The sequence below is a fragment of the uncultured Roseibium sp. genome, from assembly GCF_963675095.2.
In the GTDB taxonomy this organism is placed as follows: Bacteria; Pseudomonadota; Alphaproteobacteria; order Rhizobiales; family Stappiaceae; genus Roseibium.
Genome location: NZ_CAXXSJ010000036.1, coordinates 1 through 43183 on the forward strand (window position 1 = coordinate 1; position 43183 = coordinate 43183).

The following is a 43183-nucleotide window of genomic DNA, read 5'->3' on the forward strand; positions in this document are numbered from 1 at the left end:
AGTGCCTTTTGACCCTACGACACTTCGCCGCCGGGAGCCATCGGGTTCGGAGAGCCGCTCACTCCGCCTTTGTGCTAACCGGATATTTCTCCGGGCTGTGAATGTGCTCGGGCAGGACGCCGACGCCGATCACGGACGCCAGACGGTGCTGCAGGAATGGCATTCGGGAGGCGAGGCGCGCGGGAAGGGGCGGTTTGCTTGGCCTGGACGTCTCGAGTGCCGGGGCGATCAGCCGGTTCTGCGCCTGAACCTGGACGAACTGGGTCGCCTTGATCGGCCACAGGCGCCGCTCGCGCAACTTGGGCAGCAGCGGGTCGACGTTCTCTCCCGCCGCCAGAGGTCCTGCCAGCAGGTTGGCGGCTGCGACCGCGTCCTGTACCGCGAGATTGATGCCGACACCGCCGATGGGCGACATGGCATGGGCGCTGTCGCCGATCATCAGGAGGCCCGGCCGTGACCAGACCTTGAGCCGGTCCACGGTCACCGTGAGAAGCTTGACCGCGTTGAGGTCGATGACCGCGTCGATCAGCCCGGCCAGATGGGGCGCGGCGGTGACGACGACGGAACGGAAGTGCTCCAGCCCCCGGCCTTTCACCTCTTCCGCAGCGCCCTTGGGAATGACGAAGGCGCACTGGAAATAGTCGCCGCGATCAATGGTGATGACGACGCTGCCCTTGTTCATGTTGAACAGGGGCTCTTCCTCGTGGAAGCCCTCAGGGCGCGGCACCTTGAACCACAAGACGTCGATCGGAGCGCCGATGTCCTCCACCTCAAAGCCTGCCCGCTCGCGCACCCGCGAGCCGCGCCCGTCGGCGCCGATCACGACCTTGGCACGCACCTCCAGCGGCCCCGCCGGCGTCTCGGCGTGGACGCCCGCGACCCTGTCACCGTCGAAGATCAGGTCGGTGACTTCCGCGCTCTGGCGCAACTGGTAGGTCGGCAGCGGCCCTGCCACCGAATTCAGGAAATCGAGGAAATGCCACTGGGGCATCAGCGCGATGAACTTGCAGGTGGTGTCGCAATGGGAGAAGTCGGCCAGATGGACCAGCTCGTCGCCGAAGCGCGCCGACAGCCGGCTCAGCTTCTGGTGCGGCCGGGCGAGAAACGCCTCCAGAACGCCCAGCTCGTGCATCAGTTCCAGCGTGGAAGGGTGGACCGTGTCGCCCCTGAAATCCCTCAGGAAGTCGCCGTGCTTTTCAAGAACGACCGTTTTGGCACCGGCTCGGGCAAACAGAAGCCCCGCCATGACGCCCGCCGGCCCGCCGCCGACGACGCAACAATCGACATCCAGTTGATCGACCATTCAACCTGCTCCCGTGGCATTCAACGGCGTCGCTCGATCCGAGTCCGCTTCGATGCAGGCATCGGTAGCATCGACATAATTACCAATTCCGTAATGGTGCCGTCAGGGGGAGCTATGCGCTATGGGGCGGGGCAGGGCTTGGCATCATCCCTCAGGTTGTCATCCCTGTCTATCGAGGCACCCGGCTTGTTTAGTTTGGTGAGTTGGGTGTGAATGGGAGCGAGCGGAGCGCCGAGTCATCCCCGGTTGGTAAGAACCGTCGGCCAGCGTGGCGTCCGCTCGCGTACCCTAGTCATCCCGAACAGTTGCATGAGAGCCGTGATTGGCGGCGTCTCGCAGGACAAGGACGGGCGATGAGCACTCTACCACACTCCATTTTGTCCATCGACATCTCGAAAGACTATCTGGATACCGACGGCTGGCCCACAGTCTGGCGCCGCCGGATCCCTAACGATACCAGCGGCGTGGCATCGATCGTGAAGAGAGCACGCCAGCTTAAGGCGTTCGTCATCTTCGAAGCCACCAGCGTCTATGACCGCCGTTTGATGGCGGCGCTGGAAAAGGCGGGGCTTGCCTACCACCGGGCCAATCCGCGCAAGGCGCGCGAGTTCGCCAAGGCTGCAGGTTTCCTGGCCAAGACCGACCGCGTTGATGCCGCCATGCTGGCCGAATATGCCCGCCGGATCCCTCTTGCCGCGGCCGAGCCGCTCGCACCGGAACGCCAGGCTTTGCGCAGTCTCATCGACCGGCGCAACCAGCTCGTCACCATGCGCAAACAGGAGGCCACGCGCCTCAAGCAGGTGGACGATGCGGCGATCCGGGCCGAGATGGAGACCTTCCTCATCGAAATCTCGGACCGGGTCGCGGCCTATGAGCAGCAGATCAAGGTCCATCTCAAGACCCATCCCGAGCACGAGCATGTCGCCCGTCTTTTGTCTTCCGCCCCCGGAGTGGCTCTGGTGACGGCCGCCAGCCTCATTGCCTTTCTACCTGAATTGGGCAGGCGTTCGGCCAAGGCGATCACCGCACTGGTCGGTCTGGCGCCGTTGTCACGCGATTCCGGCCGATGGCGAGGACAGAGGCGCATCTGGGGTGGGCGCCGAAAGCTCCGCACGCTCCTCTTCCTGGCTGCTCGGCACGCGGCCAAGCATCCTGCATTTGCCGCCTTTGCAAAGCGTCTCGAAGACGCCGGCAAGCAAACAAAGAAGGTCCGTATCGCCGTTGCTCGCAAACTGCTCCTGGCCCTAAACGCCATGATCAGCGAAAATCGGCCCTTTATAGAGCAATCTGCTTGACAGGTCGCGATACAGTTGCTGGCCGCAGCGAAGCGGATAGCCGGGACCCATATGTGGACGGCCCCGTGGTTGCAAGGTTGAAGTTGGCAGGTGTTCCGGATCGCTTGCGGTCATATGTACGGCCTGCTTTGCGGCCGTTTTGCCGCTGGCCAAGATGGGTTCCGCAGCGGATGGGATCCAAACAGTACAGCGATATCGGCCTTGAAGCCGCCACTGGATCCCACGGTATTTCCCATCCGCCTCGGTTCGACCGAACACACCTTCTCATCTTCCCTCGCAAGTTCCTCTGTCGCGCCAGCCTGTCTTTGGCCGGGGCAAGTGTTTTGTCTATCGTCAGGCGAGTCCCGGTTGCTCCTTCGGTGACCGCGGGTGATAGGTTTCGCCGCTGACCATCAGCTTCCAGGCGATGCGCGCCAGCTTGTTGGCGAGCGCGACGGCAACCAGCTTGTGCGGCTTGTGACGACACAGTTTCTCCAACCAGGGCCAGGGCGTTTTGATCCTCCCCTGCCGGCACTGCAGCAGAACGGCGCTTGCGCCGGCAACCAGGGTGGCGCGCAGCATCTCGTCCCCGGCGCGGGTGATCACACCGAGCCGGTTCTTGCCTGCCGTGGAATGGTTTTTCGGCGTCAGGCCGAGCCAGGCAGAAAAATCGCGCCCCGATTTGAAGGCATGCGCGTTGCTCACCTTGATCGCCAGCAGGGTCGCACCAACCGGACCAATGCCCGGGATGCCGGCCAGCCGCTGGCTGAGTTCATCGGCACGGTGAAGCTCTCGCAGTTTTGCGTTGAGATCGGCTATCTCCTTGTCCACTCGCGCGTAGTCACGGACCAGCGTTTCGAACATATCCCGTGCCATCTCCGGCAGCGTCTCGTCCGCGCGGATCCGCTCGACAAGCCGGTCAAGCTGGAACAGGCCCTTCGGGGCAACCAGACCGAACTCTGCCGCAAAGCCGCGGATCGAATTGGAAAGCTGCGTACGCCGGCCAAGGAATTGCCCTCGCAGCTTCGCCAGCATCTGCGCAGCTTGCTGCTCTGGACTTTTCACCGGCACGAAGGTCCGGGCCAGCTTCGGACGGCTCATCGCCTCGCAGATCGCTTCCGCGTCCGCCGCGTCCGATTTGCTCCGCTGCACATAGGGCTTGACGTATTGCGGCGGGATCAGCGCGACCTCATGCCCCAACTTCCGTAACTCCCGAGCCCAATAATGCGAGGCTCCACAGGCCTCAAGGCCCACCTGCGCCGGAGGCAACCCGGCAAAAAAGTCGAGAACCTGACGACGGCGAAGCTTCTTGCTCAACACCGGATGGTCCCCAGCATCCACACCATGCAATTGAAAAACAGACTTGGACGTATCCATTCCAACGCGGCTAATATTCTTCATGGACGGCTCCATCGTTTGAGATCTTTAACAACCTCATTCTGGCACATCGATGCCGTAGGGGCCGTCCACCCCAACAGTAATCCGTGAGGCCTGTTGCTTGAGCCGCGAGGACACGGCGTACTGGGTCCCCGGTCGCGCTGCGCTTGCCGGGGATGACAACGGAGGGTGGGGGGGCTGACCGTTGCCCACTCACTCCGATGCCTGCGCCCCGGTCGTCATGTCCGGGTGCCAAATGATCCGGCATAGACCACATCCGCCTTTGCCGCATGGGCAGCAAAGTAGGGCACGGCATAGGTTCGGCCGAGGCGCGTCATGTATTCGCGCCGGACCGGATCAGCCGTTCTCTGCCGGCCGCGTTCCAGGGTAACGTCAAAGGGGGTGTCCACGAAGATTGCCGCATCGAGCCATTGGCGGACCGGAGCATGCAGCAGGAAAATACCGTCGCACAGCACCAGCGCCGGGCCTTCGGCGGGGAGTGTAAGCGCGTAGGTCTCGTCTAGTTCCCCGGTCTGCCGGTTCCAGCCGCGCGGATAGGAAAACGCCCGATTTTGTCTCAGGCTCGCGAGGGCCTGCCCGATTTCGGTCCAGGCATACCAGTGAACCGGGCTTTCTTCCGCCTCGGGCGATAGGCCGTCCGCCTGCGCCGCTGCGATCCGCGCCTCCCGTTCGCGAAGGCTGTATCTGGAAAACCGGTCGCAGACGAAATGGTGCGCGAGATCCGGATAGGTATCATGGATCCGCTTGCACAAGGTGGTCTTGCCGGCGCCCGCATGGCCGCAGACCCCGATGACGGCGGGCCGGCCGGAAGCGAGTGACTTTTCGATCAGCGTGTCCATTATGTCCAGGCGCGTCATCCCTTTGAAAACCACCGGTCACGGGCGCCGTCGGTGCAGGAAAGCTGTTCCCGAGTTTCGTCTCCGGAAAGCGTCCGGCTTCACCCTGTTGGTTGCCGTCAGTGGACGTAACGTTCCACGACGCCACGCAGGCTCAGGCCCTGGACGACGACGGTGAAGATCACGACCGCGTAGGTGGCGGCGAGCAGGACGGATTTTTCCGCGACCTCGGGCAGCGACAGGGCAAGGGCGATGGATATGCCGCCGCGCAGCCCGCCCCAGGTCAAGACTGGGATCGTGCCGCGGGTGAACACGTGGTTCGTGCTCAACAGCAGCACCGGCACCGCCACGGCAAAGAAGCGTGCGGCAAGCGCGATCGGCACCGCCAGCGCGACCAGCCAGCCGAAGGACGGGTCGAGGCGCAGGATGAGCACTTCAAGGCCGATGAGCAGGAACAGCACCGAGTTCAGGATCTCGTCGACCAGCGTCCAGAAGGCAAAAATGTAGCGCTCCGTCCGCTCGCTCATGGCGTCGTTCGGGCCACGGTGGCCGAGCAGGACGCCGGCGACGACGACGGCGATCGGGCCGCTCATGTGCAGCTTGCCGGCCAGCGCATAGGTGCCGGCGACCGCCGCCAGCGAGATCAGCACCTCGATCGTGTAGTCGTCGATGGCCCGCATCGCCCGGTAGGCGAGATAGCCGGCGGCAAGGCCAAGCACGGCGCCGCCGAGCGCCTCGACGAAGAACAGCTCGCCGATATGGATCAGATCGATGCCTTCGCCGGAGGCGCCGACCGCGGCCGCAAGCAGGACGGTGAAGATCACCACGCCGACGCCGTCGTTGAAGAGCGACTCGCCGGTCATTTCCGCCTCGAGGGTGGCGGGCACGCGCACGGTCTTCAGTGTCGACAGCACCGCCACCGGGTCGGTCGGGCTGATCAGGGCGCCGAACACCAGCGCCCAGGCAAAGGGAACGGGAGAGCCGAGCAGATCGGCCGCCAGCCAGAAGCCGGTGCCGACGATCCCGGTGGAAATCAGAACGCCGACCGTTGCCATGGTGCCGACGGTCCAGGCCCGGTGCCTCAACTGCTCGAAATCCACATGGAGCGCGCCGGCGAACAGCAGGAAGGCCAGCATGCCGTCGAGCACAGTGTCCTGGAAGTCGACCTGCCGGATGATGTCCGTGAGTTCCTCATAAAGGAGGATGTCGGGGAAGGCGAACTCGATCCCGATCAGCACCAGCGAGGCGACAAGCCCGATGACGAGCAGGCCGATGGTGTGCGGCAGGCGGACGAAGCGGTGATTGATCCAGGCGAAGACGGCGGTCAGCACCAGGAGCATGGAAATCAGATCGTAGACGGAAAGCATTATGAACCGGAGCTAGGCTGTGGTGACAATTTAATTATTTAAGCCAGAGCATAATGCTTGCGAGCTTGATGAAGCCGATGAAGTTTGCAGCGAGCTTATCGTATCGCGTAGCGATACGGCGCCATTGCTTGAGTTTGGCGAAGTAGCCTTCTATTCCCCACCGGTTCTTGTATGCGATTTGGTCGTAGTGATGCTGATGCTTGCGATGGCGGCGTGGCGGAATGATGGGCTCGCCGCCTTGTTCAAGAATAAGATCATGTAGACTGTCAGCGTCATAGGCGCGATCCGCAAGAACCTGCTGTGCATGCAGACCGCTCATGAGACGGCACGCGGGAGCCATGTCATTTTGTTGTCCCGGCCCGATATCGAAGCGAACCGGTAAGCCCAGTGCGTCCACTACTGCGTGGATCTTCGTTCCAAAGCCGCCCCGGGAGCGTCCAAGGGCCTGGGCTTCAGATCCCCCCTTTTGCGCGCTCCGCCCGCGGCTTGGGCATGTGCTCTTATGACGGTCGCGTCGATTGCCAGCCACTCCATGTCCGGCTCACGGGCGATCGCCTCGAATATGCGCTCAAAGACACCAGCTTCAATCCAGCGATAGTAACGCCGTTTGGCTGTCTGATAGGGACCGAACCTGTCCTCTGGCAAATCTTTCCAGCGGGCGCCTGAGCGAGCGAGCCATAAGATCGCATTAAAGAAACGACGTCCGTCACTGCGCGGACCGCGCCGCCCCTGCCGGCCACCCGGAACAAATTCCCGAAGCCGCTCCCATTGATCGTCCCGAAGTATCTCGCCTTCCACACCAGCCTCCAAAAGCCAGTGTTGAATCTGATTTGTCGACCTTTGGGAATCTCCAATTCCTTAAATTGTCACTACAGCCTAGAGCATATCCATTGAATGTTAGTTCATTTGATGCCGAAAAGCAGTTCACTTGGCAAGACGCGTCGCGAAGGGCGATGCGGTGCATCGTTCAAGCGGCGCAACGCTGCCGATGGGCTGCTTTCCGGCACCCGAAGGGCCGGGCTCTTTAGCCCGCTGACTGCGTTGGCTCTCGCTTATGGTGGGTTAGCACCATGGCGCGCAAGCCGCCTTGTCAGCAGACAAAAGCGCTCCGGTCAAATGATCCAACATTCAATGGATATGCTCTAAGAAAAGGAATGCCGCGCGGGCGAACCTATTAAAGCACCGCGCGGCCGAAGCGCGCAACGAGAATGCCGGAACCGACCGGCAGCACGACGCTGTCCATGCCCACCGTGGCGCGGACCGCATCCGCGAAGTCGAGATGCTGTTCCTGGCCGTCGCGCAGCATGTTGTCGGCGACCAGAATGGCGCCCGGCGCAAGCGTTGGCTTGAGCAACTCATAGCTGGGCAGATAAAGATCCTTCCAGTGGTCGATCAGGACGAAATCCCAGGGGCCGGACAGGTCCCGCTGGATCTCCAGCGCATCGCCGATCCGAAAGTCGACCGCATCTGCCAAACCCGCCTTTTCCGACATCTGCCGGGCGAAGGCGGATTTCTCCTCATACTTCTCGACCGTCGTCAGCCGGCCGCCGGCGGTCTTCGCGGCGGAAGCGAGCCAGAGCGTGGAATAGCCGAACGAGGTGCCCAGCTCCAGGATCCGCGGCGCCTTGAGACTGCGAGCGAGCACCGCGAGCAGCTGGCCGGTCTCCTTGCCGACGGGCATGAAACGCTCACGCCCGTCGTTGAACGGTGTCCCGTCCAGGGTCCGCGCCTGCTCCTCGATCAGCCGGTGGTATTCGTCGAGAACGGCGGAAAAGCGGGCGTCGTCGGTCATCTTTACTCTTCTGCTCTACTGGAACATGGCCTGGGGGATCATCAGGGCGATCGCCGGAAAGGCGACGATGGTCGCCAGGCAGGCCGCCATGGCGAGCCAGAACGGCAGCACGCCCTTGAAGATCGTGCCCATGGGCACGTCTCCGGCCACGCTTTTGACCACGAACACGTTCAGGCCCACGGGTGGCGTGATCATGCCCATTTCGATGACGATCACGGCGACCACCCCGAACCAGATCGGGTCGAAGCCCAGTGCGGTGACGATCGGGAAGAAGATCGGGATCGTGACCACGAGCATGGCGAGCCCGTCCATGAACATGCCGAGCACCAGATAGGCGATGACGATCATCAGCAGCACGCCGTAGGGGCCGAGGCCCGCGGAGGTCATCGCTTCGCCGAGCGTTGCCGGCAGATGGGTGAGGGCCAGGAACGGGTTGAGGATGCCGGCCCCGATCACGATCAGATAGAGCATCGCGGTGGTGCGCACGGTGTCGACCACGGCCTTGACCAGGTCGTCGCCCTTCAGCTTGCCGGTGAAGAGCGCCATCAGGATGACGAGCCCGGCGCCGACGCCGGCCGCTTCCACGGGGGTGAACACGCCGAGATAGATGCCGCCGATCGAGACGACGATCACGATCAGGAGCGGTGCGGCGCGCAGCAGGGCGGTGAACCGCCTGGCGAAGGGCACGGCCTCTCCGGGGCGTCCGGCTTCCGGGTCGACCAGGGTGATCAGACCGACGGCGATCATGAAGAAGGCGGTCAGCAGAATGCCCGGCAGGATGCCGGCCATGAACAGCTGGCCGATGCTTTCTTCCGTCAGGATGGCGTAGAGGACGAAGCCGGTCGACGGCGGAATGAGAAAGCCGAGCGTGCCGCCGGCCGCTATCGACCCGGTAGCGAGCGCGTCGGAATAGCCGAAGCGTTTCATTTCCGGCAGGGCGACCTTGCCGATGGTCACGGCGGTCGCGACCGACGAACCGCTGACGGCGGCAAACGCCGCGCAGCCGACGATCGAGGCCGAGGCAAGCCCGCCGCGCAGCCAGCCGACCCAGGCGAAGGCGGCTTCATAGAGACGGCTGCTGAAACCCGCCACCGAGGCGATGTTGCCCATCAGGATGAACAGCGGCACCACGGTCAGGGAATAGTTCGAGGTGGCCGAGAAGGTCTCGGTGACGAGCAGGGCATTGGCGGAACGGTCGCCGTTGAGGATGACGGTTCCGAAATAGCCGACGGCGAGCATCGCCATGCCGACCGGCATGCGCAGGATCATCAGGATGAACATTGCGCCCAGGCCGCTGAGGCCGATCATGAAGTCACTCACCGCGACCAGCTCCTGCACGAAGGATGTCTATGAGTTGGAGAAGAAGCACGAGGGCATAAAGAGCCGCGCCCGCAACCAGCAGTCCGTAGAACGGCCACAGCGGGATCTCCAGCATGTTGGTGGCGTCGCCGAATTCCGCGGCGTCCGCCAGTTTCGCCCAGGACCGCAGGGCCAGCATCGACAGGATATAGATCGAGATGCCGCGGGACAGGATGTCTCCGAGCAGGCGGCCGTAACGGCCGATCTTCTCGTCGAACACGTCCACGCGAATGTGGATCTCGTCGCGTGCCGCTATCGGCATCGCCAGCATCACCAGCACCACCGAGGCGAGCTGGATGACTTCGTTGCTGCCCAGGATCGGGGCCTCGAACACATAGCGCATGATCACGCCGGCAAAGGTCGCGATCAGGAGCAGGCCCAGGGCCAGCGACGACAGGAGGGTCAGCAGGCGAACGGCCCATTCGACGACTGTCGAACGGGCCAGTTCCTGTTTTGCGGTCCGCACGGTCGGGTTACTCGCCCTTCAGCGCCGCGACATAGGCCGATGCATCGAGGCCGTCGGCATCCGCATCGGCGATCACCTTGGCAACGACCGGGGCGGAAGCCTCGTTGAACTTGGCGGCTTCCGCGTCGGCCAGGACGATCACTTCCTTGCCTTCCGCGGCTTTGAAGCCGGCAAGGGCCTTGTCCGCGACGCCGAGCCAGGCCTTGTTGCCGTTCAGGGCGGCCGTCTTGCCGGCCTCGAGCACGACCTTCTGCTGGTCTTCGCTCAGGTCCTTGAAGCTGTCGCGGTTCATGATCAGGAAGAAGCTGGAGATGGTCGTGTCCATGCCCATGGTGACATACTTGGTCACTTCGGCCAGCTTGAACGCGCCGAGCGCGGTCGCATCGATCATGGCGCCGTCGATCACGCCGGTCTGCATGGCGTTGTAGATTTCCGGAGCCGGCATGGAAACCGGCGTCGCGCCCCAGGCTTCGACCACGAGGCCGGCATTGCGCGACGGCACGCGGATCTTCAGGCCCTTCATGTCTTCAAGCGACCGGATCGGCTTTTCCGCGGTGAACAGCAGGTTCGGCGCGTTGTTCCAGAGCGCCAGCAGCGCCACACGGCGGTATTCCTTGGCGAGCATGTCGGAGTTGGCCTGCACCTTCGCCGTGCCGGTTTCCGCGTCGATGACGCCGGGAAGCTCGCTCAGAAGGGTCTTGGGGAAGTTTGCGGCGGTGTAACCCGGCAGACCGAAGGAGATGTCGGTCACACCGTCGACGGCGCGGTTATACTGCTCCTTGGGGCCCGGGCCGAGTTCGCCGCCCATGAACACGGTGACGGTCACGTCGCCGTTGGTGCCTGCCTTGATGGCCTCTGCCATGGGCGTGTAGACCTGCTCGACGACGAAGTGGCTCGGCGGCTGGAAGTCGGCAAGCTTCAGTTCGGCGGCCGAAGCGGCGGACGCCGAAAAAACGAGCGCGGCCGCGAGAGCGGAACGGAGTGTCCGGGTTTTCATCGCATTTCCTCCTTGTGGTGGATTGTACCGATTGTCGGGAGTTCAGGGGTCCGGTCGCGCGCCGTGTCACAGGCCGCCCGGTGAAGGGGAAAACTGGAGACTGCTGTCGGTGGGTTTCCCATTCGGACCCTTGTTTCCAATTCTGATCTGGCTCCTGATAGCGACCGGCCGGTGAGGGCAGAAATTGATTATCCGCCCCGCCTATTCAAAAAGCGTAGAGCCGGCCACGGTGTCCCGATGAGGGAAATTCCCGCACAGATTGAACGTTTTGGAGAGAAAGGCGGACGCCTGACAGGCGCCGGAGCCTCCGTTGATGCGGGCCATAAGCAACTCTCCCGTTCGGAACCAAACCCCGGAGGAGCACCCCATCTCAGGTGTTCACGATCCTGGCCGAACCCGGCCTGCCGGAACTGCGCGGTCCTCCTCCGCGCCTTACGCTTTTGCAGAGCTCTCGCCGTCAGGCAACACGCGGTTCCGACACGCAGCGTTCATATTTTTGGACGATGGGGTGGAGCGGCCGGATTTCGGGAACGATGCACGGGATCGGTGAGGGGGGGGCAGCTGTTGGGTGTTCCCTGTCTGGCAGGCGGGATCACGGAAAGCGCCGCGCTCTTCCCATTGTCGTGATGGGCCGTTGGCCTGTGTTATGCTGTCGGTCGTGGGCTTGCTTCAGTCCCGGGTGGCACACGGCATCCGGGGTCGGTTCCGAACTTGAATGGAAAGGACTGCCATGCCCAGCCCGACGATCAGAACCCGCATCTCGTCGCTCGCCCTTGCCGCGCTCACCGGCATCGCGACGGTCGGAGTGTCCGCCATCCCCGGCGAGGCGGCACAGACCGCCAGTAGCTACTGTTTTCGCGACAGCAAAAAGGTGAACGTCCTCGCCGGCGATCCCAGGCGCGGCTTTTACGCCTATCCGGCGGGCCGTTCAGGAAATTCCCTTTATTATCGCCGCGTCGGCAATACCAACCGCTATGTCGGGGAAACCGGAGCCATCTACACCCTGTTCCGTAACGGCACCGCCACCTGGACCGACGGCCGGCGCATCATCCACCTCTACAGATGCGGCTGAGAGTGTCTGCGTATCGGCGCCACCTGAAGTCCTGACACCGCCAGAAGCGCTTTCCTAAAATTCGAGCTTGACCCTGACACTAGCGTCAACCGGCTAACCCCGGCTCGGCGCGCAGGACGCGCATGTGTCAATCAGGGAAAAGCGAAGATGAGTGAACAGACGGACTGGCAGGGCAAGGTGGCCATCGTGACGGGCGGAAGCTCGGGCATCGGGGAAGCCACCGCGCTGGCGTTGGCGGAGCGGGGCGCGAACGTGGTCATCACCGGACGGGACGAGGCGAAGCTTGCCCGTGTGGCCGACAGGAGCGGTGCCGCAAAGAGCGCGGCCATCGAACCGGTGCAGGCCGACAGCGCGGACCCGACCGGCAGCCGGCGGGTTGTCGAGGCGGCGATGGATCGGTGGGGCCGGCTGGATCTGGTGGTCAACAATGCCGGGGCGGGCAAGCCGCTGCCCATCGATGCCTATGATGCGGAGACACTCGCGGAAATCTGCGCGGTGAACATCGTTGCCCCGTCGCTTCTGATGAAGGAGGCGCAGGCGGCCTTGCGGGAAACGAAAGGCGCGGTCGTCAACATCGGAACGGCCGTCTCCCGGAACGCCGCGCCGGGCCTCGCCCACTATGCGGCCACCAAGGCGGCCCTGGAACATCTGACGCGCTCCTGGGCCATCGAGCTTGCGGGGGACGGCATCCGGGTGAACGCGGTCTCTCCCGGCCCGGTCAAGAGCGGTGCCCTGACGGGCATGATGGGGCTTTCACCGCAAGTCGCCCAATCCATCGAGGAGACCGAGGCGGCCCAGGTCCCGTTGGGACGGCGCGGGGTCACCGCCGATCTCGTGCCGTGGATCCTGAGGCTCGGCAGCTCCGCCAATGAATGGCTCACCGCCCAGGTGATCACCATCGACGGCGGATGGTCGCTGCGGAGCTAGACCGCTTTCTTGAAAACGGGGATTGACCCTTACATTAGTGTGGTGGATTTGAAATTTGCCTTATCTCGACAGCGGATACCGGAGCGGATTTCAAATCCGAAAACCACACTAGAAATATATACTTGCTAGTCACCCCTTTGAATCTGAAGTTCGTTCGGAGCAAGCCGGGAAATGAGACGAACTTCAGATCCGGGTGACTGGTGTCAAGGTTCTAAACAGGGTCAGGAACCTCGTGGAAAGGAGCCGGAATGCAGATCAGGGAAGCAGCCGAACGGCTTGGCATCACCGAGCGCATGCTGCGCCACTACGAAAAGGCGGGCCTCATGGAAGCCCGCCGCGCGGACAACGGCTATCGCAGCTACACCGACGCCGACCTGCGCCGCGCGGCCCGGATCCGCGATCTCATCGCCACGGGCTTTTCAACCCGCGAAGTCCTCGCCATGGCGCCCTGCCTCTCCGACGAGGGCGCGGGCCCGTGCGAGGACGGCATTCCGCAACTGCTGAACAAGCTGGACCAGATCGACCGGCTCAGAGCCGATCTGGATGCGAAACGGGAGGCTGTCCTCGACCGACTCGCCGTGCTCCGGGAGGCGGTTTCGACCGAGAGCCACGCGACGCGTGTCCCTTCGAAAAGGGCGACCAACAAGAATCCAAGCATGTTTCGCTAGATTTCACGCGACGGAAGCGTCGGCCTCAGGTCATCGATAATGTCGCGCTCGAATGGGTGCATGTTCGAAGTCTCTGACGTATCGGCGGCGACAACGAGTGCGAGCGCTTGATCCAAAGTTTCTGGTTGCACAGCGCCAATAGCGAGACGTCGAGCGGTTTCCACCGGAACGCCATACTCGTCCAAAGCGAATAGGTTTGCATTTATGAAGAGGCTACTGGCCCGTGCTGCAAACAAGCTATAATCTCCTACCTCCTTGCGACCATTCCGCGTCAGTACCTCGTGCTGAATATTGCTTATCGTCATCAAACTCCGTGGAAATGTATAACTAACATATCGGCGCATGAACTGCAGCGCTTGCTCTACAGCCTCACTGACTGATTGGAAGAAGGCCTTGTTGGACACTCGGTGCTCAATATAGTTGCGGAATGATTCCGCATACTGCAAGCGGTCAAGCTCTGCCTTCAACCCAATTCCCGAAGTGATGCCGTAACGATTCAGAGCCGCGCCATCGAGATGTCGGTGTATCAATTCGCATGACTTTAGCAGCTGGAAAGGCTTAGGCATGTCCGACCAGACCAGAGAATCTTCCAAATATACGAGATCCCGGACAATCTCCGCGTGGATCGCATACTGATCGTCGAGTGGAACATGGCGGTTGAGCCGTAATGTTTCCATTGAGAGCGGGCTTTCTGCCGCAATGTACTCAAGCCGCCGCTTCGATACGGGGGCAAGGTTATTCTCATCGAGGTCGAGAATTAGCGAAGTTGGAGTTTGCTCGTCCTGTTTGCCAACTGCGACCTCTACAGACAGCGGCTCATCTATAGGCGCTTCTTCGAGAACGAAAACCTTTCCGACAAAGTATTTCCGCATTCTGCCGGCCCTGCCCGCGATGTTACGGAAGGTGAAGTTGTTGAACGCCGTCGTTTTGACGCGCCGGTCGTAGATGATCACGTTTTCTGCGACCGTGTTTATGCCTTCGATTAGGGTTGACGTGCAGATGATCAAACGGATCTCGCCTGCGTCGAACGCCCGAACAAGAAATTGCTGAATGGCCCTTGGAACGTTGCCATGATGAATCCCGATGCCGTGCTTTAACGCACGTGCGACCACCCATTCCTCTGGAAACTCGCGCTCTAGCCAATCTACAGCAGCGGAAGTCGAGGGGGTTTGTTCGAAACCTCCATGCTCAAGAAGGTGCTCCGCCAACTGCGACGCTCGAGGAGGGGATTGGCAGTAGACAAGCGTAGGCGATTGTAGCGTGTTGCAGAGTTCAACGAGCTTGTCTTTTCGTTTATCGCTGTTGTCCGGATAATTGAACTGGATGATATCCAGTGCGACGGTAGAAAATTCTGATGGAACGAAAACGTGATCGAATCTGCCGGCGATGCCTCCAACCGCACTGATGTGTGGCCCAATGAGATAGAATTGGGACCCTTGGTCGGCCAGTCGATTGAAGACAAGATTTAGGTCAACAGCCCGCTCGGTGTCTTTCTCGTTTATCTCGAGTTTGTAAAATTCATCAATCACAAAAAAATCTACAGCGGCAAGATCCTTCCTTGCGAGAGCCCGCTCTTGGGTAAGCACGAACACAACAGGTCGACTGAAGTCTGTCTCTTGTGTCGGGTGAGTGATGATGTCGTGTGAGTGTCCGAAACGCCTGCCAAGGCGACGTCGCGTTTCATCAATGAGCGCGATCGTTGGAACTATGATAGCAATCGCCTTGTGACGCTTAGTCGCTATAACCGCATCCACAATTAAACTTTTTCCAACACTCGTTGTGGCGCTAAGAACAACGTTCCGGCCAGCCATCAGATCGCCAAATATCTGTAATTGCAGCGTATGGAAAAGAATGTCTTCTCCTGGAATGGGCGCTTTATGCGCTTCGAAGAGATAGTAATCCTCTAGTGATGTGTTCTGAGAGGGGTCTGCGTATGGGAGTAGGCCAACCGCGCGAACCAATCCATCTAAGAGGGGCAAGAAATCTGACCGAACGCGATCCCCGAGACCCAGCATGCGAATCACAAGTTCTCTTGCGCTCGCTTGTGACGCCTTATCATTCGCGAGCCCGCTAATTGTCTGAAGCGCATCGAACGTCTGTTCCGGCGATAATGTATCTGCAGATAGCAGATGTCGTAGTTCTTCCACGCTCATCGGTTGTGCCTCAATGCATCATTGAACATCCGTGTGAGAGTGTCGATGCATTCTACCGGCACCAAGAAGATGTGAATTCTAAAATCCCGGAACTCAGAGGAAACCCCTGTTTTCACCGCTTCATACATCTCATCGGCCTCGTCGCGCAGATGGTCGATATAATCGGCCGTGAACCCCGTCGAGAGCACGGCGCTATCATAAGCGATCAATATGGGTACGTGCAGCACAGACAATAGGTCGTCGATCTTGCCGTGGGCTGCCATTGATCGCCCAAGATTGTGATCGCTCAGGTGTTGGGGATGGCGCAGTTGAAGAATCAACTTGCGCTCACGTTTCAGCACATCCTTATCGACTGCTGTTTCGAGTGCGGACGCAATTGCGGATGGAAGCCCATCTCGGTCTGCAGCTTTAGATATCTGCGTTTGCCCAAGCCAGAGTTGATCGCCATCCTCATCTAGAATCACATGAGCACTACTGAAAGCAAGTGTTCCAGCGTTCATGTGAAATATTTTGCAGGCTATGGGCTCAGATTTATGGTGGTGCCTCAAGATCGCGTGAAGCATCAACTCAGACAATAGCGTCTGTGATGTCAATTGGCCGTGCGAGGCACATTCTGCGATCGCCCTTGGCAAAATAGTTTGTGCTGTGAGGTGGTCGAACGTGGATAGAATTTCCGGCGAGAGAGCAACTTCGGGTATCCAATCGATTAAATAATCTGTGAGTTCACTGTACCGCCACTCGCCTCCATCATATTCTACGTCGTAGGCTGACAATGATCGATTGATTGATGGTTCGGCCTTTAAGTGGAACGCTGAAAAGAACTCGTTTGTTTTAACCCGGTAAACTTTGAGAATTCGCCGCGTTTCAGCCGCAAATACTTCGATCTGTTGGTTCCACCAGCGTACTGCAGTAGCTCTAGGAATGCACTTCTTTGCTGGTTCAGACACGCGTGAAGCATCACCAGCATCTATGACCATGCTAAGAAGCGCCGAATATGAAGCTTCGACCTCGCTAAAATTCGGACGCTCCCCGTCTCGACCAGCAAGCTTGAGAAGCTCCAATTTGTTTCGATCAGCCAACTTATCCATGCTGTGTTCGACTTGCCAAAGCAAGCATCGGGCCCAATCTGCCAAGGTGCGCTGGTTCTTAGATTTAAATCCCGGATATTTCTTCAGGAATGGCGCCGTAGCGAGGGCCATTGAATCTGCAGAGTCGGCTCGATTGCTTCTTGGGATCTTAAAATGAGCGAGGTTTCCTCTGGGCTCCCTAACGGTTACGAGCCGAAATAGCGGTGCTTCATCGTGTGCATCGCAATTAAGTGACCGCTCAGCAATCGAGGTGCCAGGCCGGTTTTTGTCGCGGTCGGTAAGTTCCTTAACGCTCCATTTAGTATCGCCATCCGTGGTTTTTACTTGTACGTACTCATTGATGGCAACGTCATCAATAATCCATCTAATAGTCACATCATCCGCAGTCTCGCATTCGATCTGTAACATCGACGGGTCACTGAGCATGTCGATGACGAAGCTCGCGGCGACGTGATCCTGATGCTTTTGACCGCGGCGGCCAGCCACACCACCCGCATCTGAAGCGTTGGCAGCGTTTATAAGGCTATTAGGCGGCATAGGAAGGAACTAACTCCAAATTTACTACACGGTATGATTGAACAGATGGCTTCTGTTGTGCAACAGTCAAGTTTCGTAATGTTGCTTGCGTAAACAATTCACAGGAATAGCCTTTTATGGTGAGGAAACCAGTTAGACTCGCAAATGGGAAAGAATGGCCTTCGCGTGGTGATGCTATTAGTTATTTTAGAGAACTTCGAGACCGCTACCCCGTCGGTGCACCAATTCTGGATTGTTCAGATCATGAAGATCTGCTCGCGCTTCTTGAACGATATGATCTCGCGATTACGGACGGTCCGCCAAAAATCGGAGCGGGAGTGGATCATTTTGAAACTCGTATCAACATCACCAATGGCGGTCGCAACGTAGGTTTCTGGGCTATTCGCGTCGACGGTACCGAAACCGATTTCAGTTTTATCCGAGCGGTTAACGAGACGCCGAAGCGAGAGCTCGAACAACTTGTAGACGCTTGCCGGGAAGCAGTGTTTCCCGAGATACAAAGCGCAAAAAACCACTATTTTGCTGTCCACGGTGACGAAACAGGCCGCGTGGTTTGCAGGCTGACGGGCGAGGCAATTTCTTTGCACGAGTGCGCGCTTGAGTATGTGGGGGCCCGCTTTAGTCAACTTGTGAAGAACTACGCTGATGCCCAAGGTTGGGGCACGGCTATTCCGGCGGGGATCGTATCGCAGCCAGCTGATGCTCAGACTGAGAGCATCTTTATCAGCAGAGAACATCAAGAAGGTTTTTGTCGATTTCATCGCGCTGTAGCGAAGATTCGGGTCGTCAGCAAAGCAGCCCGTGTGTCGAGGTCGGTTGCGCCAGCGCCTTTGATCGAAGAGCGCTTCCTCGAACTATAAAGTTCTCCATTAGCCTTTCACACTGACTCTTCGCGGAGGCAGTCGGTTTCGTAATCCCCGGCCGGATCCGGGTGCGCGCTTGCCAACCGCTGCCCGGCTGGCCTATCCATTGAAGCGGGCAACGCTGCCGGTGCCGCGCAACCAGGCCGGGTCCGGTTTGGGTGTGGGACCACGACGAGAGCCCAAGTCGCCACATGCAAGATGATGAGCTTCGAGCCAAACCGCCGCAGAACGGGCGTCAGGAGAATAAGGTCATGAAAGTAAAAAAGATTTCCGATCTGATCGACTGGACCCGGGCCATGCACACGCGGCTTGCCGAGCGGATGGCCGACGGGTCGGCGCATCATGAGCAGGAGATGGCCAAGATGCTGCTGTCCTATCTTGCCGACCACGAAACGGCCCTGGCGAAAATGATCGACGGCTTCGAGCAGCACGCCGATACCAAGGCCCTGAATACCTGGGTCTACGACTATCTGGAGCACAAGCCGATCGATCTTCTCCGCAGCAGCGATACGCCTTTCGCGGACATGGACTTCGACGAGATCTGCAAGTCGATGTTCGACGTTCACAACCAGGCGATCGATCTCTACCGCGAATTGCACGGGCGCGTCGATATTCCCGAAGCGAAGGAGCTGCTTCAGGCCCTCCTGGATATGGAAGAGCATGAGACCATGCGTCTCGCTCAGCAGACGAACCGCATGCGGGATATGTAAAGGGTCGTCCGGTCGGGGAAAAATTCAAAGTCCCTGACGCCTGAAACCCGTGACGGCCTGAACCCGGTCCCGCGGCAAGGCGCGCCCGCCAAACTGGTTCTTATCCACTGCTGTCCGGCCTACTTGCGAAGTCTTTCGTCAAGCATCTGAGATAGCATGGGTTTTCCTGCTCCGAATTAAAGTGGACACGAAAAACAGTTCCGCCCACTCCCGTCTCCCCCCTTGAGGGGGAGATGTCGGCCCTAGCCGACAGAGGGGGGTGAAACGGTGCCGCATTTTCTCAAAAAGCCGAATTTTCCGAGGGGCTTACACCCCCCTCTGTCTCCTGACGGAGACATCTCCCCCTCAAGGGGGGAGAGGAAAACCAGCGGATCAATCGGGAATTCAAATCCTACGCGGTTAAACCGGACACCCGTGGTTCGCTTTACTCTTCCCCCTTCAAAAACGGCACCAGTGCCTCCGCCAGCGCTTCCGGGTTGCTCAGCTGCGGCGCGTGGCCGGTGGTGAGCGTCTTGACGATGGCGCCGGGGACCAGCTCCTGCATCCGGCGTTGGGCCAGCAGCACGACGGAGCGGTCGTCGGTGGCTTCCACGTAGAGGCGGGGCAGGGTGCCGAAGCGGGCAGGGGTCAGCTCGGACAGGATGGCCCGGGCGCCTTCGGCCTGGGGCGTGAGTTTTTGCGCCGCCGCCATGGCGACGTCTTCGGGCACGTCGTTGAAGAAGATCGCCGCGGCCTCTTCCGGCGGGACGGTGCTCGACAGGCCGTCGTCCGAATAGACGATGCGATCGCTGATGCCTTTGGAAAAGCCGGGCTGGCCTTCCAGCGACTTTTGCAGCTCGCCGAAATTCATCCCCGACGGCAGCATCATGCCGGCCACATAGGCGATGCGGTTGACCCGGTCGCCGAAGCGCTCGCCGGCCGCACTGGCGACGACCCCGCCGCCGGAATGGCCGACGAGGGACACCGGCCGGCCGATCTTGGAGAGCACGCCGTCCAGATAGTCGAGGCAGGTCTCAAGGGTGATCTCGGATGCCGGCACGGTTTCCGTGCCGCTGCCCGGCAGGTCGACCGCGTGGGCCTCCAGCCCCGCCGCCTCAAGCAGCGGCATCAGGTGCGCCCAGCCCCAGCTTCCCTGCCACGCTCCGTGGATCAGGACGACGGGATCAGCCATAGGACTTCTTGTACATGTTCATCAGGTGGCCCTCGACCGTGATCGGTGCGTATTTCGGCTCCTCGCCGGGCTTCAGACAGGTGGGGATGCAGGTCACTTCGAAGTCGGCGTCGCCGTCGTAGAAGTAAGGCACGGAATAGCGCTCGCGGCCCGAGGCGTTGACCACCCGGTGCAGGGTCGACTTGTAGAGATCGTTGGTCCAGTGGGCGAGCGCATCGCCCAGATTGACCACGAAGGTGCCCGGCACCGGGTCCGCGTGGAGCCATTCGCCGGTGTTCTTGTCGAACACCTGCAGGCCGCCGACATCGTCCTGGAGCAACAGGGTCAGCGCGCCCCAGTCCGTATGGGCGCCGGCGCCCTTTTCGTTCGGCTCGGCGTTTTCCCGCTGGGGCGGGTAGTGCAGCAGGCGCAGCGTTGCGACCGGATCCCGGTTGAAGATCTCGAAATAGTCCTCGTCCAGATCGAGCGACAGGGCGATGCCCTTCATCAGCCGCTGCGACAGCCGGCGCATGGCCTCGAAATAGGCGGCCATGGTCGGCTCGAAGCCGGGCAGGCCTTCCGGCCAGACATTGGGGCCGCGGTTGAACCGGCCGGTGACCACGCGCGGGTCGTCCGCGGGCAGTTCCAGGCCGATGTAATAGCCTTCCTTGCGGTCCGGCGGCGTGCCGGCTTCCAAGACCTGGCCGCCGAGCACCTCGTAGCCGCGGTTGGCCTTGGAGACCTTGGATTTCTCGATTTTGAGCTTGGTGTCTTCCGGCTGGTCGAAGAAGGCTTTCGTTTCGCCAAAGACCGCGTCGATCAACCCTTGGGGAATGCCGTGGCCGGCGCAATAGAAGAAGCCCTTGTCTTCGCAGGCGGCGCGCAGTTGCGCACCCACGGCCTTGCGCTTTTCGAAATCGGGCGAGCAAAGATCGGAGACGTCGACGATCGGCAGGGCGTCTCCGGCGACGCGTTTGGCATCGAGGGAAGTGTTCATGGCCAACTCCTGACGGAATGAATGGAATGCAGGACGGGACGGCCCCGAGCGAGGCCGTCCCGCCAGGACATTAAAGGGCGTTGGCGGTGACGCGCTGCCACAGATAGTCTTTTGCCGTGATCGGGTCGTACTTCTTGCCCGGGCCCTGGATGATCGCATCCTTGTTGGCCTGGCAGAAGAACGGCAGCGAGTAGCGCGGGCCCAGATATTCGTCCTCGCGCGGCATGCGCACCCGGTGCAGGGTCGACTGCAGCTTGTCATCGCTCCAGCGCATCAGCATGTCGCCGATGTTGCAGGTGACGACGCCCGGCAGCGGCGGCACGTCGGTCCATTCCAGTTCGCCGCCCGTGGCTTCCTTGCCGGGGCAGAGCTGCAGGCCGCCCTGGCCGGGGCGCTGGTGCAGCAGCGTCAGGCAGTCGAAGTCGGTATGGGCGCCCGCGCGCCAGCCGGTGAAATCCTCCGGCTTGGCGTTTTCCATGGCCATGTAATGGATCAGGCGCAGGGTGCTCTGGTACTCCGGCGACAACGGATCATGGGCCTCGGTGAAGAAGTCGGGCGCAAAGCCGAGCTTCAGCGCGAAGCAGGACAGCACCTTCATGCCGAGCGCCCAGTTGGCGCGCTCGAACGCCAGCATGACGGCCTTGAAGCCCGGCAGTTCCTCGCCGGTCGGCCACAGCGGCGCCATGCGCGGCGTGGTGATCTGGTAGGATTCCTTGTTGTCGGCGGTGCCGGTGGAGGGGCGCACCTGGGCCTTGTATTCCCAGCCCGAGTTGGTTCCCTTTTCCAGCGGGTACTTGGCCTTCACGTCCATCGGCAGGTTGAAGAACCGCTCGGTGAATTCGAAGGCCTCGTCGATCTGCGACTGGGGGATGCCGTGGTTGATCAGCTGGAAGAAACCGATCTCGGTGGAAGCTTTCCAGAGCTGGTCGGCGATCTCTTCCTTGCGCGCCTCGAAATTGCTCAGGTCGATCTGCGGCACGTCGCGTGCCTTTTCCCGGCCCATGCCGCCGAAGGTGGTTTCCTTGTCCAGTTCGGCAAGGGAATAGGTGGTCTTTGCCCGTGTCTGGGCTGTTGTCGTTTCCATTGTGGATCTCCAATACGTAAATGCGGCGTTTCCGCTAGCGTGAAGGAGCAATGACCCGCGCCGGATGGCGTTGACTGCTTCTACTCCCTTCCTTCGGGACGGGCGCTCCCGAATATGACCCGATCTATCTCCTGTGTCTTATCCTGTGTGAGCCCGGCGGGAGCGGATCCAGCCGAAAGCTTTAGATTTTCTCCTTCGGCAGGCTCCAGGGGAACCAGATCTTCTGCACGGCAACCACGATCTGGAACAGGACCAGCGACATCAGCACCAGGATGACGAGCCCGGCCCAGGCCTGCTGGACCTTGAACATGGAGGTCGAGAACTGGATGAAGTAGCCCAGCCCCTTGTCCGCCGCGACGAATTCCGCGACCACCGCGCCGATGACGGCGAGCGTGACCGAGATCTTCAGCGCGGAGAAGATGTAGGGGATCGCGAAGGGCAGGCGGATCTGGCTGATCTCGCGCCACACCGGCGCCCGCAGGCTGCGCGACAGCTCGATCAGCTCCGGCGGTGTGGCCATCAGGCCTGTCGTCGTGGAGACGACCAGCGGGAAGAAGGTGATCAGGCAGGTGATGACCACCCGAGGCAGATCGCCGGAGCCGAGCGCCACGATGATGATCGGGGCAACCGCGACCACCGGCGTGGACTGCACCACGACCAGGATCGGATAGACCGCCCGCGACAGCACCGGGGAGCGGGCCAGCGCGATGGCGATCGGGATCGCGACGAAGATCGAGGCGAAATAGCCGATCAGCGCGACCCGCAGCGTGCCCCATACATGCGCCAGCCAGCGCGAGGTGTCGATGCTGTCGAACCCGCCCAGAATGCGGCTCGGGGCCGGCAGAATGTAAGACGGGATCGAAAACAGATGGCAGGAGATCTCCCAGACCGCGATGATCGCAACGAAGGTCCCGACCGGCAATAGGCCGGGCGAGGCCAGCGCCCGCGCCATCAGCGACGGCTTCGCTAAAGGCGCTTCAGGCGGCGCGCTTGAGGAGGAGACTGCGGAGGTGTCCGACATAGTCATGCATCATCTTGTTGTTGCTCGTCTCCATGCTGCGGGGACGAGGCAGGTCGATTGTCAGGTTTTCCACGATGGAGCCGGGACGCTCGCCCATGACGAGGACGCGGTCGGCCAGCAGCACCGCTTCGCTGATCGAATGGGTGATGAACATCACCGTCTTCGGCCGGTCTTCCCAGATGCGCAGCAGTTCGAACCCCATTTCCTCGCGGGTCAGCGCGTCAAGCGCGGAGAACGGCTCGTCCATCAGCAGGATGTCCGGATCCATGAACAGGGCGCGGGCGATCCCGACGCGCTGCTGCATGCCGCCGGAGAGTTCGTCCGGAAGGCGGTTTTCAAAGCCCTTCAGGTTGACCTTTTCCAGAAGCTTGCGGGCTGTCTCCCGATCCGCGGCCGAGACGCTGCCGGTCTTGTGGCGCACGGGGAAGACGACATTGTCCTCGATCGACGCCCAGGGCAGGAGCGTTGGCCGCTGAAAGACGATGCCGATATCGTCGCGTGGCTCACTGATCTGCAGCCCGAAGACCTCGACCTTGCCGCTGGTGGGTTTCAACAGTCCAGACGTCAGGCGCAGCAAGGTGGACTTGCCGCAGCCCGACGGCCCAAGGACCGCCACGAATTCGTGGCGGTCGATGGACATGTCGACGTGTCTGAGCGCTTCCACCGTTCCGGACTTGGTCTGGAAGACCTGCCCAACATCGGAAAAGCGGATCGCTGCCGGTGTCGTCGTCATAAGGTTCAGCTCTCCGGCAGGAAGGAGCGGTCGACGACGGTTTCCGGATCGAGCGCCGCCTTGTCGAGGCCCTGAGCCGCGGAAACGCGATCCCAGGTCGCAGCCAGGCGATCGGCCTTCAGGACGCCGAGGCCGTCCTTCTCGGTGACGTCGTTGAATTCCAGCACCATCGTGTCGTTGATCGCGCCTTCGATGTCGGCAACGGAGAGTTCCGGAACCTGGGCGACCATGGCAACGGCCGCTTCATGCGGGTTGGCTTTGACGTATTCCAGCGACTTCTTGAACGCCTTGACGAAGCGCTTGGCGACGTCCGGACGCTCGCTCAGGAACTTGTCGGAGGCGAGCAGCGACGCGGAGTAGAGTTCCAGGCCGGCCGCATCCCACGGGAAGGCCATGATTTCCTTACCGGCCGACTTGGCCTGGTTGGTGAAGATGGCAACGTTGGTCATCCAGGCGATGATGACATCGGTGGAACCGGTCATCAGCATCGGGCCGAGCGCGCCCGGATCCGACTTGGTCAGCGTGATGTCGGCTTCGGACATGCCGACGTCCTTCAGGACCAGCGGCAGGAACACGTTGGACGAGGTGAACGGGGAGGTGGCGACCTGCTTGCCCTTGATATCCTCGATCTTCTCGATACCGCTGTCCTTCAGCACGAAGAAGGCGTGCGGGCCCTTGTTGAAGATGGACATGACGGCGGTGATCGGCACGCCTTCGGTAACCTTGGCAGCCATCAGGGCGCCAATATCAGCGGAACCGATGTCGGAAACACCGGTCGAAAGCTTGGTGATCGCCTCGGAAGACCCGCGGCCCGGCTCGACCTTGACCTCGATGCCTTCCTCGGCGCAGAAGCCCTTTTCGATGCAGACATAGACCGGGGCCTTGTCGCCGCCCGGCAGCCAGTCGAGCTGGAAGGTGACCGTGTCGGCCGCCTGCGCTGCCGTGATCGTGCCGGCAACCGCGATCGCTCCGGCGGCAAGTGTCTTGAGTTTGTTCATTGCCATATTCGCAAATCCTCGTTGAAATATTATCCGATCCGCAAGCGGGGCCGGGCCATCGCGGTGCGACGGCTTTCTTCCGGTGTTCGGTCTTGCGGATGATGAGCAGGCGGGCATTGGCGCTTCTCCCGTTAAGCCTCATGTGCCGAGCAATGTCCCAGACCGGGGTCCTGACCGCTTCTACTCGAGAGATCTATAAGCACGCGGCGTGCCAATTCGAACGCCCCGGATTTCTCTTGGGTTTCTGCGGGTTTTCTGGAGGCGATGCGCTGTCGGAAGGTATGCAGATTTATTGCGTGATCAAAAAATAAGCAGCTGCCCAAAGTGCTTGCATGTTGCCCAATACCGGCTTGTCTGCACAGGCGGATCGGCTTAAGGGAGGAAAGCCTATCCAAGGAGAAAAAACGCATGACCATCACTGCCGAACGTGACCTCGAACTGCTCCGCCACACGATCGAACTGGCGCAGACCTCCCGGGCGCGCGGCGACCATCCGTTCGGCGCCTTGCTGGCCGACGAGGACGGCAACATCCTGCTGGAAGCGATGAACACCTGCGGCACGAAGGGCGACCGGACCGGTCATGCGGAACGCAACCTGATGACCGAGGCGTCGATGAAATACGATGCCGATTTTCTGGCGAAATGCACCATGTACACGAGCGCCGAACCCTGCGCGATGTGCACCGGATCCGTCTATTGGGCAGGGGTCGGCCGGATCGTCCACGGCATGAGCGAGAAGGCGCTGAAGGACCTGATCGGCCCGGATCCGGAAAACCTGACCATGGACCTGCCGTGCAAAGACGTGATCGCCGCCGGCCAGCGCAAGGTCGAGGTCGTCGGACCGCTGCTGGAAGAAGAATCCGCAACGGTGCACGAGGGTTTCTGGGTGTCGTCCTGACCGGGTAGCGGCTCAGATCACGGCGCAGACCGTTTTCGTCTCGAGGTAGTTTTCCAGTCCCTGGGCCCCGTTCTCGTAGCCCCAGCCGGATTCTCCGTGCCCGCCCTTCGGCAGTTCCGGCGAAAAATACGAATGGCAGTTGATCCAGACCGTGCCCGCGCGGATGCCGGCGGCAAGCCGGTGTGCGGCTGACAGATCCTGCGTCCAGACACTAGCGGCCAGCCCGTAGTCCGTGTCGTTGGCGTGGGCGAGGGCCTCTTCCGGCTCGTCGAACGTCGTGACCGCAATCACCGGACCGAAGATTTCCTCGCGCATCAGGCGCATGTCCGGGCGCACGCCGGCGACCACGGTGGGGGAGAAGAAGGCGCTGTCCGCGCCGAGGCGCGTGCCACCGGCGGCAATGTCGGCACCATCGGCCTTGCCCTCGTCGACATAGGCTGCAACCCGCGCCGCCTGGCCTGCGCTCACGAGCGGGCCGAGATCGGTGTCACTGTCGAGACCGTGACCGAGGCGCAGCCGGCTTGCCTCGCGCGCCAGCCCCTCGACAAAGGCGTCATGGAGACTGGAATGGACATAGGCGCGCGATCCGGCGACGCAGACCTGGCCGGAATTGGCGAAGATGCCACGGGCCACGCCGGGGAGGGCGAGATCGAGATCCGCATCCGGCATGACGATCGCCGGTGACTTGCCGCCGAGTTCCAGCGTCAGTTTCTTCAGATTTCCCTGGGCCGCTGCGACGATCATCCGGCCGACCTCGGTGGAGCCGGTGAAGGCGACCTTGTCGACGTCGCGGTGCGCCGTCAGATGCGCCCCGACCACCGCGCCGAAGCCGGTGACGATGTTGACGACGCCGGCCGGCAGACCCGCTTCGATCAGGAGTTCCCCGAGGCGAAGCGCGGTCAGCGATGTTTCCTCCGCCGGCTTCAGCACGACGGTGCAGCCGGCGCACAGCGCGGGTGCCAGTTTCATGGCCGCCATCAGCAGCGGAGAATTCCACGGCGTGATTGCAGCAACGACGCCGACCGGCTCCCGCGCGGTATAGGCGAAGATCTTCTTTCCCGGCGGGTGATAGCCGATCGAGGTCGGGATGGTCTGGCCAAGGATCTTGTTGGCAAAGCCCGCGTAATAGCGGAACTGTTCGGCCGCGGCGGGGATTTCCGCCATGCGCGATGTCGCCCAGGACTTGCCCTGGTCGAGGGTTTCAAGCTCCGCCAGTTCGTCCGCATGGGCCTCGATCAGGTCGGCGATTGTCCACAAAAGCCGGCCGCGCTGCGACGGCTTCATGTCACGCCAGGCCGGGTCTGACAGGGCCGCGCGAGCCGCTGCGACGGCGCTGCCCGCATCCGCAGTGGTGCCTTCGGCGATCTGTGCAAGCAGGGCTCCGGACGCCGGGTCGTGGGTGGCAAAGGTACCGCCGCCGGCCGCATCGTGCCATTCATTGGCGATCAGCAGCTTCTTCGGGGCATCGGTCAGAAACGCCTGCGCGCCCGGTGTCTTCGGGCGGTGGGGAGGGATGTGGAAGGTCATTGCGTCTCCGAGGCCCTTTCGGCCACGCGCGCGGCGGCCAGCATTGCCCCGCGCAGGATCGAGTGATAGCCGGTGCAGCGGCAGATGTTGCCTTCAAGGGCGGTCAGGACGTCCTCGCGCGTGGCCTGCGGGTTTTCGGAAAGAAGTCCGACAAGCGAGATGACGAACCCCGGTGCGCAATAGCCGCACTGGAAGGCGGATTCTTCCGCCAGCGCCTCACGTACGATCTCCGTGACCGGCAAAGCGTCGAGCCCGGCGCCGGTGACGATCTCGGCATCCTCCGCCTGCCAGGCCATGACCAGGCAGGAATTGGCCGGCCGGCCGTTCATCAGCACCATGCAGGCGCCGCAGCGTCCGGCCTCGCAGCCGATCTTGGTTTCGGTCTTGAATAGCGTGTCGCGCAACACGCGCGTCAGCGACGTCTCCGCCGTTACGGTCGTCTCCACATCCTCACCGTTCAGGCGGAAGCGCAGCGGAATGACGTCGGTTGCCAGGATGGTGCTCATTCGGCTGCCTCGCAGAAATCGAGAATGTCCTCCGGGCGGAACGGCGTCACCGCCGGCCAGCGCCCGATGGCGTCGGCCACCGCGTTTGCGATCGCAGGCGTCACTGAGCTGATGCCGATCTCGCCGGCACCACGCGGCCCGAAGGGATCGCCCGGATCGAGATCTTCCAGCGCGAAGGTCGCCATCCGCTCCGGCGCATCGCGGACGGTCGGCATGAAGTAGTTGTCGTAATTGGTGGTCAGGAAGCGGCCGTCCTTGATCAGGACGTCCTCCGTCAAGGTGAAGCCCAGCCCCTGGACCATACCGCCTTCCATCTGGCCGAGATAGGCGGCCAGATCGATCACCGGACCCGCGGCTGTGTGCAGCTCCAGGTCGAGCACCCGGACCTCGCCGGTGGCACGGTCGACCGCGACCCGGGCAAGCGTCGCGCCATAAGCGAAGATGAAACGCGCGTTGCCCTTGGTATAATCCGACTTCGGAAAGGCGAATTCGGCTTCTTCGACGATGCTTTCACCGGGCTTGAGCCCATCGGCGAGGGCGGCGAAGGTTATCAGCGGCACCTGGCTGTTGGTCGCCGCATCGGCGATGCCGCCTGGAATGACCTTCAGGTCCGCCGCGTCTCGTCCGAGCAGGTCGGCGGCCTTGGCGAGCAGCTTTGCACTGAACGGCGGAGCGGTGAGCTCGGTCCCCTTCCAGACCACATAGCCGCCGCGCGATGCGGTGGTCGATCCGGAATCCGGCGTCGCGGCGGTGTCGCCGATGACAGCGCAGATATCTTCCCGCGCGCAGCCGAGCTTGTCTGCGACCGCGGCATGGATGGAAGGGATCAGCCCCTGGCCCATCTCGTCGAGGCCGAAATGCGCTTCGATCCTGCCGTCACGCCCAAGCACCAGCCGGCCGATGGCCTCGTCATGTGGGATCGTGCCAAGCCCGTTGCCCTGATAGTTGAGCGCCATGCCGGCGCCGATGATCTCGTCAGAGCGAATTTGGGAACGGGCTTGCGGTGTCTCCTGCCACAACGGGCTTGAAGCCGCGGCGTCCAGCATCTCCGTCAGCCGCTCGGTCGGCGCGACCTTCTGGCCGAGGAAGCCGGGCATGCCCGGTTCGCGCAGATTGCGCCGCCGGATCTCGATCGGATCGAGCCCGCAAAACGCCGCAAGTCGGTCCATCTGGCACTCGATGGCATAGGTCATCTGGTTGGCGCCGAACCCGCGAAACGCACCGCAAGTGCCGTTGTTGGTGTAGGCGAGGCGGCCGAGCGTCTTCACGTTGGGCGAAATATAGGGGCCGCAGGCGTGTTCATGGGCCGTTTCCAGAACGCCGGGGCTGAGCGAAGCATAGGCGCCGCTGTCGGCAAGGATATCGACCTCTTGCGCCAGCAGCATGCCGTCGGCGTCACAGGCGGTGCGCATGCGGATCTTCATGGGGTTGCGCTTGGTGCCGGCCAGAACGGATTCCGCGCGGGTCCACTGCATGCGCACAGGCGCGTTGGCTTTCAGTGCCAGCAGGGCGAGCGCCGGCTGAACCGTCAGCTCGTCCTTGCCGCCGAAGCCGCCGCCGGTCGGGCTGGTGACGACGCGGATCTTGTCTTCGGGCATCGCGAGAATACGCGCGAGCTGCTGCCGGTCGCGCACGCCGTACTGGCCGCCGGCAAAGACCGCCAGCCCGCCGTCCGGCGCGGGCTCGGCATAACCGCCTTCGGTTTCCATGAAACCATGCATCTGGCGCGGCATGACATAGACCTCTTCGACCACATGGGCTGCCGAGGCGAAGCCTGCATCGATGTCGCCGCGATCCAGTTCGATCGTGCTCGCAAGGTTGCCGTTCTCATGAACCCGTTCGGCGTCCCAGTCGAGGGCGGCAAGCGGGTCGCTGACGACCGGCAGTACCTCGTAGTCGACCTTGATCAGGGCCAGCGCCTTGAGTGCGGTTTCCCGATCGACGGCCGCGACACCGGCGACCGGATCGCCCGCATAACGCACCTTGTCGGAACAAAGCGCCGGCTGGTCCGGGAAGACGATGCCGAACGAATTCTCGCCCTTGATGTCGCGATGGGTGACCACCGCCTTCACGCCGGCCAAGGCTTCTGCCGCGCTGGTGTCGATCGACAGGATGCGGGCATGGGGCTCGTCGAGGCGCAGCACAGCGCCGACCAGCATGTCGTCCCTGCGCGCGTCGGTCAGATAGGGAAGTTCTGCCGCGATCTTCGCAGGCAGGTCGGAGCGGATATGCCAGCGATTGCCGCCCTCGGCGCGCGAGAGATGGAACTCGTCAATCGGCGGTGCCGGCTTGGGCCGCAGCGTGCGGCCGCCTCGGATCTCGCCAGGCAGGTTTCCGGACAGGACACCGACCAGCGCATTCGCCCCGGCACGCTTGCGGTAGCGGGCGCTGCGGAACGTGTCGTCCGGCGCGGCAATCTCAGCCTCGATAGCCACGCGGACTGCGGACCAGTCGACGGCGTCATAGCGCTGCCCGGTCAGGCGCTGTTCGGCTTCGGCAAGACGGGCAGCCGGCACGGGGCCGCCACCAACGGCAAGGCGCGCGGCTTCAACGATGCCGTCCTTAAGCGACAGGGAACCGGCAACGGCGATCACGCTCGGGGTAAAGGCCGCGCGCAGGCCGATCTTGCGGAACCCGGTCCGGGTTTCCGCATTCTGGCAGGGAATGACAACGCCCGTGAGGAGAGCGGGAGCGGAAGGGGGTACCAGCCAGTCGGCCAGCGGAACAGTCTGTGTGCCGTCTTCGGTCAGTACTTCCAGTTCGGCGCCAAGCACAAGAAGCGCGGGCAGCAGACAGCCGATGCGCCAGCCGATATTGCCGCCGAGCGTCGCACGATGGCGGATTGTGGTGGCGCCGACCCGGCGGGCGGCTTCGGCCAGAAGCGGACAACCCTCTGCAACTTCCGGTGAGGCGATGATCTCTGAGAGTGTCACATTCGCGCCGATGGTCACGGCACTGTCCGTCGCAACAATTCCGGACAGGCCATCCAGCCCGGAGATATCGATCAGCGCCGTCGGGCGCGGTTTGCCGAGCGACCATTCCGCCTGAAATGCCGAGGAACCGGCCGACAGCCGCGCTTGCGGACCGGCTTCCGCCAGCATCGTAACGGCTTGCGACGGCGTTTCTGGTTTGAAAATCCGCATGGTTGCGTCCTTATCCGGCTTCGGCGGTGGTGCCGTAACGCAGGCCCTTTTCCTTCAGCCAGCGGCGATAGGCGACGGAGGAGGAATCCGCCCGTGTCGGGATCTCGGCGCGCGGCTCCAGCGGCATCAGCAGCGGGCGTTGGTTTTCCACGATGATCCGGTCCTGCAGGAAGATCACCTGTTCGAACCGGCGCAGCTGGGTGATCGATGCCTCGTCATCGAGCAGGTACATCACCGGGGTCGCGCGGCAGAGATCTTCTTCCATCGGCTGGATGAACAGTGCGATCGCGTCCCGCCGGCCCGGCTTGGTCGGGCAGGCCCGGTAGAGCATGACAACGAAGGGCGAGGGGACCCGGTAGGTGAGTTGGGTGAATTCACCCTCAGGCCGCGTGGCCGTCATCTGAGGCTGGAAGAAACTGCAGTTGGTCGCCCAGACTTCGTCCACGTCCCGGCGGATTTCGGACTTGTACTGCGGCACTTCCGTGTGCGGTTCGGAGCCAAGAATGTCGGTGTGGACGAAGGGGAAATGCGCCATGTCGAGGAAGTTTTCCACGACACGCAGACCTGAAGCGCGCATCTTCACCCAACCACAGGGAACGTAGTGCCGGTCGGACTCATAGGCTTCCGGGATCTCGACAATACTGCGCTCCGGCGTGCCGAGCGTGGTCCAAAGGCAGCCGTATTTCTCCTTCACCGGCAGGGCGGGGCCTCGGCCGCCGTCGTCGAGGATCTCGCGCACGCAGAAGCCGTCGCCCTGCTTGGAAATTTCGATGCCCTGGCCGAGCAGACGGGTGGTGATCGGAGCGTCCGCAATCTCGGCAACCGTTTCCACGGCGTACCACTGGTCCAGGGCAACCTTGTCTGTCGTCTTGGTCATCCGTTGCTCTCCGTGTTCCATTGCACCGACTCGTTTTCGGCGAGCCATTTCGCCCGGCGTTCGAACAGCGGCGGCGCGACGGCGTGGATCTCGTCGATGATCGCGGCGAGATCGCCGGTCTTCAGTTCGCCGTTTTCGACCACGATCCGGCCGTCGATCATGGTCATGTCGACATCCGAACCGCGTACCGCATGAACGAGATTGTGTTGCAGGTTGAACCAGGGGCCGGAGCCGAACAGGGGCGTCATGCGCGGCGTGTCGGCGCGAACCGCGATGATGTCCGCGCGTTTGCCTGGCTCGATCGAGCCGATCTCGTGATCGAGGCCGACCGCCTTCGCGCCGCCGACGGTTGCCATGCGCAACACGTCCCAGCTGTCCATGGCGGCGGCATCGCGGTCCTTCAGCTTGCCGAGCAGCGAGGCGACCTTCATCTCCTCGAACATGTCGAAATTGTTGTTTTCCTTCTCGCCGTCGGTGCCGATGCCGACGGGCACACCCGCGGCCAGCATGTCGGCGATAGGCGCAATACCGCTGGCGAGCTTCATGTTGGACACCGGGTTATGGGCCACCGAAACCGTGCGCTTCGAAATCAGCTCGACTTCCGAGGGATCCAGCCAAACCGCATGGGCGATCATGGAACGCGGCGTCTCAAAGAAGCCGAGGTCCTCGAGCACAGCCATCGGCCGTTTGCCGTAGCGCTTTTCGAATTCCGCGACCTCGATTTCCGCCTCGCTGCAATGGGTGTGAAAACCGGTGTCGTGTTTCTTCGCCATGTCGATGGCGCGCTGCTGGCCGGCCTCGTTGGCGTAGAACAGATGTTCCAGCCCGACCCAGACATTGATCCGGCCGTCCGCTTTGCGGTGCCAGTCTTCGATCAGCCGCTCGTTCATGTCGAGGGTATCGAAGTAATCGTAGTCGGGATGCTCGCCCACATAGGGCACGGCGACGAGGCGGTTGCCGATGGTCTCGGCGGCCTCGGCGCTGCCGTCCATGTAGCGCCACATGTCGACGATGGTCGTCGTGCCGCCGAGCACGGATTCCGCATAGCACAGCATCGAGGCGGCTTTGGCTTCATGCGGCTGCAGCATCCGGTGCATCGGGTTGATATGCAGCGTCAGCCAGTCCCAGACCGGCAGGTGTTCGGCCGTGCCGCGCAGGAAACCGGAATGGGCATGGGTGTTGACGAGACCCGGCATCAGTACCGTGTCCGGCAGATGCTTGACCGGCGTGCCGGGATAGCGCTCGGTCAGACCTTCGAGTGTATCCACTGCCAGGATGGCGCCGCCGGCGATGGCCACCGCGCCGTCGACGAGGACGTCATTGCCGGCGTTCATGGTCAGGAGGTGGCCGCCGGCCAGAATGAGATCGGGAGCGCTCATGCGTCCTCCTTCAGGAAATCAGCCGCACGCTCGCCGATCATGGTCACGGGCGCATGGGTGTTGCAGGTCGGAATGACGGGGATCACCGAGGCATCGGCAATGCGCAGACCGTCGATACCGCGAACCTTCAGGCGCGGATCGGTCACGGCCATCTCATCGGTGCCCATCTTGCAGGTGCCGCAGGTGTGGAAGAAGGTCGAGCAGCCGTCGCGGATAAAGTCGACCACGTCCTTGTCGCTCAGCGGCCGATCCGGAGCGGCGGTACCGGCAATCAGGTCGCGATAGGCAGGGGTGCTCGCAAGGTCCATGATCGTGTGGTAGGCGGAGACCAGTGCCTCGAGATCGGACGGCTCTGCGAGATAGTTCGGCTGCAGGTCCAGCGGTCCGCGCGGGTCTACCGAAAGCATCCGCATGTAGCCGACGCTTTTGGAATGCATCAGTCCGAAGCCGAGGGAAAAGACCTCGCCCGACAGGTCGTAGCGGGTGCGTAGCGGTGGTTCGGCACTGTTGCCCTGAACCGGGAAGGAATGCACATCCGCCTGGGCAAGACCGGGGCGGGACTTCCAGTTGAGCATGGTGCCGCCGCCATTGTCGGTTTTTGGACCGAGCGGTTTGGCGGCGCGGAAGACACAGGCCTGGATCAGCGGATGGTCCTGCAGGTTGGCGCCAACGCCGGGCAGATCCGCGACAACGGGAATGCCGAGGTTCGCCAGATCGGTCGCGTTGCCGATGCCCGAGAGCATCATCAGCCGCGGCGTGTCGATGGCGCCGGCGGCAAGCACGACCTCGCTGGTGACGCGGGTCTCGATGGTCCGGCCGTCGATCACATGACGCACCCCGACGCAGCGCCCGTTCTCGATGATGAGCCCCGTTGTCAGCGAACCGGTCACGATGGTCAGACGCGGATTGTCCAGGATCGGGAACAGATATCCGGTTGCGGAACTCCAGCGCCGGCCTTCGAAGACGTTGAAGTTGGACGGCGTCGCGCCCTCGTTGGTCGCACCGTTCGGGTCGTCGATCACCGGGATGCCGAGTTCACCCGCACCGTCCATCATCGCCTGCGCGATCGGGTGCAGGTTTTTGCTGGTGGTGATCTTCAGCGGTCCGCCGGCGCCGCGGAATTCGGTCTCTCCGCCTTCCCAGTCCTCGCAGCGCTTGAAATAAGGCAGCACGTCCTGAAACGTCCAACCGGTCGCGCCGGCCGCATCCCAGGCGTCGTAATCCAGTGGATTGCCCCGGTACCACATGAGCGCGTTGATCGCACTCGACCCGCCGAGCGCCTTGCCGCGCGGGATGCCGATGACACGGTCCTTGGCGTGCGGGGCAGGGGCGTAGTCATATCCCCAGTCGAAGCGGCTGCGGCCGAGCGGAACCCATTCGGCCGGATCGTCGATCTCCCGGATGCCGATACCGGCTTGGCCGGCCTCGATCAACAGGACGGTTGCTGGCGTTTCGTCGATCAGGCGGCGGACGACCGGGCAGCCGCCGGAACCGGCGCCGACGACGATGTAGTCATAGGCCTTTTCAAGCGGCTTGTTCGGAATGCTGACGGTGGCTGGCATGTCGGTCAATTGTGCTCGCTCGGTCCCATGATGACGATGTTCTCGGTCTTCTCCACATGGCGCACGAAGATGTACTTGTCTTCGCGTCCGTCGGAATGCTTGCGCTTGATGTCCGGCTGCACGGTGCCGGCGACCTTGGCGACGACCACGTAAGGCTCTTCGGCGGCAAGGCCGGCCTCGCAATGGGCTTCGAACTCCTCAAGGGTGCGCGCAGTGAAGGCCTTGTCGACGCCGGCGCCCCGGGCAATCGCGGCGATGTCGACGCGGCCGGAAGCGGTGTGGGTCGGCGGGCCGCCAATCGACTGGTAGCACTCGTTGTCCCAGACCACGACGAACAGGTTCTTCGGCTGTTCGTTGCCCAGCGTCGCCAGAATGCCGAGGTTGAACATCATGCCGCCGTCGGTATCCAGTGAGACAATCCGGCGATGGGGCAGGCCGGTGGCGAGCCCGAAGGCCTGCGGGGTGACGCAGCCGAGCTGCTGCTGGAACAGGCTTGCCTCGCGCATATGCGGCGCGGCGTTGTACCATTCGTCGACGCTGGCGCCGAGAGACAGGATTACCAGTTCGTCCTTCAGGCGTTTTGCCAGAACGGTCATGCAATCGTAGCGCTTCATCGAACGATACTCCCGCCGAGGGCCACCGCAGAATGGTAGTAGGCATTGTAGGACCAGTCGTAGGCATCGACGATCGACTGCTCGATCGCCTCTTCCTCGCGCACGACCCGGTAGGGGATTCGCAAGGCGTTGAGCACCGGTTCCATGGTGATGCCGTGGGGGATTGCCCACCAGTTGTTCTCGCCCAGTTCGCCGCGATAGCTCATCAGCATGATGACCGGGATGCCGGCACCGAGCCCCATGCGGGCGAGCGGTTCGACGGAGGCGCGCAGGCCGGAGTTCTCCATCACCAGTGCCGCACGTTTGCCCGACAGGAACACGCCGCCGCAGATCGCAGCCCCTTCGCCTTCATTGGTGACCTGGATGGTGCGGATGTCCGGGTCCGCGTCCAGGGCTGGATAAAGCTCCTTGAACAGCGAATCCGGGAGATAGCACACGGTGCTGACCCCGGCGCGCTTCAGCCCTTTGATGACCGCATCAACCGCGCTCTGCTTCATGCGTCTAAGTCTCCGTTCCTGCCGTCATTCGGCGTCCTGCGGCATGGTCGCAAGCGGGACTTGTTTCGAATAGGTGGAGAATTTTGATTGCTGTGTTGTTCCTCATGCAACATCTTTATCAGGCCGCCCTCAGGTCTTCAGCTGTTCGAAACATTGGGAGAGATTTGTCGCGAATGCGGAGGCCGCATCGGAGATTTCAGACTTGGCCCGCGACATCAGCATCAATCGGCGCGGCTGCAGTTTCGGGTCGCGCAGCGGGATAAAACAAAGATCCCCGGTGGCGATTTCCCGTTCCACGCCAACCTGGGTCTGCATGATGGCGCCGAGCCCGCGCCGGGCGAGGTCGATCATCAGTCCGATGGAGTTGGTACGGGTGCGGCGGGAGAACTCGACCACGCTGCCGGAAAACATCTCCTCCACGGGCATGGACAGCGAGAGACTTGTGTCCGACAGGATCAGGCGCTCGCCCGAAATGTCGAACGTCCGCAGTTCGTCCCGTTCGGCAAGAGGATTGTCAGGCGGAACGACCAGGCCGAGGGGCAGGGGGATCGACGTCAGCCGGCGCGCGTTGCGCGGTACGCGGACGTCGAAGGCAATGCCGAGGTCACAGCTACCGTCGCTGACCGCGTTGGCTGCCTCCTGGGAACTGGTGACCTTGACGTCGACGGTGATCTCCGGGTGGCGCTTCCAGAATGCCTCGAGTGCCTCCGGCAGAAGACCGCGGGCGACGCTTTCGATCGTTGCGACGGTCACTGTGCCCCGGCGCAGGCCGCTCAGGTCGTTGATCTCGGTGACCGCCTTGTTCAGGTCCACGTAGCTTTCGCGCACATGATAAAGCAGCAGCTCTCCGGCACTGGTCAGCCGCAGGCGCTGGCGCACCCGCTCGAACAGCGGCGTTCCCAGTTCGTCTTCTAGCTGCTTGATCACCCGGCTGATAGAGGAGGGGGCGATGTTGAGCACCTTCGATGCCTGCCGGATCGACCCGAGCCGGGCGACAAGCTGAAAGTAATGCGTTCGCGTCGCGATCAGGCCGAGCCGGTAGGGATCCATCAGAGCGCTCCCGATGGCCGGTTTTTAGTCAACTGAGCGGGGATGCACCGGGTGCTCATGTCCGCCTCAATGGTACTCGGGAATGCCCGGCATGGTGATGAACCCGTCCAGTTTCCGGACCGCTCGCGCCCAGCGGCGCAGGGCCGGGAAGGCGTCATGGTCGATGTTGAAGTCCCGGCTGAGGGCGAAGGACGGGAACAACGCGATATCGGCAATGGTCGCGGTCGCACCTGCGAAAAACTCCAGCCCGTCGAAATGCTGGTGGGTCATGTGGTCGTCCATGATCCGCAGCGCCTCGCGGGCGGCGTCACGCAGAGCATCGATGTCGCCGGGCGCATCCATCATGGCCGTAGCGCGGGCATCGACGGCGGCATCGAGTTCACGGGCGGAAAAGGTCAGCCACATCATGACCTTGCCGAAGGTGTCGGGATCGTCCGGCAGGAAGCGGCGGTCCGGATCGTAGGCGCGGGCGAGCCAGGAGAGGATCGCTTCCGCCTCGTAGAGCACGAGGTCGTCCTGCTTGAGGATCGGCAGGGAGCCGGAGGGGCTCATCGCACGGATTGCTGGCGAGAGATGCTCGCGGCCGGGCACCACGTCGACGGCCACCAGCTTTGCCTCCGTGCCCACGCAGGACATCATCAGGCGAACCTTGTAGCAGTTCTCGTCGAGGTCGTAATTGTAGAGGGTCGGCGTGCTCATGCTGCAATCTCCGTGGTTGCGCTTGCCTTGGCCACGGCTTCCGCGTCCCGGCGCAGTTGCTCCGCCCAGAGCGAAAGCGGCTTCAGTTTCGATGCATCCAGTTCGCCCAGGGCGACCAGATGGAGCGCGCTCTCGCCGTCTGCGATGGCTTGAACACCTGCGATCAGTTTGATGTCGCCGAGCGTGATGTCTACGATCCGGTCCGTCTTTGCGGCCACGTCCGGTGTGGTCTCCCCGAACGTCGTCTTCGCGATCTGCGCGACCATCAGCGGCGCGGGGCAATCGGCAAAGATGCTCCGCAGGGGCGTGATCTCGGACGGAAGATCGGGGGCGGGCGGCGTGGCGCTGTCTTCACCATTGAAGCAGCCCCAGATCATGCCGCCGGCCTCGATGGTCGCAAAGCGCGGTATCTTGATCGTCTGGGGGACTTCCAGGTCCGGGTGCGCGGGAATGTACTGGCATTGCCCGGCCGTATCATATTGCCAGCCGTGGTAGAGGCAGGCGATGTGATCGCCGCGCACGAAGCCGAAGCTCATCTTCATGCCTCGGTGGGGGCAACGGTCGTCCCAGGCATGCACGGCGCCCTTGCTGTCGCGCCAGACCACGAATTCCTCGCCTAAGACCCGGGTGCCGGCCGATGTTCCCGCCGCGATGTCGCGGGAAAGGGCAAGCGGATACCAGTCCTGCAAGCTCATTGTCCTGTCCTCTCGTTTCTGGATTCAAAAAGGGCGGCGGGCGCGGGCGAGCGCTCGACGTCGAGCACGATGCAATCATGGGGCCCAAGGCTGCAGGCCATGTCGAACGCGTCGACAAGGTCCACCTGTCCATCGACCGCAACCGCAACGGAACTGTCGTCGCTGGCAAGCACGGCCAGCGGAAGGTCGAGCTTTGCGGCGCGATGGCGCGCGAAGGCGACGAAGCTGTCGGGAACGATCCTTCCACTGAATGTGAAGATGACCCGCTCGCGTTTCACGCCCTTGCTCCCTTCCGCCATTTGGCCCTCGGTGCCGCCTGTTTTGAAGGCGGTTGCCTAAAAAACAATCAGCGCCTTATTGATGTGCAAATTTTCCGTTCAGGCGTTGATAGAGCCGTTCTTTCGAGGGTGTCAAGTGTTGCGTCTGCGGCATCATGGTCGTCGGAAAATTTGCACTATTCAGAACAAGTCCTTTTTGGAACGGTTTCCTGAGATTGCTGGATATGAACCGGTTAAAGGCAGAAAACAGGCCGGTTTTTGCGGGGTGTCCGGAACGGCTGCAGGCTTTGCGAACGCCGTCGGCGAACCCCGAAAAGACTTGGTTTGAGGTGCCGCAGCATCGCCGCAGGCGGGCGAGGGGCAACCGATTTGCTGCCGTCCGTCAATTGGCACGGATCGTGCTGTGTTCGTCCCCGGCGATCATTCGGCCAGAGTTTCGACTGGGGGCCGATAGCTTTCCAATTCGCAGCCCCTAACGGGCCATTTGAGAATAAAGGGACATGAGCATGAACAGCATTCGCAATCTTTCACGGCGCGGCTTTTTGAATATGACCGCCGTGGCCGGTTCTTCGTTGCTTCTGCCAAAGGGAATGCTGACATCAGCCCTTGCGGCGGAACCTCTTCCGGCGGTTGCCGAAGAAGATGCCGTCATCGGCTTCGGCCATGTCGGCCCGATCACGGATGAAGGCTGGACCTGGACGCACCACCAGGGCCTTCTTGCCGTCAAGAAAGCCTACCCGAAGCTTGCCAAGATCCTCGAAGTCGAGAACGTGCCTTACTCCGCCGACGCGACGCGCACCTATCGCCAGTTCGTGTCCGAAGGCGCCAACATGATCTTCGACACGTCGTCGACGGGCGACTTCCTGCACCAGGTCGTCAAGCGCGCTCCGGAAGTGGCCTTCATGGAATGTAACGGCCACGCCCTCATGGATAACCTGGGCTGGTACTACCTGGCGCACTGGTATCCGACCTATGTCATCGGCGTTGCCGCCGGCCACCTGTCCAAGACCGGCAAGCTCGGCTACGTGGCGTCCTTCCCGGTCGCATCCGTTTATGCCTCGACCAACGCCTTCCTGATGGGCGCACGCACGGTCAATCCGGATGCCACCCTGCAGACCATCGTCATCAACTCCTGGTTCGACCCGCAGGCCGCCACCCAGGCCGGCACCGCGCTGGTCGACAACGGCTGTGACTTCCTGTTCGGCATCATGGACGAGGCCGGCTACCTGCAGGTTGCCGAAAAGCGCGGCGTCTGGGCGGCCATGTGGAACACCGACATCCGCCGTTACGGCCCGAACGCCTATGTCTCCTCCGTCGTCTGCGACTGGAACGACTTCTACGTCGACCAGGTCGGCAAGCGTCTGGCAGGCACCTGGACATCCAGCGAAAACATCCTGCCCATGGGCGGTGGCATCGACCGTGACGCCTGGGGTCAGAACGTTCCGGAAGAAGTCGGCAAGGCCGCCGACGAAGTCCGTACCAAGATCATGGGCGGATGGTCGCCGTTCGTGGGTGAGCTGAAGGACAAGGACGGCAAGGTCCGCGTCGAGGAAGGTCAGAAGATGACCGAGATGGAACTCTACAACTGGGATTGGTCCGTCGAGGGCGTTCAAGGCCTCGAGAGCTGACCGGTTTCCCCAACCACTTTCCGGGCGGCACCTGGTGCCGCCCGGATGTTCCCGCCTTGACACGTTCCCCAAGTCCAAAGCGCTGATGACCGACGCCGAACACAGTTTCACTCCCCCGCCAGGAACCGCACCGATCGTCCGGCTGCAGGGCATTGCCAAGTATTTTCCCGGCGTCATCGCCAACGAGAATGTCGACCTTGAGGTCATGCCGGGCGAGATTCATGCCCTGCTCGGCGAGAACGGCGCCGGCAAGTCGACCCTGATGAACATCCTGACCGGCATCTACCAGGCGGATGCGGGGGAAATCCTCATCGACGGCTACCGCCGCGAATTCGCGACCCCCTTGCAGGCGATCGCGGCCGGCATCGGCATGGTCCATCAGCATTTCAAGCTGGTGCAGGCTTTCACGGTCGCGGAAAACATTCACCTCGGCTGGGACGAGACGCCGAAGCGGGCGTCGAAATCCGTGCTGGAAAGCCGCACGGCCGAACTTGCAAAACGTTTCAATCTGGAAATCCGCCCCGGCGCCACGGTCAGCGACTTGTCGACCGGCGAGCAGCAGCGCGTCGAAATCCTGCGCGTGCTTGCCCGAAAAGCACGCCTGTTGATCCTTGACGAGCCGACGGCAGTGCTGACGCCGGCCGAGGCGCGGGAACTCTTCAGGGCGCTGCGCGACTTTGTGGCCGACGGCAACGCGGTGATCTTCATCAGCCACAAGCTCGATGAGGTCATGGAAATCTCCGATCGCATCTCGATCCTGCGCGGCGGGCGCAAGATCGCCACGAAACAGACCTCCGAGTGCAACGCCCATATGCTGGCGAACCTGATGGTTGGCCGCGAGATCGTGCTTGACGACATGCGCGCCCGCGCGCCGGGCGCGGCTCCGGTATCCAAGGAACCGGTGCTGGTTCTGAACAAGGTCAGCGTCACTGATGAGGCCGGCGGCAAGGCGCTCGACGACATCAACCTGCAACTGCGGGCTGGCGAAATTCTCGGCATTGCCGGCGTGGCCGGTAACGGCCAGCGCGAACTCAGCCAGGTCCTGACCGGCGTCCGCTCTGCTTCTTCCGGCGAGGTCATCGTCGACGGTCAGTCGATGAAGGGTGCGAATGCGGCCGCCTTCGCCGCCTTCGGCATCGGCCATATTCCCGAAGACCGGTTGCATAGCGGTCTGGCTCCCGCGCTCAGCATCACCGCCAATGCGGTCATGCGCGAATACGGCAGGGCGCCCGTATCTCCCCACGGCATCTACAATCCGCGCGGCGCGCTGACGCTGGCCAAGGAAATCGCCGAGGCTGCCGATGTGGCGATCCCCGATTTCGGCATGCCGGTACGCAACCTGTCCGGCGGCAACCAGCAGCGTCTGGTGGCGCGCCGGGAAATGCGCATCGCCGACAAGGTCCTTGTTGCTGCCTATCCGAGCCGCGGGCTCGATGTGGGCGCCATCAACACCATGCTGCGCTACATCGTCGAACTGCGCGACGCAGGTGCAGGCATCGTGCTGATCTCCGAGGAACTGGAGGAGCTGCTCAATCTTTCCGACCGCATCGCGGTCCTTTATGAAGGCCGGATCATGGGCACTGTGGAGAACGACAATCTCGACATCGAGGAAATCGGGCTCCTGATGGGTGGGCGCACCAAGGCGAAGGAGGTCGCGTGATGTTCGGATCTCTTCGTCTTCAACGCATGCCGTCCGCCCATCCGGGCATCGCTTTGGCAGCACGCGTGGCGGCCCTGGTCATCGCCCTTGTCGTCGCCGGGATCGGCGTTGCGGTTGCCGGCATGAACCCGTTCGAACTGGGCGGCCGTGTGCTGTCCTCATCCTTCGGTTCAACCTTCGGTCTGGAGGATCTGGGCGTGCTGGTCATTCCGCTGATCCTGACCGGCTTGGCAGTCGCCGTCGGCCAGCAGGTCGGCGCCTGGAACATCGGGGCGGAAGGCCAGTTCTATGCCGGCGCCTTCGCCGCCACCGCTGTCGGCCTGTTCGTGCCGGGGCCGGAACCGCTGATCCTGATCCTGATGTTCGTCGCGGGCCTCGTCGGCGGAGCCGTCTGGATCCTGGTTCCGACGCTTGCGCGCGCCTATGCCAACGTCAACGAACTGATCACCACGCTGCTTCTGAACTTCGTCGCCACGCTGCTGGTCTATTATGTCGCCACCGGCCCGTGGCGCGACCGCAGCGGCATGGCGAATTCGGCGACACCGCCGCTGTCGGCGGAAGTCCCGTCCTTCTGGGGCATCGTCCATTGGGGCTTTCCGATCGCGATCGGGCTGGCCATTCTGGTTGCCGCCGTGCTGGCCTTTTCCAAATGGGGCTACGAGGTGCGTCTCGTGGGCTCCAACCCGTCGGCGGCCAAATATGTCGGCATTCCGGTGCGCAAGCACCTGATCACCGTCATGCTGCTCTCCGGCGCCATCGCCGGGCTCGCCGGCATGCTGGAAATCGCCGGAACCGTGCACCGGCTCCAGGGCGGCATTTCCAACAATTTCGGCTATCTCGGCATCATGGTCGCCGTGCTGGCGCGCGGATCGCCCATCGGGGTGATCTTCTCCGGTGCGCTGATGGCGCTGATCCTGAATTCCGGGATCATCCTGCAGACGCAGGGGTTGACCACCTCGATCGTGCTGGCCATTACCGGCTTCATTCTGTTCCTGACGGCCATCGGCGACGAGCTGTCCTACTACCGCGTGATCCGCGAGAAAGCGTGAAGGTGTCTATCCGATGGATCTTCTGACGGGTCTTCTGACGACTGCATTCCTGGCCGGCGGCGTGCTGGCGCTCGCCGCCCTCGGCGAGGTGCTGGCCGAACGGGTCGGTGTGGTCAATCTCGGCGTGGAAGGACTGATGGCCATGGGCGCGATCACCGGCATCGCCACGGTGACGGCGGTGCCGTCGCCCATGCTCGGTTTCCTGGCGGCGCTTGCCGTCGGTGCGCTGTTCGGCGCGGTCTTTGCCTTCGCCACCGTGATCGTGCGCGCCAACCAGGTCCTGTGCGGTCTGGCGCTGACGCTGATCGGCTCCGGGCTCGCCTCGAGCA

Annotated in this window: 39 protein-coding genes and 1 pseudogene; 11 read left to right on the plus strand and 29 right to left on the minus strand. The window is 62.3% G+C overall.

Annotated elements, in window-relative coordinates; genetic code table 11:
* Positions 1 to 58: 58 nt before the first annotated feature.
* The gene (locus ABIN98_RS14060; protein WP_346910891.1) at positions 59 to 1303 is read right to left on the minus strand and encodes an FAD-dependent oxidoreductase; all 1245 of its coding nucleotides are present in this window, start codon (positions 1301 to 1303) and stop codon (positions 59 to 61) included.
* 353 nt (positions 1304 to 1656) lie between these two features.
* Here ABIN98_RS14060 and ABIN98_RS14065 point away from each other — a divergent pair, with 353 nt between their 5' ends.
* Positions 1657 to 2598 (plus strand): IS110 family transposase, encoded by a 942-nt coding sequence (locus tag ABIN98_RS14065; protein WP_346906329.1) that lies wholly within the window; start codon positions 1657 to 1659, stop codon positions 2596 to 2598.
* Positions 2599 to 2931: 333 nt separating this feature from the next.
* Here the strand turns inward: ABIN98_RS14065 and ABIN98_RS14070 are convergent, their stop codons facing one another.
* From ABIN98_RS14070 to ABIN98_RS14105, 8 genes are all read right to left on the minus strand, one after another.
* Entirely contained in the window at positions 2932 to 3978 is a 1047-nt protein-coding gene (locus ABIN98_RS14070; protein WP_346907814.1) for an IS110 family transposase, read from the minus strand.
* 215 nt (positions 3979 to 4193) lie between these two features.
* Positions 4194 to 4832: an NB-ARC domain-containing protein gene (locus ABIN98_RS14075; RefSeq protein ID WP_346910893.1), complete on the minus strand. Its 639-nt coding sequence runs from the start codon at positions 4830 to 4832 to the stop codon at positions 4194 to 4196.
* A 98-nt stretch (positions 4833 to 4930) separates the two neighbouring features.
* Positions 4931 to 6178 (minus strand): sodium:proton antiporter, encoded by a 1248-nt coding sequence (locus ABIN98_RS14080; protein ID WP_346910895.1) that lies wholly within the window; start codon positions 6176 to 6178, stop codon positions 4931 to 4933.
* A gap of 34 nt (positions 6179 to 6212) precedes the next feature.
* Positions 6213 to 6976, minus strand: a protein-coding gene (locus ABIN98_RS14085; protein ID WP_346907107.1) for an IS5 family transposase whose coding sequence is annotated in 2 segments (ribosomal slippage) — positions 6213 to 6646 and positions 6646 to 6976 — 765 coding nt in all. Because the reading frame shifts where the segments join, the coding sequence is not laid out codon by codon here.
* Positions 6977 to 7352: 376 nt separating this feature from the next.
* The gene (locus tag ABIN98_RS14090) at positions 7353 to 7970 is read right to left on the minus strand and encodes an O-methyltransferase (RefSeq protein ID WP_346910896.1); all 618 of its coding nucleotides are present in this window, start codon (positions 7968 to 7970) and stop codon (positions 7353 to 7355) included.
* A 15-nt stretch (positions 7971 to 7985) separates the two neighbouring features.
* A complete protein-coding gene (locus ABIN98_RS14095) occupies positions 7986 to 9290 on the minus strand; it encodes a TRAP transporter large permease (RefSeq protein WP_346910898.1) in 1305 nt (434 codons plus the stop codon).
* Positions 9283 to 9795, minus strand: a complete 513-nt coding sequence (locus ABIN98_RS14100; RefSeq protein ID WP_346910900.1) for a TRAP transporter small permease — start codon at positions 9793 to 9795, stop codon at positions 9283 to 9285. The genes ABIN98_RS14095 and ABIN98_RS14100 overlap by 8 nt, the downstream gene beginning before the upstream one ends.
* A gap of 7 nt (positions 9796 to 9802) precedes the next feature.
* Complete coding sequence (locus ABIN98_RS14105; RefSeq protein WP_346910902.1) at positions 9803 to 10792, minus strand: TRAP transporter substrate-binding protein; 990 nt, start codon at positions 10790 to 10792, stop codon at positions 9803 to 9805.
* Positions 10793 to 11522: 730 nt separating this feature from the next.
* Here ABIN98_RS14105 and ABIN98_RS14110 point away from each other — a divergent pair.
* The 3 genes from ABIN98_RS14110 to ABIN98_RS14120 all read left to right on the plus strand — a co-directional run bounded on the left by ABIN98_RS14110 (position 11523) and on the right by ABIN98_RS14120 (position 13459).
* Positions 11523 to 11864, plus strand: a complete 342-nt coding sequence (locus tag ABIN98_RS14110; RefSeq protein WP_346910904.1) for a hypothetical protein — start codon at positions 11523 to 11525, stop codon at positions 11862 to 11864.
* Positions 11865 to 12011: 147 nt separating this feature from the next.
* A complete protein-coding gene (locus ABIN98_RS14115; RefSeq protein WP_346910906.1) occupies positions 12012 to 12791 on the plus strand; it encodes an SDR family oxidoreductase in 780 nt (259 codons plus the stop codon).
* Positions 12792 to 13039: 248 nt separating this feature from the next.
* The gene (locus ABIN98_RS14120) at positions 13040 to 13459 is read left to right on the plus strand and encodes a MerR family transcriptional regulator (protein WP_346910908.1); all 420 of its coding nucleotides are present in this window, start codon (positions 13040 to 13042) and stop codon (positions 13457 to 13459) included.
* Here the strand turns inward: ABIN98_RS14120 and ABIN98_RS14125 are convergent.
* The gene (locus tag ABIN98_RS14125; protein ID WP_346910910.1) at positions 13456 to 15612 is read right to left on the minus strand and encodes a DEAD/DEAH box helicase; all 2157 of its coding nucleotides are present in this window, start codon (positions 15610 to 15612) and stop codon (positions 13456 to 13458) included. The genes ABIN98_RS14120 and ABIN98_RS14125 overlap by 4 nt on opposite strands.
* On the minus strand, positions 15609 to 17237 hold the full coding sequence (locus tag ABIN98_RS14130) for a Hachiman antiphage defense system protein HamA (protein WP_346910911.1): 1629 nt from the start codon (positions 17235 to 17237) through the stop codon (positions 15609 to 15611). The genes ABIN98_RS14125 and ABIN98_RS14130 overlap by 4 nt, the downstream gene beginning before the upstream one ends.
* 116 nt (positions 17238 to 17353) lie before the next feature.
* Between ABIN98_RS14130 and ABIN98_RS14135 the strand changes: the two genes are divergently transcribed.
* Both ABIN98_RS14135 and ABIN98_RS14140 read left to right on the plus strand, forming a co-directional pair.
* Positions 17354 to 18097: a DUF3223 domain-containing protein gene (locus tag ABIN98_RS14135; protein ID WP_346910913.1), complete on the plus strand. Its 744-nt coding sequence runs from the start codon at positions 17354 to 17356 to the stop codon at positions 18095 to 18097.
* Between the two features lie 254 nt (positions 18098 to 18351).
* Complete coding sequence (locus tag ABIN98_RS14140; RefSeq protein WP_346910915.1) at positions 18352 to 18810, plus strand: ATPase; 459 nt, start codon at positions 18352 to 18354, stop codon at positions 18808 to 18810.
* Positions 18811 to 19234: 424 nt separating this feature from the next.
* On the opposite strand, the gene ABIN98_RS14145 is transcribed toward ABIN98_RS14140, so the two are convergent.
* From ABIN98_RS14145 to ABIN98_RS14170, 6 genes are all read right to left on the minus strand, one after another.
* Positions 19235 to 19981, minus strand: coding sequence for an alpha/beta fold hydrolase (locus tag ABIN98_RS14145; RefSeq protein WP_346910917.1), 747 nt, complete (start codon positions 19979 to 19981; stop codon positions 19235 to 19237).
* A complete protein-coding gene (locus tag ABIN98_RS14150) occupies positions 19974 to 20957 on the minus strand; it encodes a 2-oxoglutarate and iron-dependent oxygenase domain-containing protein (protein WP_346910918.1) in 984 nt (327 codons plus the stop codon). Before ABIN98_RS14150 ends, ABIN98_RS14145 begins: the two co-directional genes overlap by 8 nt.
* Before the next feature lie 70 nt (positions 20958 to 21027).
* On the minus strand, positions 21028 to 22041 hold the full coding sequence (locus tag ABIN98_RS14155; protein ID WP_346910920.1) for a 2-oxoglutarate and iron-dependent oxygenase domain-containing protein: 1014 nt from the start codon (positions 22039 to 22041) through the stop codon (positions 21028 to 21030).
* 181 nt (positions 22042 to 22222) lie between these two features.
* Positions 22223 to 23068: an ABC transporter permease gene (locus tag ABIN98_RS14160; RefSeq protein ID WP_346910921.1), complete on the minus strand. Its 846-nt coding sequence runs from the start codon at positions 23066 to 23068 to the stop codon at positions 22223 to 22225.
* Positions 23019 to 23795: an ABC transporter ATP-binding protein gene (locus tag ABIN98_RS14165; RefSeq protein WP_346910923.1), complete on the minus strand. Its 777-nt coding sequence runs from the start codon at positions 23793 to 23795 to the stop codon at positions 23019 to 23021. Before ABIN98_RS14165 ends, ABIN98_RS14160 begins: the two co-directional genes overlap by 50 nt.
* Before the next feature lie 5 nt (positions 23796 to 23800).
* Complete coding sequence (locus ABIN98_RS14170) at positions 23801 to 24799, minus strand: ABC transporter substrate-binding protein (RefSeq protein ID WP_394701505.1); 999 nt, start codon at positions 24797 to 24799, stop codon at positions 23801 to 23803.
* 402 nt (positions 24800 to 25201) lie between these two features.
* On the opposite strand from ABIN98_RS14170, the gene ABIN98_RS14175 reads away from it, so the two are divergent.
* Positions 25202 to 25690, plus strand: coding sequence for a nucleoside deaminase (locus ABIN98_RS14175; protein WP_346910924.1), 489 nt, complete (start codon positions 25202 to 25204; stop codon positions 25688 to 25690).
* Positions 25691 to 25702: 12 nt separating this feature from the next.
* Here ABIN98_RS14175 and ABIN98_RS14180 read toward each other — a convergent pair whose 3' ends face one another.
* The 12 genes from ABIN98_RS14180 to ABIN98_RS14235 all read right to left on the minus strand — a co-directional run bounded on the left by ABIN98_RS14180 (position 25703) and on the right by ABIN98_RS14235 (position 38538).
* Positions 25703 to 27217, minus strand: coding sequence for an aldehyde dehydrogenase family protein (locus ABIN98_RS14180; protein WP_346910926.1), 1515 nt, complete (start codon positions 27215 to 27217; stop codon positions 25703 to 25705).
* Positions 27214 to 27723, minus strand: a complete 510-nt coding sequence (locus ABIN98_RS14185; protein WP_346910928.1) for a (2Fe-2S)-binding protein — start codon at positions 27721 to 27723, stop codon at positions 27214 to 27216. Before ABIN98_RS14185 ends, ABIN98_RS14180 begins: the two co-directional genes overlap by 4 nt.
* Complete coding sequence (locus tag ABIN98_RS14190; RefSeq protein ID WP_346910930.1) at positions 27720 to 30866, minus strand: molybdopterin cofactor-binding domain-containing protein; 3147 nt, start codon at positions 30864 to 30866, stop codon at positions 27720 to 27722. Before ABIN98_RS14190 ends, ABIN98_RS14185 begins: the two co-directional genes overlap by 4 nt.
* Positions 30867 to 30876: 10 nt before the next feature.
* Positions 30877 to 31743, minus strand: coding sequence for an aromatic ring-hydroxylating dioxygenase subunit alpha (locus ABIN98_RS14195; RefSeq protein ID WP_346910932.1), 867 nt, complete (start codon positions 31741 to 31743; stop codon positions 30877 to 30879).
* The gene (locus ABIN98_RS14200) at positions 31740 to 33122 is read right to left on the minus strand and encodes an amidohydrolase (protein ID WP_346910934.1); all 1383 of its coding nucleotides are present in this window, start codon (positions 33120 to 33122) and stop codon (positions 31740 to 31742) included. The genes ABIN98_RS14195 and ABIN98_RS14200 overlap by 4 nt, the downstream gene beginning before the upstream one ends.
* Positions 33119 to 34684 carry a GMC family oxidoreductase N-terminal domain-containing protein gene (locus tag ABIN98_RS14205; RefSeq protein WP_346910955.1) on the minus strand — a complete coding sequence of 522 codons (1566 nt, stop codon included), beginning with the start codon at positions 34682 to 34684 and terminating at the stop codon, positions 33119 to 33121. The genes ABIN98_RS14200 and ABIN98_RS14205 overlap by 4 nt, the downstream gene beginning before the upstream one ends.
* 5 nt (positions 34685 to 34689) lie before the next feature.
* The gene (locus ABIN98_RS14210) at positions 34690 to 35298 is read right to left on the minus strand and encodes a thiamine pyrophosphate-dependent enzyme (protein WP_346910936.1); all 609 of its coding nucleotides are present in this window, start codon (positions 35296 to 35298) and stop codon (positions 34690 to 34692) included.
* Positions 35295 to 35795: a thiamine pyrophosphate-binding protein gene (locus ABIN98_RS14215; RefSeq protein ID WP_346910938.1), complete on the minus strand. Its 501-nt coding sequence runs from the start codon at positions 35793 to 35795 to the stop codon at positions 35295 to 35297. Before ABIN98_RS14215 ends, ABIN98_RS14210 begins: the two co-directional genes overlap by 4 nt.
* A 129-nt stretch (positions 35796 to 35924) precedes the next feature.
* A complete protein-coding gene (locus ABIN98_RS14220) occupies positions 35925 to 36845 on the minus strand; it encodes a LysR family transcriptional regulator (RefSeq protein ID WP_346910940.1) in 921 nt (306 codons plus the stop codon).
* Between the two features lie 66 nt (positions 36846 to 36911).
* Positions 36912 to 37544, minus strand: a complete 633-nt coding sequence (locus ABIN98_RS14225; RefSeq protein ID WP_346910942.1) for a glutathione S-transferase family protein — start codon at positions 37542 to 37544, stop codon at positions 36912 to 36914.
* Positions 37541 to 38239 (minus strand): Rieske (2Fe-2S) protein, encoded by a 699-nt coding sequence (locus ABIN98_RS14230; protein ID WP_346910944.1) that lies wholly within the window; start codon positions 38237 to 38239, stop codon positions 37541 to 37543. The genes ABIN98_RS14225 and ABIN98_RS14230 overlap by 4 nt, the downstream gene beginning before the upstream one ends.
* A complete protein-coding gene (locus tag ABIN98_RS14235; RefSeq protein WP_346910946.1) occupies positions 38236 to 38538 on the minus strand; it encodes a hypothetical protein in 303 nt (100 codons plus the stop codon). The genes ABIN98_RS14230 and ABIN98_RS14235 overlap by 4 nt, the downstream gene beginning before the upstream one ends.
* 485 nt (positions 38539 to 39023) lie before the next feature.
* Here ABIN98_RS14235 and ABIN98_RS14240 point away from each other — a divergent pair, with 485 nt between their 5' ends.
* The 4 genes and pseudogenes from ABIN98_RS14240 to ABIN98_RS14255 all read left to right on the plus strand — a co-directional run.
* Complete coding sequence (locus tag ABIN98_RS14240; protein ID WP_346910947.1) at positions 39024 to 40145, plus strand: BMP family ABC transporter substrate-binding protein; 1122 nt, start codon at positions 39024 to 39026, stop codon at positions 40143 to 40145.
* 85 nt (positions 40146 to 40230) lie between these two features.
* On the plus strand, positions 40231 to 41805 hold the full coding sequence (locus ABIN98_RS14245) for an ABC transporter ATP-binding protein (protein ID WP_346910949.1): 1575 nt from the start codon (positions 40231 to 40233) through the stop codon (positions 41803 to 41805).
* Positions 41805 to 42854, plus strand: coding sequence for an ABC transporter permease (locus ABIN98_RS14250; protein WP_346910951.1), 1050 nt, complete (start codon positions 41805 to 41807; stop codon positions 42852 to 42854). The genes ABIN98_RS14245 and ABIN98_RS14250 overlap by 1 nt, the downstream gene beginning before the upstream one ends.
* A gap of 13 nt (positions 42855 to 42867) precedes the next feature.
* Positions 42868 to 43183: pseudogene (locus ABIN98_RS14255) on the plus strand (ABC transporter permease); the annotation flags it as partial.

Bases quoted from the DNA above. Each gene is read 5' to 3' on its own strand.
- ABIN98_RS14135 (WP_346910913.1), top strand. From the start codon at position 17,354: ATGGTGAGGAAACCAGTTAGACTCGCAAATGGGAAAGAATGGCCTTCG.
- ABIN98_RS14185 (WP_346910928.1), bottom strand. From the start codon at position 27,723: ATGAGCACCATCCTGGCAACCGACGTCATTCCGCTGCGCTTCCGCCTG.
- ABIN98_RS14110 (WP_346910904.1), top strand. From the start codon at position 11,523: ATGCCCAGCCCGACGATCAGAACCCGCATCTCGTCGCTCGCCCTTGCC.
- ABIN98_RS14200 (WP_346910934.1), bottom strand. From the start codon at position 33,122: ATGAGCGCTCCCGATCTCATTCTGGCCGGCGGCCACCTCCTGACCATG.
- ABIN98_RS14245 (WP_346910949.1), top strand. From the start codon at position 40,231: ATGACCGACGCCGAACACAGTTTCACTCCCCCGCCAGGAACCGCACCG.
- ABIN98_RS14140 (WP_346910915.1), top strand. From the start codon at position 18,352: ATGAAAGTAAAAAAGATTTCCGATCTGATCGACTGGACCCGGGCCATG.
- ABIN98_RS14130 (WP_346910911.1), bottom strand. From the start codon at position 17,237: ATGCCGCCTAATAGCCTTATAAACGCTGCCAACGCTTCAGATGCGGGT.
- ABIN98_RS14225 (WP_346910942.1), bottom strand. From the start codon at position 37,544: ATGAGCACGCCGACCCTCTACAATTACGACCTCGACGAGAACTGCTAC.
- ABIN98_RS14060 (WP_346910891.1), bottom strand. From the start codon at position 1,303: ATGGTCGATCAACTGGATGTCGATTGTTGCGTCGTCGGCGGCGGGCCG.
- ABIN98_RS14165 (WP_346910923.1), bottom strand. From the start codon at position 23,795: ATGACGACGACACCGGCAGCGATCCGCTTTTCCGATGTTGGGCAGGTC.
- ABIN98_RS14180 (WP_346910926.1), bottom strand. From the start codon at position 27,217: ATGACCTTCCACATCCCTCCCCACCGCCCGAAGACACCGGGCGCGCAG.
- ABIN98_RS14215 (WP_346910938.1), bottom strand. From the start codon at position 35,795: ATGAAGCAGAGCGCGGTTGATGCGGTCATCAAAGGGCTGAAGCGCGCC.
- ABIN98_RS14170 (WP_394701505.1), bottom strand. From the start codon at position 24,799: ATGGCAATGAACAAACTCAAGACACTTGCCGCCGGAGCGATCGCGGTT.
- ABIN98_RS14210 (WP_346910936.1), bottom strand. From the start codon at position 35,298: ATGAAGCGCTACGATTGCATGACCGTTCTGGCAAAACGCCTGAAGGAC.
- ABIN98_RS14125 (WP_346910910.1), bottom strand. From the start codon at position 15,612: ATGAGCGTGGAAGAACTACGACATCTGCTATCTGCAGATACATTATCG.
- ABIN98_RS14075 (WP_346910893.1), bottom strand. From the start codon at position 4,832: ATGACGCGCCTGGACATAATGGACACGCTGATCGAAAAGTCACTCGCT.
- ABIN98_RS14195 (WP_346910932.1), bottom strand. From the start codon at position 31,743: ATGACCAAGACGACAGACAAGGTTGCCCTGGACCAGTGGTACGCCGTG.
- ABIN98_RS14070 (WP_346907814.1), bottom strand. From the start codon at position 3,978: ATGAAGAATATTAGCCGCGTTGGAATGGATACGTCCAAGTCTGTTTTT.
- ABIN98_RS14240 (WP_346910947.1), top strand. From the start codon at position 39,024: ATGAACAGCATTCGCAATCTTTCACGGCGCGGCTTTTTGAATATGACC.
- ABIN98_RS14205 (WP_346910955.1), bottom strand. From the start codon at position 34,684: ATGCCAGCCACCGTCAGCATTCCGAACAAGCCGCTTGAAAAGGCCTAT.
- ABIN98_RS14150 (WP_346910918.1), bottom strand. From the start codon at position 20,957: ATGAACACTTCCCTCGATGCCAAACGCGTCGCCGGAGACGCCCTGCCG.
- ABIN98_RS14080 (WP_346910895.1), bottom strand. From the start codon at position 6,178: ATGCTTTCCGTCTACGATCTGATTTCCATGCTCCTGGTGCTGACCGCC.
- ABIN98_RS14220 (WP_346910940.1), bottom strand. From the start codon at position 36,845: ATGGATCCCTACCGGCTCGGCCTGATCGCGACGCGAACGCATTACTTT.
- ABIN98_RS14155 (WP_346910920.1), bottom strand. From the start codon at position 22,041: ATGGAAACGACAACAGCCCAGACACGGGCAAAGACCACCTATTCCCTT.
- ABIN98_RS14065 (WP_346906329.1), top strand. From the start codon at position 1,657: ATGAGCACTCTACCACACTCCATTTTGTCCATCGACATCTCGAAAGAC.
- ABIN98_RS14190 (WP_346910930.1), bottom strand. From the start codon at position 30,866: ATGCGGATTTTCAAACCAGAAACGCCGTCGCAAGCCGTTACGATGCTG.
- ABIN98_RS14120 (WP_346910908.1), top strand. From the start codon at position 13,040: ATGCAGATCAGGGAAGCAGCCGAACGGCTTGGCATCACCGAGCGCATG.
- ABIN98_RS14235 (WP_346910946.1), bottom strand. From the start codon at position 38,538: ATGGCGGAAGGGAGCAAGGGCGTGAAACGCGAGCGGGTCATCTTCACA.
- ABIN98_RS14105 (WP_346910902.1), bottom strand. From the start codon at position 10,792: ATGAAAACCCGGACACTCCGTTCCGCTCTCGCGGCCGCGCTCGTTTTT.
- ABIN98_RS14230 (WP_346910944.1), bottom strand. From the start codon at position 38,239: ATGAGCTTGCAGGACTGGTATCCGCTTGCCCTTTCCCGCGACATCGCG.
- ABIN98_RS14250 (WP_346910951.1), top strand. From the start codon at position 41,805: ATGTTCGGATCTCTTCGTCTTCAACGCATGCCGTCCGCCCATCCGGGC.
- ABIN98_RS14175 (WP_346910924.1), top strand. From the start codon at position 25,202: ATGACCATCACTGCCGAACGTGACCTCGAACTGCTCCGCCACACGATC.
- ABIN98_RS14090 (WP_346910896.1), bottom strand. From the start codon at position 7,970: ATGACCGACGACGCCCGCTTTTCCGCCGTTCTCGACGAATACCACCGG.
- ABIN98_RS14145 (WP_346910917.1), bottom strand. From the start codon at position 19,981: ATGGCTGATCCCGTCGTCCTGATCCACGGAGCGTGGCAGGGAAGCTGG.
- ABIN98_RS14160 (WP_346910921.1), bottom strand. From the start codon at position 23,068: ATGACTATGTCGGACACCTCCGCAGTCTCCTCCTCAAGCGCGCCGCCT.
- ABIN98_RS14115 (WP_346910906.1), top strand. From the start codon at position 12,012: ATGAGTGAACAGACGGACTGGCAGGGCAAGGTGGCCATCGTGACGGGC.